This window comes from Rhizobium chutanense, assembly GCF_002531935.1.
Taxonomy (GTDB): Bacteria; Pseudomonadota; Alphaproteobacteria; order Rhizobiales; family Rhizobiaceae; genus Rhizobium; species Rhizobium chutanense.
Genome location: NZ_NWSV01000004.1, coordinates 396,471 through 452,308 on the forward strand (window position 1 = coordinate 396,471; position 55,838 = coordinate 452,308).

53 protein-coding genes and 5 pseudogenes (2 of these 58 cut by a window edge) are annotated in these 55,838 nt (G+C 61.3%); 33 read left to right on the top strand and 25 right to left on the bottom strand.

Features of this window, described 5'->3' with window-relative positions:
* Positions 1 to 434 carry the 5' portion of an A24 family peptidase gene (locus CO666_RS09210; RefSeq protein WP_097611743.1) on the bottom strand. Its footprint begins 130 nt before the window's first position, so 434 of the gene's 564 nt are visible here — the first part of the coding sequence; its start codon is at positions 432 to 434; the stop codon falls past the left edge of the window.
* Between the two features lie 14 nt (positions 435 to 448).
* On the bottom strand, positions 449 to 652 hold the full coding sequence (locus CO666_RS09215; protein WP_018246152.1) for a hypothetical protein: 204 nt from the start codon (positions 650 to 652) through the stop codon (positions 449 to 451).
* 510 nt (positions 653 to 1,162) lie between these two features.
* On the opposite strand from CO666_RS09215, the gene CO666_RS34865 reads away from it, so the two are divergent.
* Together CO666_RS34865 and CO666_RS09225 are read left to right on the top strand one after the other, a co-directional pair.
* On the top strand, positions 1,163 to 1,294 hold the full coding sequence (locus CO666_RS34865) for a hypothetical protein (protein ID WP_280951787.1): 132 nt from the start codon (positions 1,163 to 1,165) through the stop codon (positions 1,292 to 1,294).
* Positions 1,294 to 2,442: a TadA family conjugal transfer-associated ATPase gene (locus tag CO666_RS09225; protein WP_245436756.1), complete on the top strand. Its 1,149-nt coding sequence runs from the start codon at positions 1,294 to 1,296 to the stop codon at positions 2,440 to 2,442. The genes CO666_RS34865 and CO666_RS09225 overlap by 1 nt, the downstream gene beginning before the upstream one ends.
* An 85-nt stretch (positions 2,443 to 2,527) precedes the next feature.
* On the opposite strand, the gene CO666_RS09230 is transcribed toward CO666_RS09225, so the two are convergent.
* Complete coding sequence (locus CO666_RS09230) at positions 2,528 to 3,934, bottom strand: RtcB family protein (RefSeq protein WP_097611834.1); 1,407 nt, start codon at positions 3,932 to 3,934, stop codon at positions 2,528 to 2,530.
* A 793-nt stretch (positions 3,935 to 4,727) separates the two neighbouring features.
* The gene (locus CO666_RS09235; protein ID WP_097611745.1) at positions 4,728 to 6,284 is read right to left on the bottom strand and encodes an RNA-binding protein; all 1,557 of its coding nucleotides are present in this window, start codon (positions 6,282 to 6,284) and stop codon (positions 4,728 to 4,730) included.
* 210 nt (positions 6,285 to 6,494) lie between these two features.
* On the opposite strand from CO666_RS09235, the gene rtcR reads away from it, so the two are divergent.
* Positions 6,495 to 8,102: an RNA repair transcriptional activator RtcR gene (gene rtcR / locus CO666_RS09240; protein WP_097611746.1), complete on the top strand. Its 1,608-nt coding sequence runs from the start codon at positions 6,495 to 6,497 to the stop codon at positions 8,100 to 8,102.
* 149 nt (positions 8,103 to 8,251) lie between these two features.
* On the opposite strand, the gene CO666_RS09245 is transcribed toward rtcR, so the two are convergent.
* Both CO666_RS09245 and CO666_RS09250 read right to left on the bottom strand, forming a co-directional pair.
* Complete coding sequence (locus CO666_RS09245; RefSeq protein ID WP_143540275.1) at positions 8,252 to 8,842, bottom strand: hypothetical protein; 591 nt, start codon at positions 8,840 to 8,842, stop codon at positions 8,252 to 8,254.
* 272 nt (positions 8,843 to 9,114) lie between these two features.
* Positions 9,115 to 9,735: a hypothetical protein gene (locus CO666_RS09250; protein WP_097611748.1), complete on the bottom strand. Its 621-nt coding sequence runs from the start codon at positions 9,733 to 9,735 to the stop codon at positions 9,115 to 9,117.
* Positions 9,736 to 9,941: 206 nt separating this feature from the next.
* Here CO666_RS09250 and CO666_RS09255 point away from each other — a divergent pair.
* Positions 9,942 to 10,131, top strand: a pseudogene (locus CO666_RS09255) (IS66 family transposase zinc-finger binding domain-containing protein); the annotation flags it as partial.
* Here CO666_RS09255 and CO666_RS09260 read toward each other — a convergent pair.
* Positions 10,108 to 10,347 (bottom strand): annotated as a pseudogene (locus tag CO666_RS09260) (IS66 family transposase); the annotation flags it as partial. The pseudogenes CO666_RS09255 and CO666_RS09260 overlap by 24 nt on opposite strands.
* A gap of 42 nt (positions 10,348 to 10,389) precedes the next feature.
* Here CO666_RS09260 and CO666_RS34870 point away from each other — a divergent pair.
* From CO666_RS34870 to CO666_RS09270, 3 genes and pseudogenes are all read left to right on the top strand, one after another.
* A pseudogene (locus tag CO666_RS34870) lies at positions 10,390 to 10,758 on the top strand (IS66 family transposase); the annotation flags it as partial.
* Positions 10,694 to 11,236, top strand: coding sequence for an IS66 family transposase (locus CO666_RS34875; protein ID WP_280951791.1), 543 nt, complete (start codon positions 10,694 to 10,696; stop codon positions 11,234 to 11,236). The pseudogene CO666_RS34870 and the gene CO666_RS34875, both read left to right, overlap by 65 nt.
* A 101-nt stretch (positions 11,237 to 11,337) precedes the next feature.
* Positions 11,338 to 11,718 carry a hypothetical protein gene (locus CO666_RS09270; RefSeq protein WP_097611749.1) on the top strand — a complete coding sequence of 127 codons (381 nt, stop codon included), beginning with the start codon at positions 11,338 to 11,340 and terminating at the stop codon, positions 11,716 to 11,718.
* 140 nt (positions 11,719 to 11,858) lie between these two features.
* On the opposite strand, the gene CO666_RS09275 is transcribed toward CO666_RS09270, so the two are convergent.
* A complete protein-coding gene (locus CO666_RS09275; RefSeq protein ID WP_097611750.1) occupies positions 11,859 to 12,404 on the bottom strand; it encodes a hypothetical protein in 546 nt (181 codons plus the stop codon).
* 76 nt (positions 12,405 to 12,480) lie between these two features.
* Positions 12,481 to 12,774: a hypothetical protein gene (locus tag CO666_RS09280; RefSeq protein ID WP_143540277.1), complete on the bottom strand. Its 294-nt coding sequence runs from the start codon at positions 12,772 to 12,774 to the stop codon at positions 12,481 to 12,483.
* A gap of 269 nt (positions 12,775 to 13,043) precedes the next feature.
* On the opposite strand from CO666_RS09280, the gene CO666_RS09285 reads away from it, so the two are divergent.
* A complete protein-coding gene (locus CO666_RS09285; RefSeq protein WP_245436758.1) occupies positions 13,044 to 13,397 on the top strand; it encodes a hypothetical protein in 354 nt (117 codons plus the stop codon).
* Positions 13,398 to 13,530: 133 nt separating this feature from the next.
* On the opposite strand, the gene CO666_RS09290 is transcribed toward CO666_RS09285, so the two are convergent.
* The 7 genes and pseudogenes from CO666_RS09290 to CO666_RS09320 all read right to left on the bottom strand — a co-directional run bounded on the left by CO666_RS09290 (position 13,531) and on the right by CO666_RS09320 (position 21,430).
* Positions 13,531 to 14,076 (bottom strand): sarcosine oxidase subunit gamma family protein, encoded by a 546-nt coding sequence (locus CO666_RS09290; protein ID WP_097611753.1) that lies wholly within the window; start codon positions 14,074 to 14,076, stop codon positions 13,531 to 13,533.
* Positions 14,069 to 14,728 (bottom strand): annotated as a pseudogene (locus tag CO666_RS09295) (glycine cleavage T C-terminal barrel domain-containing protein); the annotation flags it as partial. The pseudogene CO666_RS09295 and the gene CO666_RS09290, both read right to left, overlap by 8 nt.
* Positions 14,729 to 16,045: 1,317 nt before the next feature.
* Complete coding sequence (locus tag CO666_RS09300; protein WP_097611754.1) at positions 16,046 to 16,297, bottom strand: hypothetical protein; 252 nt, start codon at positions 16,295 to 16,297, stop codon at positions 16,046 to 16,048.
* Positions 16,298 to 16,393: 96 nt separating this feature from the next.
* Entirely contained in the window at positions 16,394 to 16,939 is a 546-nt protein-coding gene (locus tag CO666_RS09305) for a sarcosine oxidase subunit gamma (protein ID WP_097611755.1), read from the bottom strand.
* The gene (locus CO666_RS09310; RefSeq protein ID WP_097611756.1) at positions 16,932 to 19,889 is read right to left on the bottom strand and encodes a sarcosine oxidase subunit alpha family protein; all 2,958 of its coding nucleotides are present in this window, start codon (positions 19,887 to 19,889) and stop codon (positions 16,932 to 16,934) included. The genes CO666_RS09305 and CO666_RS09310 overlap by 8 nt, the downstream gene beginning before the upstream one ends.
* Positions 19,886 to 20,167 carry a sarcosine oxidase subunit delta gene (locus tag CO666_RS09315; protein ID WP_097611757.1) on the bottom strand — a complete coding sequence of 94 codons (282 nt, stop codon included), beginning with the start codon at positions 20,165 to 20,167 and terminating at the stop codon, positions 19,886 to 19,888. Before CO666_RS09315 ends, CO666_RS09310 begins: the two co-directional genes overlap by 4 nt.
* Before the next feature lie 12 nt (positions 20,168 to 20,179).
* Positions 20,180 to 21,430: a sarcosine oxidase subunit beta family protein gene (locus CO666_RS09320; RefSeq protein ID WP_097611758.1), complete on the bottom strand. Its 1,251-nt coding sequence runs from the start codon at positions 21,428 to 21,430 to the stop codon at positions 20,180 to 20,182.
* An 86-nt stretch (positions 21,431 to 21,516) separates the two neighbouring features.
* Between CO666_RS09320 and CO666_RS09325 the strand changes: the two genes are divergently transcribed.
* From CO666_RS09325 to minE, 10 genes are all read left to right on the top strand, one after another.
* Positions 21,517 to 22,476: a GlxA family transcriptional regulator gene (locus tag CO666_RS09325; protein WP_097611759.1), complete on the top strand. Its 960-nt coding sequence runs from the start codon at positions 21,517 to 21,519 to the stop codon at positions 22,474 to 22,476.
* A gap of 75 nt (positions 22,477 to 22,551) precedes the next feature.
* Positions 22,552 to 23,229: a helix-turn-helix domain-containing protein gene (locus tag CO666_RS09330; protein ID WP_097611760.1), complete on the top strand. Its 678-nt coding sequence runs from the start codon at positions 22,552 to 22,554 to the stop codon at positions 23,227 to 23,229.
* 89 nt (positions 23,230 to 23,318) lie between these two features.
* The gene (locus tag CO666_RS09335; protein WP_097611761.1) at positions 23,319 to 24,224 is read left to right on the top strand and encodes a class II glutamine amidotransferase; all 906 of its coding nucleotides are present in this window, start codon (positions 23,319 to 23,321) and stop codon (positions 24,222 to 24,224) included.
* Between the two features lie 69 nt (positions 24,225 to 24,293).
* Positions 24,294 to 24,980, top strand: a complete 687-nt coding sequence (locus CO666_RS09340; RefSeq protein ID WP_097611762.1) for a GltB/FmdC/FwdC-like GXGXG domain-containing protein — start codon at positions 24,294 to 24,296, stop codon at positions 24,978 to 24,980.
* 14 nt (positions 24,981 to 24,994) lie between these two features.
* Entirely contained in the window at positions 24,995 to 26,323 is a 1,329-nt protein-coding gene (locus tag CO666_RS09345) for an FMN-binding glutamate synthase family protein (RefSeq protein WP_097611763.1), read from the top strand.
* Positions 26,324 to 26,403: 80 nt separating this feature from the next.
* Positions 26,404 to 27,711 (top strand): type III glutamate--ammonia ligase, encoded by a 1,308-nt coding sequence (glnT, locus tag CO666_RS09350; protein ID WP_097611764.1) that lies wholly within the window; start codon positions 26,404 to 26,406, stop codon positions 27,709 to 27,711.
* Between the two features lie 95 nt (positions 27,712 to 27,806).
* Complete coding sequence (purU, locus tag CO666_RS09355; RefSeq protein ID WP_097611765.1) at positions 27,807 to 28,691, top strand: formyltetrahydrofolate deformylase; 885 nt, start codon at positions 27,807 to 27,809, stop codon at positions 28,689 to 28,691.
* Positions 28,692 to 28,933: 242 nt separating this feature from the next.
* Complete coding sequence (minC, locus tag CO666_RS09360; protein ID WP_097611835.1) at positions 28,934 to 29,653, top strand: septum site-determining protein MinC; 720 nt, start codon at positions 28,934 to 28,936, stop codon at positions 29,651 to 29,653.
* An 83-nt stretch (positions 29,654 to 29,736) separates the two neighbouring features.
* Positions 29,737 to 30,552, top strand: a complete 816-nt coding sequence (minD, locus tag CO666_RS09365; protein WP_097611766.1) for a septum site-determining protein MinD — start codon at positions 29,737 to 29,739, stop codon at positions 30,550 to 30,552.
* Complete coding sequence (minE, locus tag CO666_RS09370; protein ID WP_097611767.1) at positions 30,549 to 30,809, top strand: cell division topological specificity factor MinE; 261 nt, start codon at positions 30,549 to 30,551, stop codon at positions 30,807 to 30,809. The genes minD and minE overlap by 4 nt, the downstream gene beginning before the upstream one ends.
* A gap of 165 nt (positions 30,810 to 30,974) precedes the next feature.
* Here minE and CO666_RS09375 read toward each other — a convergent pair whose 3' ends face one another.
* From CO666_RS09375 to CO666_RS09390, 4 genes and pseudogenes are all read right to left on the bottom strand, one after another.
* Complete coding sequence (locus CO666_RS09375; RefSeq protein WP_097611768.1) at positions 30,975 to 31,355, bottom strand: DUF6481 family protein; 381 nt, start codon at positions 31,353 to 31,355, stop codon at positions 30,975 to 30,977.
* Between the two features lie 142 nt (positions 31,356 to 31,497).
* Positions 31,498 to 31,722 (bottom strand): hypothetical protein, encoded by a 225-nt coding sequence (locus CO666_RS09380; protein WP_097611769.1) that lies wholly within the window; start codon positions 31,720 to 31,722, stop codon positions 31,498 to 31,500.
* 232 nt (positions 31,723 to 31,954) lie between these two features.
* Positions 31,955 to 32,985 (bottom strand): annotated as a pseudogene (locus CO666_RS09385) (aldo/keto reductase).
* Positions 32,986 to 33,207: 222 nt separating this feature from the next.
* The gene (locus CO666_RS09390) at positions 33,208 to 34,473 is read right to left on the bottom strand and encodes a flavin monoamine oxidase family protein (RefSeq protein ID WP_097611770.1); all 1,266 of its coding nucleotides are present in this window, start codon (positions 34,471 to 34,473) and stop codon (positions 33,208 to 33,210) included.
* Between the two features lie 113 nt (positions 34,474 to 34,586).
* On the opposite strand from CO666_RS09390, the gene CO666_RS09395 reads away from it, so the two are divergent.
* The 7 genes from CO666_RS09395 to CO666_RS09425 all read left to right on the top strand — a co-directional run bounded on the left by CO666_RS09395 (position 34,587) and on the right by CO666_RS09425 (position 39,838).
* Positions 34,587 to 35,567 carry a 3'-5' exonuclease gene (locus tag CO666_RS09395; protein WP_097611771.1) on the top strand — a complete coding sequence of 327 codons (981 nt, stop codon included), beginning with the start codon at positions 34,587 to 34,589 and terminating at the stop codon, positions 35,565 to 35,567.
* Positions 35,568 to 35,734: 167 nt separating this feature from the next.
* The gene (locus CO666_RS09400; protein WP_003594835.1) at positions 35,735 to 35,881 is read left to right on the top strand and encodes a DUF1127 domain-containing protein; all 147 of its coding nucleotides are present in this window, start codon (positions 35,735 to 35,737) and stop codon (positions 35,879 to 35,881) included.
* 162 nt (positions 35,882 to 36,043) lie between these two features.
* On the top strand, positions 36,044 to 36,454 hold the full coding sequence (locus tag CO666_RS34115) for a hypothetical protein (protein WP_097611772.1): 411 nt from the start codon (positions 36,044 to 36,046) through the stop codon (positions 36,452 to 36,454).
* Between the two features lie 27 nt (positions 36,455 to 36,481).
* Positions 36,482 to 37,318, top strand: a complete 837-nt coding sequence (kduI, locus tag CO666_RS09410) for a 5-dehydro-4-deoxy-D-glucuronate isomerase (RefSeq protein WP_097611773.1) — start codon at positions 36,482 to 36,484, stop codon at positions 37,316 to 37,318.
* The gene (gene kduD / locus CO666_RS09415; RefSeq protein WP_280951788.1) at positions 37,315 to 38,079 is read left to right on the top strand and encodes a 2-dehydro-3-deoxy-D-gluconate 5-dehydrogenase KduD; all 765 of its coding nucleotides are present in this window, start codon (positions 37,315 to 37,317) and stop codon (positions 38,077 to 38,079) included. The genes kduI and kduD overlap by 4 nt, the downstream gene beginning before the upstream one ends.
* Before the next feature lie 275 nt (positions 38,080 to 38,354).
* Entirely contained in the window at positions 38,355 to 38,906 is a 552-nt protein-coding gene (locus CO666_RS09420; protein ID WP_097611774.1) for a GNAT family N-acetyltransferase, read from the top strand.
* A 185-nt stretch (positions 38,907 to 39,091) separates the two neighbouring features.
* Positions 39,092 to 39,838, top strand: a complete 747-nt coding sequence (locus tag CO666_RS09425; RefSeq protein WP_097611775.1) for a FadR/GntR family transcriptional regulator — start codon at positions 39,092 to 39,094, stop codon at positions 39,836 to 39,838.
* 3 nt (positions 39,839 to 39,841) lie between these two features.
* On the opposite strand, the gene CO666_RS09430 is transcribed toward CO666_RS09425, so the two are convergent.
* Entirely contained in the window at positions 39,842 to 43,129 is a 3,288-nt protein-coding gene (locus CO666_RS09430; protein WP_097611776.1) for a GH36-type glycosyl hydrolase domain-containing protein, read from the bottom strand.
* Between the two features lie 256 nt (positions 43,130 to 43,385).
* Here CO666_RS09430 and CO666_RS09435 point away from each other — a divergent pair, with 256 nt between their 5' ends.
* The gene (locus CO666_RS09435; protein WP_097611777.1) at positions 43,386 to 43,796 is read left to right on the top strand and encodes a hypothetical protein; all 411 of its coding nucleotides are present in this window, start codon (positions 43,386 to 43,388) and stop codon (positions 43,794 to 43,796) included.
* Positions 43,797 to 43,831: 35 nt separating this feature from the next.
* On the opposite strand, the gene CO666_RS09440 is transcribed toward CO666_RS09435, so the two are convergent.
* From CO666_RS09440 to CO666_RS09450, 3 genes are all read right to left on the bottom strand, one after another.
* Positions 43,832 to 44,440 carry a L,D-transpeptidase gene (locus tag CO666_RS09440; RefSeq protein WP_097611778.1) on the bottom strand — a complete coding sequence of 203 codons (609 nt, stop codon included), beginning with the start codon at positions 44,438 to 44,440 and terminating at the stop codon, positions 43,832 to 43,834.
* Positions 44,441 to 44,516: 76 nt separating this feature from the next.
* On the bottom strand, positions 44,517 to 46,058 hold the full coding sequence (locus CO666_RS09445) for a DHA2 family efflux MFS transporter permease subunit (protein ID WP_097611779.1): 1,542 nt from the start codon (positions 46,056 to 46,058) through the stop codon (positions 44,517 to 44,519).
* Between the two features lie 264 nt (positions 46,059 to 46,322).
* The gene (locus CO666_RS09450; protein ID WP_085740007.1) at positions 46,323 to 47,231 is read right to left on the bottom strand and encodes a flagellin N-terminal helical domain-containing protein; all 909 of its coding nucleotides are present in this window, start codon (positions 47,229 to 47,231) and stop codon (positions 46,323 to 46,325) included.
* Positions 47,232 to 47,260: 29 nt separating this feature from the next.
* Between CO666_RS09450 and CO666_RS09455 the strand changes: the two genes are divergently transcribed.
* From CO666_RS09455 to CO666_RS09485, 7 genes are all read left to right on the top strand, one after another.
* Complete coding sequence (locus CO666_RS09455) at positions 47,261 to 47,491, top strand: hypothetical protein (RefSeq protein WP_097611780.1); 231 nt, start codon at positions 47,261 to 47,263, stop codon at positions 47,489 to 47,491.
* A 78-nt stretch (positions 47,492 to 47,569) separates the two neighbouring features.
* Positions 47,570 to 49,261, top strand: a complete 1,692-nt coding sequence (locus CO666_RS09460) for an ABC transporter substrate-binding protein (protein ID WP_097611781.1) — start codon at positions 47,570 to 47,572, stop codon at positions 49,259 to 49,261.
* A gap of 19 nt (positions 49,262 to 49,280) precedes the next feature.
* The gene (locus CO666_RS09465; protein WP_097611782.1) at positions 49,281 to 50,261 is read left to right on the top strand and encodes an ABC transporter permease; all 981 of its coding nucleotides are present in this window, start codon (positions 49,281 to 49,283) and stop codon (positions 50,259 to 50,261) included.
* Positions 50,261 to 51,163 carry an ABC transporter permease gene (locus CO666_RS09470; protein WP_097611783.1) on the top strand — a complete coding sequence of 301 codons (903 nt, stop codon included), beginning with the start codon at positions 50,261 to 50,263 and terminating at the stop codon, positions 51,161 to 51,163. Before CO666_RS09465 ends, CO666_RS09470 begins: the two co-directional genes overlap by 1 nt.
* Complete coding sequence (locus CO666_RS09475; RefSeq protein WP_097611784.1) at positions 51,160 to 51,975, top strand: ABC transporter ATP-binding protein; 816 nt, start codon at positions 51,160 to 51,162, stop codon at positions 51,973 to 51,975. Before CO666_RS09470 ends, CO666_RS09475 begins: the two co-directional genes overlap by 4 nt.
* Positions 51,972 to 52,916, top strand: coding sequence for an ABC transporter ATP-binding protein (locus tag CO666_RS09480; protein WP_097611785.1), 945 nt, complete (start codon positions 51,972 to 51,974; stop codon positions 52,914 to 52,916). Before CO666_RS09475 ends, CO666_RS09480 begins: the two co-directional genes overlap by 4 nt.
* A 37-nt stretch (positions 52,917 to 52,953) precedes the next feature.
* Entirely contained in the window at positions 52,954 to 54,975 is a 2,022-nt protein-coding gene (locus CO666_RS09485; protein ID WP_097611786.1) for a beta-N-acetylhexosaminidase, read from the top strand.
* A 61-nt stretch (positions 54,976 to 55,036) separates the two neighbouring features.
* Here the strand turns inward: CO666_RS09485 and CO666_RS09490 are convergent, their stop codons facing one another.
* Positions 55,037 to 55,838: the 3' portion of a helix-turn-helix domain-containing protein gene (locus CO666_RS09490; protein ID WP_483431110.1), read on the bottom strand. 68 nt of this gene lie beyond the right edge of the window; the window shows 802 of its 870 coding nt (coding positions 69-870); its start codon lies beyond the right edge, outside the window; its stop codon occupies positions 55,037 to 55,039.

Below are 55,838 nucleotides of genomic sequence, written 5' to 3' on the forward strand. Positions count from 1 at the left end.
AAACCGGCAGGCAGGAGCAGGGCGAACAGTCCGACTGTTCGGGCGAGCACGCTCCACTGAACCCGCCGCGCCATCGAGAAAACGGCGATCACGCCGCCGACCATCAGCGCTGCGAGGGTCACGTCGATGGCGGGCCAGAGGCCGAGAATGGCGCCGAGCGCCGCCATCAGTTTGACATCGCCGCCGCCGCAGCTTCCGGCTGCGAAGGCGATGACGAAGATCATGCCGGCCGCAATGAGGCCGGCAAAGGCTAGGCCGATCCCTGCCAGACCGCCGCCGGCCGCCGCCAGCACGAAGCCGGCAAGCAAGCAGGGATAGGTCACGGCGTTCGGGATGTGACCATGGCGGTGATCGAGCACCGCCGCGGTCATGGCGCAGGCGACGGCAAGAGCCGCCGCCGCAGGCATCTGGGTCAGATCGTAGGTCATGTCCATGACACGGGACCCGCTTATTGACCCGGCTCGGGAATTCTCTCGGCATCCGAGAGCGCCGTGTTCTTTTCGTTGAACCATTCGCCGATCTGTTTGCCGAATGCGAGCAGGAGCAGCATCAGCGGAATGACGATCAGCGCGACGGCCAGGACGATTTGGGCCATGTCGCCGCGTTCGTCCTTGTGAAGTGCAATTGCGAGAGTCTTGAGTTTTCCAAACATCTGCGTATTCCTCGTTCCTAGGTTTGTTTCGGATCGAAGACCTTGGTGAAGATAAAGCAAGAATACGATATCGTATCGAACCGGCACGTTGCTCGTTTCAATGATATTTTCTGCTTCGGTTTATCTTCCCCGGCGGCCAACGCTTGTTGAGCAACACCATTAAGACCCAAGAGTGCGCCCAAGGCCAGCCCTCCGTCAAGCAAACGAAACGAAGGGTTCCAATTGCCTTGGAGGTGTCTCTTGATGAAACGGAGTTGACGGCGGCATTTTCCAACTAACCGCCTGAAGAAACTACAGTTTTACCTTGAATAGGAAACTGCGTGGCGGCTTTGCGAACTGCCGCCACCTGCCCCATAATTGGTCAATTCTTTCAATACGATAGAATAGATGGAACGGTACAGCGATATCGACCCCCCACGCGCGGCCGCGCCCATGGCGTTGCTTGGCGATCTGGATTAAGCTTATCCGGCATGGTGGGCTTGGCCCTTCAGTCGTTCCGGAGAAAGAACCATGGAAACGATGAGCAGCGTCTTGATACTTGCATTGGTCCTCATTCCACTGATGATGTTCTTTCCGACAGCCGTTCAGATGATGGCGACACTGTTCGGCATGAGCACAGTTCTTGTCGGGATGCCGCTCTGATGAAGGCCGTTTCCGACGACGCCGCCGAACAGGCGACCTTCCAGGTTCTGACCCGGGCGCTGGACAAGCTGCTCGGGCCGATCCGTTTTCTCCTCGAGGATCCGAGCGTTTCCGAAATCCTGATCAACGGAACATCCGACATCTTCGTCGAAAGACGCGGCAAGCTCGAACGCGCCGATACGCGTTTCGCCAGCCGAGAGGATCTGGAATCGGCCGCGCGCAGCATCGCGCAATTCTCCGGCAAGCGGCTGACGCCGGAGGAGCCGAGCGTCGAGGCCCGCTTGCCGGACGGTTCGCGCGTACAGATGATCCAGCCGCCCGCCGCCCGCACCGGGCTCTGCATCTCCATCCGCCGTTTCCTGAAAGAACATCGCAGCATCCGCGATCTCGTCACCCAGGGCAGCCTGACCGAGGAGTCGCTGTCGCTGCTGCAGGCGGCCGTCGGGCTGCAGAAAAACGTCATCATCTCCGGCGGCACCGGCACCGGCAAGACGACGATGCTGAACGCGCTGTCGGAAGCCTTTGCCGACCACGAGCGCATCATCGTCATCGAGGACACCTCGGAACTGCAGATCCGCAAGGAACACGTCGTCTATCTCGAAGTGACGAAGCCCGACCGTTTCGGCCGCGGCGGCGCCAGCATCCGCGACCTGTTCCGCTCATCGCTGCGCATGCGGCCCGACCGGATCATCGTCGGCGAATGCCGCGGCGGCGAGGCGCTCGACATGATCCAGGCGATGACCTCAGGCCACAGCGGCAGCCTGTCGACGGTACATGCGAACACACCCTACGACGCCCTGCACCGGCTGGAGACCTTAGCGCTGATGTCCGACATCGACATGCCGCTGCGGCCGCTGCGCGCGCAGATCGCCTCGGCGGTCGACGTCGTCGTGCAGATCGCCCGCTTCAAGCGTACCGGCAGACGCCGGGTGATCGAGATTTCCGAGATCAAGGGCCTGAACAATGACGGCCAGTATATCGTCGAGAGCATCTACAAGCTCGAAGGCGACGGCCATTCCAATTCGGATGGCGCATTGCTGTGGACCGGCGTCGTGCCGAGCTTCGCCGCCGATGCGATGGAAGAGATAGCAGACGGCGAACACCCCGAATGGGTGAAGGCTGATCCCGCCATACGGGCAACGGCTTGAAGCCCGTTGGTGGACGCGACCTCGGAACTGCCGGTCCGGCATCGTGCATTCGAGGGAAGGCAAACCTGGTTGCCTTCCCCGGTGTTTACCGGCGCTTGTTGCGCCAGGGCGCGTTCTTCTGCCAGTCGCCAGCCATGATGCTCCCGTAGGGGATCACCTCGTCGACCACTTCGGCGAGACCGTAGTGCTCGATCTGCGCCCGCACGTTCGCAGCGCTCTTGTAGGCACTCGGCAGTTCCGACACATCGGCGAAACCGGAGAAGAACCGCGCGTCGAGACCGCTTGTTTCCTTCTCCAGAATAGCCGCGATGTTGTTCGGGCTGAGCCCTCGCGAATCCGCTCCATATTCCGCAGACAGCTGCCTCATATGCGCGCTGCGCGAAAAGTTGCGGCCGGCGCCATGCGGGGAGAAGCCGAGGCCATGGGCAGCGTTCGAGCCGCGAACGATCAGGATCGGTTCCGCCATATTGAGCGGAATGATGGTCAGATCGGTCGCGTCATCAGCCCAGTTGTCGAAGGCAGGAGTCGCACCCTTTCCGTGGTAGAACAGCCCGTCCGACTTCCGGAAGACGAAATTATGCTCGTTCCAGAAGCGGTCCGCGACCTTGGCCGAGAGTTTTTCCGCCGCCATGTCGTGAAGGACATAGTGGTTTTCTCTGGTCCACTGGCGGATCGTCTGCAGGGCCGACCAGTAAAGGTCACCTTCCTCGGTATCCGCCGGAATCCAGGCATTTTCCCGATGCGTCTCGGGCGAAATGCGCTCCCGAAACTGGTTGGCGACCGTCATGCCCTTGTCGTAGAGCCGCGCTCCCGGTGCCCGCGATCCATGATGGGTCACAAGCGCGGTTTCGCCGGTCGACTTCATCGTCCCGACATAGGCGAAGTGATTGCCGTCGCCCTGCGTCGCGAAATGCTCGATGCCGGCGCTCAGCACACCGTCGCGCAGGTAGGGATTCTGCTGGAAGGCCGAAAGCGTCGCCTCGGAAGGCTTCAGCTGCGCGCCGCGCGGCCGGCCGCCGGGACCGAAATGCGTGACGGCATGCACGGCATCCAGAAGCGACTTCGGGTCTGTGCCAGGAAAAATCGAGATCGCCATGGAGCAGCAGATATCGGCCGAATGCATGCCGGGATGGATCGCTTCGGAGGCGACGACGCCGCCGACCGGGATCGTTCCCACGGGACCTGCCGGGCAAGCGTCCGGCATGATCGCTGCGGCCCGGACGACCGGCGTGCGCACCAGCGCGCGCATCGTCGCATTGACCTTCTCGACATTGTCCTGCTCGAATGCGTTCTCGGCACGGATATTGGAATAGATCTCGATATCGTTATCGGCCCTCAAGGCAAGCGTCGGCCCCGGCTGGAAGGTTTTTGCCGCTTCCAGGGCATCCGCCACGGAGCCACCCTTGCTCAAAATCGCATTGGCCGCGTCGAGAGCCGGGCGAAACCACTTCCCCTGGCTCATGCCGGCATCGATCAAATCCTGTCCGCTCATGACCGCTATCATCGTCTTTTCTGCGTCTGCAGTCCTTCTTGTTCAGTTGCTTCTCTTCACACCACCCGGGCGACGAGCATTGCCGGAGATCTCTCTCACCGCACGCATTCCATGATCATGGCGCGATGCGGCCCCTGTAGTCACCGGCGCATTCGCCCAGGGCTTACCATTGTCCCGGCGACGAGATTTGGCAGGACGGTTGACTGAGCTACACGCTCCTTTCGGAAGCGCGGGGTGATTTGAACACCCGACCTGCCCGCCGGAAATCCGATGGGCCGCTCTTTCCTTGTAGTCCTGCCGGCATTCGCCGGGTTATTCCGTCCCTGTGGAACAGGGATAATGCCATGCAGCGGCGACGAGGATGGACGAAACCGGATGGCCCCGCTCGTGCCAGAGAGCGTATGCCCAGGAGGAGTCGAACCTGCCAGACCATCCAACTTTGGAGGCTGTAGTTCCGTCCGGCATTCGCCGCTGCATTCGGCTATGGCGACCAGTGTCCGGGAAACAGCTTGCTCTACCAACTGAGCTACAGGACCAGGTCCTGGCGAGACTCGAACTCGCGACACAGATGTAGTTTCCCATGCATTCGCCATGTCATTCCATTCGTCCGTGACGACGAGGTGTGGTGAAACAGCCTGCTCTATCCGCTGAGCTACGGGTCCATGAATTGGGGGACCCGGCGGGATTCGAACCCGCGACCTGGAGATTTAACGATCTGTAGTTTCATCCGGCATTCGTCACGGTCCCTCGCGCCGTTCACGGCGGCGCGAGGGCATTGCTTCCTGCGAGCCCGTCAGAGCTCGATTGCCTCGATGGCTTTCACCCAGCCATCCGCGCCCTTGCTGTTGGCCGCGAAAGCCGTGATCACCCCATAGACGGCATCCGAGAAGCCGCCGATGTTGAGCACGTCTTCCCGCGTCGGCGCCTGGGTGGTGGCGTGGGGCTGGATGTCGAGGCAGACCAGCTTTGCGGCCGGGTTGACCCGCTTGATCCTCGCCCATTCCGTCATCACAGCCGTCGGCTGGCCGCTTTTGCGCGCATCCACCCAGGACTCGTTGTCCGAGATGAACACAACGAGATCGACCTTGGCCTTCTCGTTTGCCAGCCTCTTCAGCGGTGCGGAGCAATTGGTTCCGCCGCCGCCGATTTGCGCCAGCTTGCCGGCATTAGTCATCACCGAATCCCGCTTGTTGAGGCTGACATGCACCACGTCATTCTCGAACGGCAGCACCCGCGCCTTCGGGTTACGCTGCAGGAACGCCGCGGTCATCAGACCGGCGACATCGATGCAGCGGACCGAGGACGTCGCGCCCTTCCGGTAACCGGTCACGGGCGAGCCCATGGAACCCGACACGTCGGGGCAAAGCACCACATTGCCCGTCAGGGACGGCACATTGGCGATGGCAATATCCATCGCCTCCTGAAGCGCATCCCGCACGACATCGGGAACCTGGCCGTCGACCATCTTCCACGCCATCATCAGCTGATAGGGGAAGACCTTTGCCTTGCGGATTTCCTCCGGATCGGCAAGCCGCGCCGCCAGCGCCTCGGCAAAACCCTCGACCTCGAACACGCCGTTGCGTGCAAAGGTGTTGAGGTTCTGCCGCACCATCTGCCAGCCGCCCTTGCGGGCGATTTCGACCCAATGCTCCCGCGTCAGCGGCAGCGAGGTCAGCATCTGGAACGGAACATCCGGCACCGGCGCCGTCTGGTCGCGTCGGAACGCTTCCAATGCCTTGACGACATCAGGCAGTGCCGCGTAGTCGTGCGGCTTGCCGATCGCCCAGGCATAAAGCGCCTTGCGCTCCTCCGTTGCCGGCTTCGGATGCACCATGCGGATGACGTCGGCGAGCGACGGATCGTTTCCGACCATCGCACGCAGGATCTGCTCAGTGCTCGCCCGTTCGAGCCACGCCTGCACCGCCTTCTTCGGGCGTGTGCCGAGCGACTTCCGACCCGTGGCGCCGGAGCGCATGACCTGCACGAAGCCGCGCAGCATCTTGCCGCTCTTCACCACCCGCGGGAATGCACGGGCGAAGGCATCGCTCTGAAGGCTGGAGAGCATGGCGAGCAGCGTCACCGGCATGTCCTTCATGTGACCCTTTTCAGCCGCGTACACAGCCACCTTGGCAAGAAATTCCGGCTCGACCTGAAGGGCAAGCATCTTGACCGCTTCGAGCTGCTCGGCCCCATCCGCATAGAAAGTGCCGTTGAACGTGCCGGTCACGGCATATTGCGCCAGTGCCTCGCGCGGCGTCAGCTGATAGGCCGGGGCCGCTTCATGATTTTTCGTATCCGTTCCCGGAAGCAGTTTCCCCAGGTAGGTTTTGAAGATCGCCTTGTTGACCATGACGGCACCTCGTGTTGGGTTCATGCCAGATACATTTCAAGACGCGTGCCAGTTTGGAGAAAAGAGCGATGAATACGCAAAAATTTCTTTCATCTTATTGTTTTTGAATGATAAATTTTTACGCCCCGTCGGAAGCAATCATGATTGGCGAAAATCCGTATCCCGATTATACTATCGATAATTATATCATTTTATAATTTTGGATAATCCATGAAGCGCCGCGTCGCCATCAGCATATTGGGAACCACGCTCGATGCAGGGAAATGGGAAAACCGCTGGAGTCGCTGGCGGCCCAGTGTCGCGCTCTGCCAGCAGCCGGGCCTGTTCATCGACCGGCTGGAACTGATCCACGACAACCACTCGCAAGCTCTCTGTCACCGCATCGTTGCCGACATCGAAACCGTGGCGCCGGCGACGGAGGTGCGCAGCAACGTCATCAACTTCCGGGACCCCTGGGACTTTTCGGAGGTCTATACGAGCCTCAGGGATTTTGCCCGCAACTACAACTTCGACCCCGACACGGAAGACTATCTCGTCAACATCACCACCGGCACCCATGTCGCCCAGATCTGCTGGTTCCTGCTCACCGAAGCCCGCATCATTCCCGGCCAGTTGTTGCAGCTCTCGCCGCCGCGCGAGCGGGAACCGGAGCAGGATTTCGCCGGCACACACCGGATCATCGACCTCGACCTTTCCCGCTATGACGAGATCGCCAAGCGCTTCGCCTCCGAGCGGGAAGACGCCGCCTCTTTCCTGAAATCGGGGATTTCGACCCGCAACGCCGCCTTCAACAGAATGATCGACGAGATCGAAAGGGTGGTGATCCGCTCGACGGCGCCCGTTCTCCTGACCGGGCCGACCGGTGCCGGCAAGTCGCAACTGGCCCGCCGGATCTACGAGCTGAAGAAAAGCCAGCGCAAGGTCAGCGGTCCGTTCATCGAGGTCAACTGCGCGACGCTGCGCGGCGACCAGGCCATGTCCACCCTGTTCGGCCATGTGAAAGGCGCCTTTACCGGCGCTGCCGGCGAGCGTGCCGGCTTGCTCAAATCCGCCGACAAAGGCGTGCTGTTCCTCGACGAGATCGGCGAGCTCGGCCTTGACGAACAGGCCATGTGCCTGCGCGCGATCGAGGAAAAGAAGTTCCTGCCCGTGGGCGCCGATCGCGAGGTGTCGGCGGAGTTTCAGCTGCTGGCCGGCACCAATCGCGATCTTGGCGAGGATGTCCGAAAGGGAAGGTTCCGCGAAGATCTCTATGCCCGCCTGAACCTCTGGACCTTCCAGTTGCCGGCGCTACGCGAGCGCAAGGAGGACATCGAGCCCAATCTCGACTTCGAGCTCAGGCGTTATCTGGAACGCGAAGGCGAAAATGTCACCTTCAACAAGGAAGCACGCCAACGCTATCTCACCTTCGCAACCGGCCCGCAGGCCGTCTGGAGCGCCAATTTTCGCGACCTGTCGGCTTCGGTAACCCGCATGGCGACCCTCGCGCCGCATGGGCGCATCACGACCGACGTCGTTGATGACGAAGTCCGACGGCTGAATGCGTTTTGGCGCAGCTCAAGTGACGACGACGGGGTGGATCTGATCCTTGAAGACGTACTGGGTGCAGAGACTGCCGCGCGCCTCGATCGCTTCGACGCAGCACAGCTTGCCGCTGTTCTGCACACCTGCCGTCAACATGCCACGGCAAGCGCGGCGGGCAGAGCCCTGTTTGCGATCTCGCGATTGGAGAAAAAGAGCAGCAACGACGCCGATCGCCTGAGCAAATATCTCGCGCGCTTCAGTCTCAGATTCGAGGATATCAAGAGACCTGAATAAGGGTTTGGTTGGAATGAACGCCAATCATCTCTTTCGCTCATAGGACAACCGTTGGCCGTTGCCGGGCTAGCGAAGGGTATCGCCTTTTCAACACTCGCTCCCTTCGCCAGGCGTGAGCGATCTTTCAGCCATTGCTTATTCCTCTAAGATTATCTTTGTTGAGACTCGAGGGGCTTCATCTGAGGCATCCTTGTCGATCTCTCGGGCAAATGAATGCAGAATGCCTCGCGGGGAGCGAGATCCATCATTGAAACGTAAGCGTCAAAAGAGGGGATCACTTTCAATTTGATTGCAAGCTGAACACATTCCCCGTTGCTTTTGTTACTCTTTAAGCAAGCGTCCACGCGCTTGTAATCGTTTGCTACGCCCTCATTTGCAAAGGTTCTGGCGAGCCTGTCACGGAGCCCGATACCATGGCCTTTCAAACCGTCACCTACTTCGGAATTTTTCCAGGCGTATAGGCTGAGTGCAATCATCTGATCTTCCAAATGCTGCACTAGGTTTTCCGTCATTGGAAAATAGGATGGCGGCACAAGACCTGCGAAAGGGATCGCCTTATTCACAAGCGATGCCAAGGCTTCGGAATCTCCTCGGCGGGCTTGACGCCAGATCACCCTCCAGGCTTCTGCGCAATCGCCTTTGCGGATCAGGGCAAAAGCCTGCCTCTCCAATATTGACTGTTCATCGTCGACCTGCGCTGACGCTTGGCCCGGCGCAAGAACAGCAACGAGCACGGCCATTGCCATCGAAACTAGAAAGAGAATATGTCGCAAAAATCCCCCAAAAGCACTCAGACTGTCAAATCTACCGTTTATACGAAATATGGATTTATTTTCTGGCCAAAATTACTAGCACACAGACCTATCTCATCGTGCCTCGGCGAAATCCCAGTATTCCGGTAGCCAACGGAGCGTAGATGCCGCTTTTTGTGGCAATCTCGCCAGTGGTTAAAAGTCTTCCCGACATAGCTATATCCTTTGGACTATTTTATTTCAGAAAATTGAACTTAAAATCACGGGTTGGGAGAAATGTGGACTCTCTTCGGGCCGGGCAACGGTAGGCAAAAGGCCTCGCGCGGCGCGTGATCCATCATGGCGACATACGAATCAAAATCGGGAATTAACTTGAGTTCAATGGCAGCATTGACGCAGGCACTTTTATCCTTATGCGTCCTCAAGCATACATCTACCTTGCGATATTCATTTTGAACCTGAGCATTCGCAAAAACTTCCGGTGGATTGGAATCAAGGCTCAATCCGTACTTGTCGAATTTTGCGCTTATCTCTGGATCTTTCCAATTATAAAGCTTCAACGCGATCATATGATTGACCATGTGGCTCTGGAGAGAATTTTCAGTCAACGGAAAGTAACTTGGCGGCACGAGTGCCCTGTAGGGAATAATCGCGAAAACGATATCTCTGAGCGTCTTCTGGTCCCTTTGCCGGGCAAGAGACCACAGTTCTTTCCACGCTTGCGCGCAATCTCCGGCGTCGAGCAACCGAATTAGCTTTTTTTCAAACGCTGTGGGATCGGCGCTCTTGGCACTCACTTGGGATGCGAAGAGTGCAACGAAAATTAGCATTATCAGGATGACCCAATGGCGTAATTCTTGGAAACGTCTTTCAATAGCCATACAAGCGGGAGCCTTATAAAACCTAAGGCATATTGAAGTTGCTTTTGTTTATTTTTCGTAAACCAGTATTTTCTGTACCTTGCTCCGTTAGTATGGCTTGGATAATTCAGAAACCACTCACAAAGCGGCGAGTAACTCATTTAGTATCAGTGGCAATGTGGGCTGCCGGGCTGGAAGAGAAGGAACAGGGCTCAACTGCTCTTCGCCAGGTCGCCAAACGGCGCACCAACCGGGGTTCGCTGCCAGCGCATCTGCCGCGCGTCGAGATCGTGGTCGATATTGATGACCATGCCTGCCCCTGCTGCGGCAGCGACCTGCATCGGATCGGCGAGGACGTCAGTGAGAAGCTCGACATTGTGCCCGCCCAGTTCCGGGTGCTCGTTGTGCGGCGGCGCGACCGACCCAATCGGCGAGCGTTGAGCGGTCGAGGTCGATGCCTTGACGCTTGTAGATTTGCGCCTGGCGATACAGCGGCAGGTGGTCGGCATATTTGGAGACCAGCACTTGGGCCACGGTGGCCTCTGTCGGGATGCCGCCTTCAATAAGCCTTGCCGGGGCCGGAGCCTGGACAACGACTTCTTCACAGGCCCGGCAGGCATACTTCGGGCGGCGGCCTGGCATCTGCGTCCTGTCCATCAACGGCTACTCGATCATTTGAAGTCGTCGTCCAAGCTCTTTGCCGACGAGACGACGGCCCCAGTGCTCGACCCGGGGCGTGGCAAGACCAAAACCGGACAGCTCTGGGCCTATGCGCGGGACGACAGGCCATGGCAGGGCGACGACCCTCCCGGTGTGGCTTACGTCTATGCCCCGGACCGTAAAGGTGAGCGACCGATGGCCCATCTCGACGGCTTCGTCAGCATTCTGCAGGTCGACGGCTACAGTGGATATCGCCCGCTTCCAGCAAAGAACACCGTGTCACTGGCATTCTGCTGGTCTCACGTTCGCCGCCGCTTCTATGAACTCGCCGCCGCCGGTCCAGCACCCATTGCGAGCGAGGCGCTCAAACGCATCGCCGAACTTTACAAGGTTGAAGACGAGATACGTGGCCTCACATACGAGGAGCGTAGCGCCACGCGCCAAGAGAAGAGCCGACCGATCACAGATAGCCTCGCTCCCTGGCTGCGCGAACAACTCGGCCTCATCAGTCAAAAGACGAAGCTTCGCCGAAGCAATCCGCTATGCCCTATCACGCTGGGATGGCTTGACCCGCTTTATCGACGACGGCCGCATCGAGATCGACTCCAACGTCGTCGAACGATCCATCAGGCCAATTGCCCTCAATCGCAAGAATGCGCTGCGTGCGGGTTCCGACGCCGGGGCCGAGCACTGGGCGACCATCGCATCGCTCATCGAAACTGCCAAACTCAACGACGTCGAGCCGCTTGGCTATCTCACCGACGTCCTCACGAGGATCGTCAACGGGTATCCAAATAGCCAGATCGACGACCTGTTGCCGTGGGCCTACGTCACAAAGCGCGAACTCAAAGCCGTGGCCTGAGAACACCACTTACCAAGAAGCTTGACCCGGTGTGGTTAGGCCGATGGAACGCAGCGCAAGTTGAGCGCTACCGCAAAAAATCTGGCTCGCCGAAACCCCGGTTGACTGAGGAAGAGCGCAGGGCACGGCAGCAAGCCTACAGGGAAAGCTATGTAAGGCCCGAGCCCACAGCAGCGCAGCGGGCAAAGTGGTCGGAGAGAGCCGGGGCTCGGTGGGCAGAGTACTACGCCAACGAGACCCAAGAGCAACGAGAGGCCCGTCTAGCGGCCAAGGCAGTCTATAGGGAGACCGAGGTCCAACCGAAGGTCCGCGAAATAGTCGAGCACATTACGTACGATTTCGCGAAGGCCACATCGGAGACGGCTCGGCAGGATGTAGCGGACGAGTGGGCGGACACCGGCTTAAGTTGCTGGCTCACAACCAAGGCGCTCTGGTACTACGAGGTTTCCAAGCTAATGGCTAGGTACGGCTACGGAGATTAGACGCCACTATGTTTTCGGCAATAATCTTTTTCAGGGCATGATTAGATAGGCAAATGCGCCGCTTCCCCCCAAGGTACCTCCTTCTTTACAAGGGTGGCCGGGGCCGGCGAGCTGCCGCCAACTTCGCGAGCGAGGTCCGATCAGTTCAGGCTCAAGTCATGCGCGTACACCCCGAGACGCGTTCCCCAGCCGCGTACGAAGACGCCGGTGCCTGGTGACAGGCGTGATCTAATGTCATCAGGGACGTTGCACACTTGGCCGACAAGAAAAGGCGTGTCCTCCAACGTCACTGCAGAGTAGCAGTTCTTTCCCAAGCGATCGGCTAGTCCATGTACCGTGAAGGGAAGCGCAACTACATCGCCCGCGATCAGTGGGAGCAGCAACGGCCAAATGAACAGGATACTGCCTCCCATAAAATAACCCAAAAACGGGCCGACTATGACACCGAGGACGCGCTTCAGTTTGCTCATTCCAGCGCCACCTTTCCAAATAACCCAGACAAAAAGCGCGGCGGATAGGGAGCCCACAATGACACGTAGAGGATTGGTCCATGCCAACCACTCGGCAGATGGAATGAAATTGGAACCGATCACTACAGCCGACGAAACATAACCAAGCAAAAACCAGGAGCAAATAAAAATCGCGAAGGACACCCGCAATTTTTTCGGCTTAGTCGAACCTTTCATGAACGCCTCGTGAAATAATCTCAGTGAGATATTTATAATCTTCGCGCTCGCATTGAGAGTAAGCGGTGTTCCCGGGTCACGGTTTGACGCTGGCTTGGGTCTGACCGATACGAGCCGATTCATCGGCCCGTAACGCTTTCTTGATCTCGATAGCAGCATCAACGAAACTGTCGAACTCTTCTGCATCGAAAGGGTAATATTGATAGTTGCCCGATGCTTTAGAGGCTAACACCACATAGACGCCGCCGCTTCCGCTATCGCGTTTAATACGAAAGGATATAATGCAACTGCCGTTCATAATTTGAACGTCTGATTGTCGGATTATCTTTCCAGTCAGCACTCTCTTCAATGATTTAAACAGTCCCGCCATCTAACCCTTAGAACTCCAACAGCAACATAGTCAGACCTAGCTCGTTTCTCATTGGTATCATCGTGTACAGCGGAGCGAAAGCTTAGCGGTTTATCGCTGCGCTTTCATTTTACGATCAACGATCAACCGGCAGTCCGAAAGGTAGGGGTAAAACAGCGCTTACGCACCAGTACCACTTTCCCGATATTGGCGACCAAGAGATTGCCAGTTTGGACGTACCTTTTGCTTTTGTCTCAGTTTTCGACCACTGGTTGACGGAGGCGGAGTACTTGGCGACGAATTTGTTCACCTATAGAAATGCCTTTAAGGCCAATCAACTTCAGGATTATTTAGCGGGGGAAAGAAAATTTCTCGCGCTCTATAATCATCTCGGAAGCGCCGGCACCATCGTGAACTGTCCAGGAGTGCTTCGGTCCATAAATTCCGCTAGCTCCGAATTTCAACGAATATTGCGGCGTAGTCTGCGCGAGGCTCTGTTCATGGATATATATCTTGAGGGATATGGGGTGCGCATCCTCGGAAATTTTGACCGCACTGATGTAATTATCGCGGATACACGCAAGCAACTAGATGTGTTGGAAGCGGAAATCGCTAAATTCGGTCTTCATATGCTGCGTAAGTAACATAGGCTTGCAACCGCTTTTGGCGCATAGTTGCCGTCCTCGTCATGGCTCCGGCCCTCGACACTGTAAAAACCATCTTGGTCAAGGTGCGAGCGGAACAACGCTTACGATCTTTATGCCGGCACAGCTGCCCTCATGCGCCGTCCTTCTCAGCGCTCGCGGCCATATGCCTGAGTTCGTGCCAGAGGCTTTCGGCGAAGCTGCGCAGAACGGTGAGTTCGAAGCTGTCATCGCCGGTGCGGACGATCTGTACGGAGAGATGACCGATCATCGCCATAACCGAATGGCCTTCGGGGAAGACGGCGGGATCGAGGTCGACGGCGGTGCCTTTTGAGAGAAGCAGCCGTGAGGATCGGCCGGAGATGCCGATGCGCACGCGCCCGTGGCTCTGGTCCATGACGTAGGCCTTTCCCGCAAGCGCTGCTGCGAGAGCATCGAGGGTGGCGGGGACAGGCGGCTCGTCGCCGGCGACGAACCATTGGCGGAAGCCGGCCTTGCGGATCGAGCTGTTCGCAAATCCTGCCTTTGCCAATTCCGCAGCGAGCGCGGATGGTTCGATCGCGCCGAGCACATGCAGGAGATGGCCTTCCGGCAAGGCTTGCAGCCGGATGCCTGCCTCCGAGGTGCCGTTGTAAACCATCCCGGCCAGAACCGGCTTGTGCTGCGGAAGATCAGGCATGGAGCTTCTCGTTTTCGGGATCGATGAAGACGGGATGGCAGAGCACCGCATCGGTGAATTCATTGCGCAGGCCGTTCCAGACCGTCACCTTTTCGCCGACGCGCTCCGGCCCGCGCTTCACGAGCGCCAGGCCGATCGTATGGCCGAGCGTCGGCGAGAAGGCGCTCGATGTCACGTAGCCCTGGTCGTTTTCGAGCGTCGCCGCGGCGCCCTCGGCAAGGATATGCGAGCCGGTGCGGAAGCCGGTCGCCGGATTGAGCGGCTTGACGCCGACAAGGCGCGGGCGCTCGGGGTCCAGCAGGCCGTCGCGGGCGAGCATCGCCTTGCCGATGAAATCCGGCTTGGTTGATGAAACCATGCGGCCGAAACCGAGATCGCCTGGGGTGACCGTGCCGTTGATCTCGGCATGGGTGACATGGCCCTTCTCGATGCGCATGACGCCGAGCGCTTCCACGCCATAGGCACAAATGCCATGCTTCTCACCTGCCGCCATGATCGCGTCGGCAACGCCTTCGCCGTAACCGGCCGGCACCGCCAGCTCGTAGGCGAGTTCGCCGGAGAAGGAGATCCGGAAGAGCCGGCCTTCGAGCCGACCGCCGAAGAGCGAGACCTTGCGGGCGCTCATGAAGGGGAAGGCGGCATCCGACAGATCCCATCTCTTTCAGACCCCCACCATTTGCCGAATTTTGCGTTTAAGAGAACCAGGTTCTTTTCCAAACATGGTTCGCCCCGTTAAATAGCCGAAAACCTCATCAGATAACAAAGCAAATGAAACGTAAAACAATATAACAACAGGCGAAAATACAAGGAAAACACACGAATTCGCAAGCTCTGGCTCAATCGAAAACCCAGATGACAAGATTGTCCCAAATATAATAAGAGGGATCCAGGCAAATACGGAAATCAAAAGACCGGATATAATAGCATAAAATCCATATTTCTTTTCGTTTATCATAAGGATTTTTATCAAACTAAATAGATATTTTCGCATCCTTCGCCCTTTGCCTCGCCTTAGAAAAGGACTTATTTTTCACAATATTAAGTTTGCGGTTGAAGCCATGATCATTAGCGAGAAATGGCAACCTTAACTTAGATATAACTGACGACACTCAACCTTAATAAAATTAAAAAATTAAAACGGGCGAGAATAATTCAGAGAAACTGCACTCCTAAACTGGCGCTCAACGTCCAAAGAAATGGTATCCGCAATTTGTTAGCGTAAAGATTGCAGTTTTCTTCGATGGCTGAACTCCTGTCTCGATGTCAATGGGGTCTCCGCACGAAACGCATAAATATTAAAGTAAAAACGGTAAATCCGCATCTATTCCCGAAGACAGCCAGCGAGGTTGGTTATTGCAAATGCACCTCTGGTCGACTTGAGCGTCCCCTCATCGACACGAAGCATTCGACCGAAAACGTCAGCATGGCGAAAGCGACTGAGACGAGACAATGTCAGGCTTCTTGACACAAAACGGCGCTCGGACGAAGATGTTCTAATGCGGTCAAGGCCGACGGATCGGTGGAAAAGACGACCTTGCCTATAATGCGGATGGCAGCCTGGCCTTTCGCAACGTCGTCACCACCAGCGCCGATGGAAAAAGCGTTCAGACGCAGTTCGGCGACGACGGCAACGGCACCCTCGACCGCTCGCAGACCAATGTGCTCGCTGTCGATGCATCAGGCGCAAAGACGAAGACCGTCTCCAACTTCAATGCCGACAGATCGCTGAAGGATCGCACCACGACGGTCACCAGCGCCGATCACCTCACCCTAACGACGACGCGAGAAAATCTTGGCCTGTTATCTCTGATCCTCGACCCGACCAGTCTTCATATGTACAGAAGAGTCGACATAAACCTCGCGACCGCCATGATAGTAGTGATCCGCGGCGACGCGGGTGGGAGGGAGCGCAAGGGAAAGCGGCCGCGGGGCTCCCCTGGCCTTGGCGTAGTCGGGTCGACCCCAGCCGTCACAAGTCCCCGACGCCACAACACCAAAGCAAAAGCCCGGATGGCAAGTCGGGACCTGCATGGTCATATCGATCAACTGGCAATGCCGAGGCTTCGGGCAAGGCTCCCTGCCCGTAGGTGCGCAGCGAAACCGGAAGCCAGCCTTTGCCGGCCAGTTGCTTTTCGGCTTCGGCCACCGCCGCGAGCTTCGGGACCTTCTCAATGACCCACATCAACTGCGCCGCGCATGCTGCGAAAAATGCCTCTGCCATGGCACTTCTCCTTCCAAGGAGAAGTGAATCACAACTCAGCCGACACGCTTTAGCTAATTTCGGTCAGCGTCGATCTTTGTGCAGGCAGGGCTGCCCTCATACGCCGTCCTTCTCAGCGCTCGCCGCCATATGTGCGAGTTCGTGCCAGAGGCTTGCGGCAAAACTGCGCAGCACGGTGAGTTCGAAGCTGTCATCGCCGGTGCGGACGATCTGTACGGAGAGATGACCGATCATGGTCATAACAGAATGGCCCTCGGGGAAGACGGCGGGGTCGAGATCGACGGCGGTGCCTTTTGAGAGAAGCAGCCGCGAGGATCGGCCGGAGATGCCGATGCGCACGCGCCCGTGGCTCTGGTCGATGACGTAGGCCTTTCCCGCAAGCGCTGCTGCGAGAGCATCGAGGGTGGCGGGGACAGGCAGCTCGTCGCCGGCGACGAACCATTGGCGGAAGCCGGCCTTGCGGATCGAAGTTTTTGCAAAGCCGGCTTTCGCCAATTCCGCGGCGAGCGCGGATGGCTCGATCGCACCGAGCACATGCAGGAGATGGCCCTCCGGCAGGGCTTGCAGCCGGATGCCTGCCTCCGAGATGCCGGTATATTTAGTCCCGGCCAGAACCGGTTTCTGTTGCGGAAGGTCAGGCATGGAGCTTCTCGTTTTCGGGATCGATGAAGACGGGATGGCAGAGCACCGCATCGGTGAATTCGTTGCGCAGGCCGTTCCAGACCGTCACCTTTTCGCCGATGCGCTCCGGCCCGCGCTTGACGAGCGCCAGGCCGATCGTATGGCCGAGCGTCGGCGAGAAGGCGCTCGATGTGACGTAGCCCTGGTCGTTTTCGAGCGTCGCCGCAGCGCCCTCGGCAAGGATATGCGAGCCGGTGCGGAAGCTGGTCGCCGGATTGAGCGGCTTGACGCCGACGAGGCGCGGGCGCTCGGGGTCCTGCAGGCCGTCGCGGGCGAGCATCGCCTTGCCGATGAAATCCGGCTTGGTTGATGAAACCATGCGGCCGAAGCCGAGATCGCCTGGGGTGACCGTGCCGTTGATCTCGGCATGGGTGACGTGGCCCTTCTCGACGCGCATGACGCCGAGCGCTTCGACGCCATAGGCACAAATGCCATGTTTCGCGCCCGCCGCCATGATGGCGTCGGCGACGCCTTCGCCGTAACCGGCCGGCACCGCCAGCTCGTAGGCGAGTTCGCCGGAGAAGGAGATGCGGAAGAGCCGGCCTTCGAGCCGGCCGCCGAAGAGCGAGACCTTGCGGGCGCTCATGAAGGGGAAGGCGGCATCCGACAGGTCCTCGTCGACGATCTCGGAGAGAATGGCGCGCGACTTCGGCCCGGCAACGGCCATCTGAGCCCATTGATCGGTCGAGGAGGCGAAGCAGATGTCGAGCTCCGGCCAAAGCGTCTGGGCGCAGAATTCGAGATGGGTCAGCACGCCGGCGGCGAGTGCTGTTGTCGTCGTCATGAAGAAATGATCGTCGCTGAAGCGGCTGGTGGTGCCGTCGTCATAGATGAAGCCGTCCTCGCGCAGCATGATGCCGTAACGCGCTTTGCCCACTGCAAGTTTGGCGAAGCCGTTGCAATAGATGCGATCGAGGAAGGTCGCGGCATCCTTCCCGAAGATTTCGATCTTGCCGAGCGTCGAGACATCGCAGAGGCCGGCATTTTTGCGGATGTTCAACACTTCGCGGTCGACGCTTTCGCGCCACGTCGCCTCGCCGGCACGCGGGAACCAGGCGGAGCGATACCAGAGGCCAGTTTCGACGAAGACCGCGCCATTCTTCTCGGCCCAGCCGTGCAGCGGCGATTTGCGCGCCGGCTGGAAATCCTTGCCGCGCGATGCCCCGGTCAAAGCGCCGAAGGAGACCGGCGTATAGAAGGGCCGGAAGGTCGTCGTTCCCACCTCTGCGGGTGAGACGCCGCGTGCCTCGGCGAGGATGCCGATGGCGTTGATATTGGAAAGCTTGCCCTGGTCGGTCGCCATGCCTGATGTGGTGTAGCGCTTGGCGAGTTCGACATGGCCGTAGCCTTCGCGGACGGCGAGCCCAAGGTCTTTGAGATGAACGTCGTTCTGATAATCGACGAAAGCCTTGCCCTTCGAGCCCTTGACCGACCAGAGCGGCTTTGCGTGTGCAGCCGTCTCGGACGCCGCGGCAAAGGCCGGCTCCGCCGCTGCGAAGCCAATCGCCTTCAACGCGGCAGCTGCCTTTGCGGCGCCATCACCGAGGCAGGTCGCGGTTTGCCCGATGCCGGCAGCCGAACCGGCAACGGTCAGACCTTCCTGCTGGACAGGCGCCAGAAACGCCGAGGCCTCGTCCGACCATTGCGGTTTCGCACCGCGATGGCAGGCAAGGTGGATGATCGGGCTCCAGCCGCCCGACATGGCAAGCGCATCGGCTTCGATGCGGCGGGTGCCGCCGCTGGTTTCGACGCTGACGCCGCGCAGGCGCTTGCCGCCGAAGGCATCGATGACCCGGGCGCCCTTCAGCACCTCGGCGCGGCCCTGCCAGCCCTCGGCCGCGCCCGCACGGCTGTCGACGATCGCCGCGACGGCGAGGCCGGCGGCTTCAAGGTCGGCGGCGGTGCGGTATCCGGCATCATTGGTGGTGAAGATGACCGTGCTTCTGCCGGGCGCCACCGCCTGCCGGTTGAGATAGCTGCGCATGGCGCCTGCCATCATCACGCCGGGAATATCGTTGCCGCCGAAGACCAGCGGCCGCTCTTCGGCGCCGGTCGCAAGGATCGCCTGGCGGGCGACGATGCGCCACAGCCGTTCGACCGGACGATCCGGATCGGGCATCGCCACATGTTTCTGCACCCGTTCGACCGCGCCGAAGACATTGTCGTCATACCAGCCGAACACCGTCATGCGCGGCAGGCGGCGCACATTCTCCAGGCCCTCCAGCTCGGCCAGCAGCTCGCCGAGAAGGGCGTCCGCCGGCTTGCCGTCGACGGTGCCGGTTTCGGACAGCAGGCTGCCGCCGAGTTCGGCGCCCTCGTCGGCGAGGATGACGCGCGCGCCGGCGCGGCCGGCGGTCAGCGCTGCGGCAAGACCGGCAGGGCCGGCGCCGATAACCAGCAGATCGCAATGCGCCCAGCATTTTTCATAGGAATCGGGATCGGCTTCGTAGGAGGCTCGGCCGAGGCCCGCCGCCTTGCGGATCACCGGCTCGTAAAGCTTTTCCCAGAGGGCCGCCGGCCACATGAAGGTCTTGTAGTAGAAACCGGCGCTGAGGAAGGGCGACAGCAGCCCGTTGACCGCGCCGACATCGAAGCCGAGCGAGGGCCAGCGGTTCTGGCTCCTGGCCGTCAGCCCCTGATAAAGCTCGATCATCGTGGCGCGCGTATTCGCTTCGGTGCGCCCGCCGCTGCCCGTCGTCACCAGCGCGTTCGGTTCGGCGGCTCCCGCCGTCAGGATGCCGCGCGGGCGGTGATATTTGAAGCTGCGGCCGACGAGCTGGATACCGTTGGCCAGCAGCGCCGAGGCGAGCGTATCGCCCGGATGGCCTTCGAGCGGCCTGCCGTCGAAAGTGAAGCCGAGCGATGTGGTGCGGTCGATGCGGCCGCCGGAGGAAAGACGGAAGCTCGTCATGCCGGTTCTCCGCCGAGCTTGGCAAGGGCGGCATCCCGGACGTCGTAAACCGCATGGGTGACGGTGTCGCGCTCGACGATCAGCCAGCGGCGGCATCCGGAGGCGTGGTGCCAGTATTCACTGTGGCGGCCGCGCGGATTGTCACGGAGATAGACATAGTCGAACCAGGCATCCGCGCCGGCATCCGGCGCCGGCCGAACAAGCTTCGCATCGCCGCGGATCGAGAATTCTTCCTTCGGCCGGGCGCCGCAATGGGGACAGGAAATCAGGCTCGCCATGGTCGAATGTCCTCAGTGCAGATTGGGCTGGGCGCCAACGCCCTTTTCGTCGATCGGGTAGCCGCGCGCGAAACGGTCGAGCCGGAAGGCGCGGGCGGTCTGATGCGGCGTGTTGCGGGCGATCAGATGGGCGTAGCAGAAGCCGGAGGCGGGGGTCGCCTTGAAGCCGCCGTAACACCAGCCGCTATTGAGGTAGAGATTGTCGATATGGGTGCGGTCGATGATCGGCGAGCCGTCCATGCTCATATCCATCACCCCGCCCCAGGAGCGGAGATAACGCACGCGCGACAGCGACGGGATCATCGCCACACCGGCTTCGGCGACATGCTCGACGCAAGCGAGATTGCCGCGCTGGGCATAGGAATTATAGCCGTCGATATCGCCGCCGAAGACGAGGCCGCCCTTGTCCGACTGGGACACGTAGAAATGCCCGGCGCCGAAGGTGACGACATTGTCGATGAAGGGTTTCAGCCCTTCGGAGACGAAGGCCTGCAGCACATGGCTTTCGATCGGCAGCCGCAGGCCGGCCATATCGGCGACGACGGTGGAATTGCCGGCCGCCGCCAGCGCCAGCTTGCCGCAGCCCATGAAGCCCCTGCTGGTCTCGACGCCGGTCACCTTCCCGTTTTCGCGGCGAATGCCGGTCACCTCGCACTGGGTGATGATGTCGACGCCGCGGCTGTCTGCGCCGCGGGCATAACCCCAGGCGACGGCATCATGGCGCACCGTGCCGCCGCGCGGCTGGAACAGGCCGCCCATAATGGGGAAACGGGCATTGTCGAAATCGAGGAAGGGAAGCTTCTTGCGCACCGCCTGCCGGTCGAGCAGCTCGGCATCGACCCCGTGCAGCCGCATGGCGTTGCCGCGGCGCGTATAGGCGTCGCGCTGGGCATCGGAATGGAAGAGGTTGAGCACGCCGCGCTGCGAGACCATGGCGTTGAAATTGAAGTCCTGCTCCAGCCCTTCCCAGAGCTTCATCGACAGCTCGTAGAAGGGATTATTGCCCGGCAGCAGGTAGTTCGAACGGATGATCGTCGTGTTCCTGCCGATATTGCCGGAGCCGAGATAGCCCTTTTCGAGGACGGCGACATTGGTGACGCCGAACTCCTTGGCGAGATAATAGGCGGTGGCCAGACCATGACCGCCGCCGCCGACGATGACGACGTCGTAATGCGGCTTCGGCGCCGGATCGCGCCAGGCAGGCGCCCAGGCCTTGTTGCCGCGAAGGCCGTTCAGGAAAATCGAAAGAGCGGAATAGCGCATGAGTCACCCGGAAAGAACAGGGGCATGATGCCAGAAAGAAGCGGACTGACTTGCACATTAAGGACATGACTCGCTAAGAAAGAGACATGTCCTCACTTGATAGCAGAAATGTCCTGACGATCGGCTTCATCCTCATCCCGGGATTTGCGCTGATGTCCTATGCCTCGGCGACGGAGCCGCTCAGGGCGGCGAATCTGCTGGCCGGGCGCGAGATCTATCGGCTGCGGATCTTCTCGCCGGATGGCGCGCCGGCGCTTTCCTCTTCGGGCGTCAGCGTCCCCGCCGAACCTCTGCCCGTCAGGGGCTCGGGGCTTGGAACGGCTTTCGTCTGCGCCGGCGGCTTGCCGCGCGACTGGCGATATCCAGGCGTGCTTGCCTGCTTGCGGCAGCTGTCGCGCGAAGGCGTGCGGATCGGCGGCATTTCGGGCGGTCCCTATCTGATGGCTGCCGCCGGGCTGCTTGATAGTCGCGACTTCACCATTCACTGGGAGCATGCGGCCGCCCTTCTCGAAGCCTTCCCGGAGCTCACGCCGCGCCAGGCGCGCTTCATGATCGACGGCAACCGGATCACCTGCGGCGGCGGCATCGCGCCGCTCGACATGATGCATGTGCTGATCGCCGAGCGCATGGGGCCGGATTTCGCCCGCCGGGTCAGCGACTGGTATCTTCATACGGAGGTCAACGAGCCTGCGGCGCCCCAGCGCGCCTCGCTCGCCGAACGTTACGGCGTCCATCATCCCGGCCTGCTCAGCGTGCTCGAACGGATGGAGGAGACGATCGAGATGCCGCTCGAGCGTGCCGCCATGGCGCGCATCGCCGGCGTCACCGCCCGCCATCTCGACCGGCTCTTTGCCGCCCATCTCGGCACCACCTTCCTCGATCAGTACCGCAGGATCAGGCTGCAGCATGCCCATCGCCTGCTGAAACAGAGCCCGCTTTCCGTCTCGGAGATCGCGGTCGCCACCGGTTTTTCCAGCCTGAGCCACTTTTCCCGCATGTTCCGAGCCGTCTACGGCATCGCGCCGCGCGCGGCGCGGCGGGAATGACTTTCTTCACGGTTGAGGAAATTTCACTATCACGATAGGATTGCCGCTCGGTAGGATAAGGCGGCAGGGGAATCCATGAAATCAAAGCTTCAAGAGCAAGCCGAACAGGCGCATGGCGGACGCACGCCCTTTTCCCAGGACCCGCACGCCGTTCGGGAACCGAAGGAAAACAACCTCGAAATGGCGATCGGCCACGAGGTGCGCGCCTACCGCAAGAAACTCGGCATCACCGTCACCGATCTCGCGGCCGCGACCGGCATTTCGCTCGGCATGCTGTCGAAGATCGAGAACGGCAATATCTCGCCGTCGCTGACGACGCTGCAATCGCTGTCGCGGGCGCTCGGCGTGCCGCTGACGTCCTTCTTCCGCCGCTTCGAGGAACCGCGCAATGCCGTCTTCGTCAAGGCGGGCCAGGGCGTCCAGCTCGAACGGCGCGGCACGCGCGCCGGCCACCAATATAATCTGCTCGGCCATATCGACAACAATACCAGCGGCGTCATCGTCGAGCCCTATCTGATCACGCTGACGGCCGATTCCGACATCTTCCCGACCTTCCAGCACGAGGGCATGGAGTTTCTCTATATGCTCGAGGGCGAGGTCATTTACCGCCACGGCGACCAGCTTTTCCATATGCAGCCGGGCGACAGCCTGTTCTTCGACGCCGATGCGCCGCATGGGCCGGAACAGCTGGTGAAACTGCCGAGCAAATACCTCTCGATCATTAGTTATCCCCAGCAGACCTCACGCGGCTGACTTGCCTTAGAAGAAAACTTTATTCTTCCCAGTTGATGTTCTGAATTAGACCTGCTAGTCCTTTCTCAACATGAAAGGAGGCACAGGCTATGTGCGGCATTGTTGGACTGTTCCTCAAGGACAAGAGCCTTGAACCTCAGCTGGGAAATCTGCTCTCGGATATGCTGATCACCATGACCGATCGCGGACCGGATTCGGCCGGCATTGCGATCTATGGCGGCACGGCCGAGGGCCGGGCGAAGATCACCATCCAGTCCGCCAACCCCAGCGCCGACTTCGACGGGCTTGCCAGCGACCTCGAGAAGGCCGGCATTAAAGCCCACGTGTGGGTCAAGAGCACGCATGCGGTCATCGAACTCGATGCTTCCAAGCTTGCAGAGGTGCGCGAGACACTCGAACGGATCCGCCCAGCCGTCCGCCTGATGGGCTCGGGCGAAAGCGTCGAGATCTACAAGGAAATCGGTCTTCCCAAGGACGTCGTGGCGCGCTTCGGCGTCCGCGCGATGAGCGGAACCCACGGCATCGGCCATACCCGCATGGCCACGGAATCCGCCGTTACCACGCTCGGCGCCCATCCGTTCTCGACCGGCGCCGACCAGTGCCTCGTGCACAACGGCTCGCTGTCCAACCACAACAACCTGCGCCGCGAACTGGTGCGCGAAGGCATGACCTTCGAGACGCAGAACGATTCCGAAGTCGCCGCCGCTTATCTCACCGCCGAAATGGCCAAGGGCAAGGATCTCGGCCAAGCGCTGACCGGCGCGCTCGACGATCTCGACGGCTTCTTCACCTTCGTCGTCGGCACCAAGTCCGGCTTCGGCGTGGTGCGCGACCCGATCGCCTGCAAGCCCGCCGTCATGGCCGAGACCGAGCAATATGTCGCCTTCGGTTCGGAATACCGCGCGCTGGTCAACCTTCCCGGCATCGAGAATGCCCGTGTCTGGGAGCCGGAACCGGCCACCGTCTACTTCTGGGATCACGACAAGGCCGCCTGAGGGGCGCCTGAAGGCCGAGAGCCGGCGCGGGCCGTCTCCCAGATCAACGAGGATTCCAACGAGGAATAAATGCCCATATTCGATCTTTCCAACACCCCTCTTCGCGAACTGAACAGCGCGCTGCACACCCTTTCCCAAGGGGCCAACGACACGGAATTCGAAGTCATCAACCCGCGCGGCAGCCATGCCGTTGCCGTCGGCATCGACAGCCCCGTCACGGTCGCCGTCAGGGGATCGGTCGGCTATTACTGCGCCGGCATGAATGACGGCGGCAGGGTGACGGTTCATGGTTCGGCCGGTCCCGGCGTTGCCGAAAACATGATGTCCGGCACCGTCGTCATCGAGGGCGATGCCAGCCAATATGCCGGCGCCACCGGCCGCGGCGGCCTGCTCGTCATCAAGGGCAATGCGGCCTCGCGCTGCGGCATTTCGATGAAGGGCATCGACATCGTCGTTCATGGCAGCATCGGCCACATGTCGGCCTTCATGGGCCAGTCCGGCCATCTCGTCGTGCTCGGCGACGCCGGCGATGCGCTGGGGGATTCGCTCTACGAAGCCAAGCTGTTCGTCCGCGGCGAGGTCAAGAGCCTCGGTTCCGACTGCATCGAGAAAGAGATGCGGCCGGAGCATCTGGACAAGCTTGCCGAACTGCTCGAGCGCGCCGGGGTGACGGGCGTCAGGCCCGAAGAGTTCAAGCGCTACGGCTCGGCCCGCAAGCTCTACAATTTCAACATCGACAACGCCGACGCGTATTGAGGCGAGGGACATCCATGAGCTATCACAACCCCTACACCCCGCCGCGCAAATCCGCGACGTTCGATGACTATACGCTCGCCGAAATCCGCCGTGCGGCTGCGACCGGTATCTATGACATTCGCGGCGCCGGCACCAAGCGCAAGGTTCCGCATTTCGACGACCTGCTGTTTCTCGGCGCCTCGATCTCGCGTTATCCGCTCGAAGGCTACCGTGAGAAATGCGACACATCAGTGGTGCTCGGCTCCCGTTTCGCCAAGAAACCGATCACGCTGAAGACGCCGATCACCATTGCCGGCATGAGCTTCGGCGCGCTGTCCGGCAATGCCAAGGAAGCGCTCGGCCGCGGGGCAACAATCGCCGGCACCTCGACCACCACAGGCGACGGCGGCATGACGGATGAGGAACGCGGCCATTCGCAGACGCTGGTCTACCAATATCTGCCGTCGCGCTACGGCATGAATCCGAAGGACCTGCGCCGCGCCGATGCAATCGAAGTCGTGGTCGGCCAGGGCGCCAAGCCCGGCGGCGGCGGCATGCTGCTCGGCCAGAAGATCTCCGACCGCGTCGCCAATATGCGCAATCTGCCGAAGGGCATCGACCAGCGCTCGGCCTGCCGCCATCCGGACTGGACCGGTCCCGACGATCTGGAAATCAAGATCATGGAGCTGCGCGAGATCACCGACTGGGAAAAGCCGATCTACGTCAAGGTCGGCGGTGCGCGTCCCTATTACGACACCGCTCTTGCGGTGAAGGCCGGCGCCGACGTCGTCGTGCTCGACGGCATGCAGGGCGGCACGGCGGCGACGCAGGACGTCTTCATCGAGAATGTCGGCATGCCGACACTTGCCTGCATTCGTCCGGCCGTCCAGGCGCTGCAGGATCTCGGCATGCACCGCAAGGTACAGCTGATCGTTTCCGGCGGCATCCGCTCGGGCGCCGACGTTGCCAAGGCGCTGGCGCTCGGCGCCGACGCGGTGGCGATCGGCACGGCGGCGCTCGTCGCCATCGGCGACAACGATCCGCACTGGGAAGAGGAATATCAGAAGCTCGGCACCACGGCCGGCGCTTATGACGACTGGCATGAAGGCAAGGATCCGGCCGGCATCACCACCCAGGATCCGGAGCTGGCAAAACGCCTCGACCCGGTTGCGGCCGGCCGCCGCCTCGCCAACTACCTCAAGGTGATGACGCTCGAGGCGCAGACGATCGCGCGTGCCTGCGGCAAGAACCACCTGCACAACCTCGAGCCGGAAGACCTCGTTGCACTGACGATCGAGGCATCGGCCATGGCGCAGGTGCCGCTCGCCGGCACCAACTGGATTCCCGGCAAGGGAGGCTTCTGATTTCTACCGGCCGGGCAAACGTCCCGGCCGTCTCACATCCATAACCTAAGTGTCTCCAAGAAATCCAAAGGGGAACGAGAATGACACTGGATCTTGCTGCTTTTGCCAGAGACAAAGGCATCAAATATTTCATGATCAGCTACACGGACCTGTTCGGCGGTCAACGCGCCAAACTGGTCCCGGCTGAAGCCATTGCCGACATGCAGAAGGATGGCGCCGGTTTCGCGGGCTTCGCGACCTGGCTCGATCTGACGCCGGCCCATCCCGACCTGTTTGCAGTTCCCGATGCTTCCTCCGTCATCCAGCTCCCATGGAAGAAGGACGTCGCATGGGTTGCGGCCGACTGCGTCATGGACGATCAGCCCGTCGAACAGGCGCCGCGCGTGCTGCTGAAAAGACTGGTCGCCGAAGCTGCAAAAGAAGGGCTCCGGGTAAAAACCGGCGTCGAGCCCGAGTTCTTTCTCATCTCTTCCGACGGCTCGGTGATTTCAGATGAGTTCGATACCGCCGAGAAGCCTTGCTACGATCAGCAGGCGGTGATGCGCCGCTACGATGTCATCGCCGAGATTTGCGATTATATGCTCGAGCTCGGCTGGAAGCCCTATCAAAACGACCATGAGGATGCGAACGGCCAGTTCGAGATGAACTGGGAATATGACGACGCGCTGCAGACGGCGGACAAGCACTCCTTCTTCAAGTTCATGGTCAAGTCGGTCGCCGAAAAGCACGGCCTTCGCGCCACCTTCATGCCGAAGCCGTTCAAGGGCCTGACCGGAAACGGCTGCCATGCCCACATCTCGGTCTGGGATATCGACGGCAAGGTCAACGCCTTTGCCGACAAGGAAATGGCCTTCGGGCTCTCCGCCCAGGGTAAAACCTTCCTCGGCGGCATCATGAAACACGCCTCGGCGCTGGCCGCGATCACCAATCCGACGGTCAATTCCTACAAGCGCATCAACGCGCCGCGCACGACATCGGGCGCCACCTGGTCGCCGAACACCGTGACCTGGACCGGCAACAACCGCACCCACATGGTGCGCGTGCCGGGGCCGGGACGTTTCGAGCTGCGCCTGCCGGACGGAGCGGTCAACCCCTACCTCTTACAGGCGATCATCATTGCCGCCGGCCTCGACGGTATCCGCAGCCAGGCAGACCCCGGCCCGCACTACGATATCGACATGTATGCCGAGGGGCATCTGGTGAAGGATGCGCCGCGCCTGCCGCTCAACCTGCTCGATGCGCTGCGCGCCTATGATGCCGACGAGGGCCTGAAGCAGGCGATCGGGGCCGAGTTTTCGGCCGCCTATCTCAAGCTCAAGCATCGGGAATGGAATGCCTACTGCTCGCATTTCACCCAGTGGGAACGCGACAGCACGCTCGACATCTGAGAAGCGGGCAGACCTCTGCAGCGACAGGCCGGTCACGCCGACAGTTTCGGCGTGACCAGGCCCTCTGCGCTTGAAACGGCGAAGGAAGAGACAGCATGAAGAACGTCGTACTCACCGTATCCTGCAAATCGACGCGCGGCATCGTGGCGGCGATTTCGAGCTATCTGGCCGAGAAGGGCTGCAACATCATCGACTCCAGCCAGTTCGACGATCTCGATACCGGCAAGTTCTTCATGCGCGTCAGCTTCATTTCCGAAGAAGGCCTGTCCGGCACCGAGATCGGCGCCGATTTCGTCCCCGTCGCCGCGCCCTTCGCAATGGAGTACGAATTCCACGACAGCGAGAAGCGCATGAAGGTGCTGCTGATGGTGTCGCGCTTCGGCCATTGTCTCAACGACCTGCTCTACCGCTGGAAGATCGGCGCGCTGCCGATCGACATCGTCGGCGTCGTCTCCAACCATTTCGATTACCAGAAGGTCGTGGTCAATCACGACATCCCCTTCCACCACATCAAGGTGACGAAGGAGAACAAGCCCCAGGCGGAAGGCCAGCTCGTCGAGCTCGTCAACCAGACCGGCACCGAGCTGATCGTGCTCGCCCGCTACATGCAGGTCCTCTCCGACCAGCTCTGCAAGCAGATGTCGGGCAAGATCATCAACATCCATCACTCCTTCCTGCCGAGCTTCAAGGGCGCCAACCCTTACAAGCAGGCCTACCAGCGCGGCGTCAAGCTGATCGGGGCGACGGCGCATTACGTCACCGCCGATCTCGACGAAGGCCCGATCATCGAGCAGGACACGGCGCGCATCACCCATGCGCAGTCGCCGGACGACTATGTCTCGATCGGCCGCGATGTCGAAAGCCAGGTGCTGGCGCGCGCCATCCACGCCCACATCCATCACCGCACCTTCATCAACGGCAACCGCACCGTCGTCTTCCCGGCCAGCCCCGGAAGCTACGCCTCCGAACGCATGGGTTGAGTCGGGTCTCTGAGATCACCGCAGAACTTCGATTGTTTCGCCGATCGGTCATCCACGACCGCGGCCTTTACTCCGGTCATATATGAGGAAGATTCACTCTTTCCGGAAAGGTGAATATTTTCCGTTGCTTGCTTGCGTTTCCCCGCGGTGTCGAGCCACATTACGTTAGGGAATATCTGGGCCGCGTTAACTTTTTGTTAACCATGTCGGCGCTACACATGGTCAACGATTTCTTCACACAGATGACCAAAGTGCTAACAGACGCTCGCTCTATCCGCATCAAGGGCCGCTCTTTCCTGGCCGTCATGTTGTCCCCGGACCTTCCTTTCGACGATTGGTTGGCGAGGCTGGACGATCTGGCCGCACGTTCGGCCGGCTTCTTCCTCGGACGGCCTGTCGTGCTCGACCTGACGGACCTGCAAATCGACCGGCCGCAGCTGAAGGAGCTGATCGCCGAACTTGCCAAGCGCAATGTCAGCATCATGGGCATCGAAGGCGCGCGGCCGTCGATCCTCGGCTCGGGCATGCCACCGGCCCTCAAAGGCGGCCGGTCGGTTTCCGATATCGAGGTTCCCGCCAAGGAGACGGCCGATCCGCCGGCCAGACCGGCGATGGCCGAGCCCCGTCCTGCGACGCAATCGATCGTCATCCGGGAACCTGTACGTTCGGGACAGTCGGTGATCTTTCCGGAAGGTGACGTCACCATCATCGGATCGGTCGCTTCCGGCGCCGAGGTGATCGCGGGCGGATCGGTCCATATTTACGGCGCGCTGCGCGGCCGGGCCATGGCCGGTTCCATCGGCAACGCCTCGGCGCAGATCTTTTGCCGCAAGCTCGAGGCCGAGCTGGTGGCGATCGACGGCATCTACAAAATGGCGGAAGACATGGCCCCCAATCTTCGCGGACAGGCTGTTCAGCTCTGGCTCGAAGACGACGCGATCATGGCGGAAAAATTGATCTGACCGCAGCGCCGCGCCTCTCTTCGAGGGGCGCAAGGGATGCTGCAACACTTTGAATTACTAGGGCCGCGACAAAGGAGAGAGACATGGGGAAAGTGATCGTCGTCACGTCAGGCAAGGGCGGGGTCGGAAAGACGACCTCGACCGCCGCATTGGGAGCGGCGCTGGCGCAACGCAATGAAAAAGTCGTCGTCGTCGATTTCGATGTCGGCCTGCGCAACCTTGACCTCGTGATGGGCGCCGAGCGCCGGGTCGTCTACGACCTGATCAACGTCATCCAGGGCGACGCCAAGCTTCCCCAGGCGCTGATCCGCGACAAGCGCTTGGAAACGCTATTCCTGCTGCCGGCTTCGCAGACGCGCGACAAGGACAATCTGACGGCCGAAGGCGTCGAGCGCGTCATCAACGACCTGAAGCGCTATTTCGACTGGATCATCTGCGACAGCCCGGCCGGGATCGAACGCGGCGCGACGCTTGCCATGCGCCATGCTGATGTTGCCGTCGTCGTCACCAATCCGGAAGTCTCGTCGGTACGCGATTCCGACCGCATCATCGGCCTGCTCGATGCCAAGACGGCCAAGGCCGAACGCGGCGAGCGGATGGAAAAGCACCTGCTGCTGACCCGCTACGACGCCAACCGCGCCGAACGCGGCGACATGCTGAAGGTCGACGACGTGCTGGAAATCCTGTCCATCCCGCTGCTCGGCATCGTGCCCGAAAGTATGGATGTGCTGCGCGCCTCCAATATCGGTGCCCCGGTCACGCTGGCAGAAAGCAAAAGCCCGGCCGCCATGGCCTATTTCGATGCCGCCCGCCGGCTCGCCGGCGAGGTTCTGCCGATCGCGATCCCGGAGGAAAAGCGGAACATTTTCGGTAAGATCTTCGGACGGAGGGCAGCATGAATATTTTCCGTCTGTTCCACAAGCAGAGGACCGCACCGGCGGCCCGCGAACGCCTGCAGGTGCTGCTGGCCCACGAGCGCTCCTCGGCCGGCTCCGACCTGGTGTCGGTGCTGCGCGAGGAAATCCTTGCCGTCATCGCCAAGCACGTCGAACTCGACCACGACAAGGTGCAGGTGACGATCGACCGCAACGAATTCGTCTCGACCCTGGAGATCGATGTCGAAATTCCGCTGAATGCGGCCGTCCAGGCCGCTTGAAAGACGGCGCTGCCTGTTTCCGACAGGCAGCGCCTAAAGCGCGTCGCGGTCTTTCAGATGCACTTCTCGTGCTTTAGGTCTTTGTTTTTACGCATGTCTCGGCAAAAGCGTTTCACGCTTTGCCTGGCAAAACCGCTGCACAGTTTTGCGCGACATGCTCCAGTATCACGATTTTCTGGCTTTCCGATTGGCGTAACGCAGGTCGCGTGCGGCCTTTCGGGCGGCTTCATCGGCAATCACGCGCGCGATTCGGTCTTTCTCGGCCGCTTCGCGGGCCTCGATCTCGGCCCGTGCCGCCGCTTCGGCGGCAGCCTGACGTTCTGCTTCCGCAGCGCGCGCCCGCTCCCGCTCCTCAAGCTTTACCCGCTCCCGCTCGGCGCGGCGTTCTTCCCTGGCCGCAGCGACAGCCACACGTTCGGCCTGCTTTGCGAGCCGGGTCGGTTCGGCCGTTTCCTTGGCGGTGCGATAGGCGTTGAGGAGAGCCGCCTTAGCGTCGGCAGCGGCGCTGCGACGATCGGAAAGCTCGTTGTTTCTGCCGTGTTTCAAATCTATTACCTGACTGTTTGACTTCGACACTAGAGCACGATGCCGAAAACTGCGCGGTTTCCGGAAGACCCTATGCTCTACCTGTTCGATTTGGATCCAGATGATATTATGCCAATCCGGCGTAAAATCATCCAGACGTAAATCACATTTTCTTTTTTCGCTTCATGGCCGGGGCGGTGACCGCCGTCAAGCGATCCTGCAATTCCTTGGCCTCACGGGCTTCACGCAATCTCGAGGTTTTTTCCTCACGGGCGCGCACGGTCGGATCAATCTCTTCCACCGCACGGCTGCGCGCCAAATATTGCGATTGCAGCTTTCCGAAGGCGATCTCCGCCCGCTGACGTGATTTGCTGTGTGAGTCCGTCATATCAGTCCTGGGTTTCATTACAGCGCGCCGCTTCAAATAGACGCCGTAATACGTTGAATTTATAAATCATTTTTTAAGTATAAATCATGCGGCAGCGGCCCGCTCACCAAACGCAATAAAAAGGCCAGGCAACTTGCCTGACCTCACCTGTATCATGCTTTCGACAGCGCCAGTAGATCCGAGGGCACAGGAAAGCGGATATCGATTTTAGGCAGCTTGCAGAGGCCTCCGCTCAGCGGCCGCCCTCGATCTTGCGGTGGCGCTGGTTGGTGCCGCCCTTGCCGTAAGGATAGTCCAAGGGTTGCGGAGCGCTGACCTCGTTGAGCCTTCCCATCTCCTCTTCGGAGAGCGCGACCTTCATGGCGCCGAGATTGTCGGCGAGCTGTTCGGGCGTGCGGGCGCCGAGGATGACCGAGGTGATCGCCGGCCGGGCGGCCGTCCAGGCGAGCGCCACCTGCGCCATGCTGACACCATGCGCCCTGGCGATCTCCTCGACGACGCCGATGATGGCCCAGGTGCGCTCCTGCGCGTTGCGCGGCGCGTAGGATTCGCCGCCGCGATTGGGGTTCTCGCCGAGGCGGGTGGCACCCGTCGGCATCTCGTCGCGCTTGTATTTGCCAGTCAGCCAGCCGCCGCCGAGCGGCGACCACGGCAACAGGCCCATGCCGGCATCCTGGCAGGCCGCGACGATTTCGAGCTCGATGTCGCGCATCAGCAGATTATATTGCGGCTGCAATGTCACCGGACGCGTATAACCCCGCGCCTTGGCAATCTCCGAGGCCTTGGCGATGTGCCAGCCGACATAGTTGGAGAAGCCGTAATAGCCGATCTTGCCCGAGGAAACCGCGTCGTCGAGGAAACGCAGCGTCTCTTCGATCGGCGTCAGCGCGTCCCAGGCATGCATCTGGTAGAGGTCGATCTGCTCGAGGCCGAGGCGGCGGAGCGAATCGTCGAGCGCCTGGCCGAGATGCCGGCGCGACAGGCCGATATCATTGGGCCCGTTGCCCATCGGAAACCGCCCCTTGGTGGCGACGATCGCCTGGCGGGCCTCGGTCGGGCGTGCCTTCAGCCAGCGTCCGATGATTTCTTCCGACTTGCCGGCGCTATAGACATCGGCGGTATCGATGAAATTGCCGCCCAGGCGAAATAATCGTCGAGCAGCTTGTGCGAGGCGGCCTCGTCGGCCTCCGCGCCGAAGGTCATGGTGCCCAGGCAATAGGCGGTGACGACGGTCCCGCTGGGACCGAGCTTGCGATAATCCATTTCTTCCTCCTCATGCGGAGGCCCGCAGCCGACGCGCAAAATCGCCGGGGTAGAAGCCGGGGCTTCCGCAATCAATGACAATATCGAGCTTGAGGCGGCCTCTGCCGCCGGGATGACGTATGGCGCCCTGGCTCTCTGCGCAGGGGCGAGGGCAGCATAACCAATCCCGCCCCTGTCACAAGTGGGAAAAAATATTCCCACCCGCGGTAGCAACCGGCGACGTCATGGAGTTTGCGGCAACGAACCGGCGATCCGGTCGGCGGCGGCAAGACCGGTCTCGAAGGCACCGTGCGCCGTCGAATAGCGCGAGCGCGAACAGGCTTCGCCGGCAAAGAAAATCCGTTCTTCATGCGGCGCGGCAAGCACCCCGCGCAGATCGGAAGCGCCCGGCTCGGCATAGGAATAGGAGCCGCCGATATGGGGTGTCGCGGCCCAGGCCGAGATCGCCGCCACCGACAATTGCTTGCGGATATCGGCACCGAACTGCGCCGCCAGCTCATCGGCGGCGAAGGAAAAGGCAGCCTCTCCACCCTCCCGCTCCAGATCATGCGCGAGGTCGCCGGCAAAATAGGCCTCGACGACGGGAGCGCCGAGCGGCCGGAGCTGATAGGTGCCGGTCGCGCCGCGGCTGCGGGAGCCGAGCATATGGGTATCGGCCGGGAGCGCCTGCGGATTTGCGAGCCTCAGGAAGAGCTTGTCGGCGAGCCCTAGGGGCAAGCGGCTTGCCGCCTCGATCTTGTCGGGCAAAGGCGGGTCGAAGGTGATCCTGCCCGCGGCAAGCACATTCGTCGAAACGGTCAGCAGCACCGCGCGGGCCTTGAGCCCACCTTGATTGGTCTCTATGCCGATCCGGCCGGCAAGGCGGTGGTCGATGCGGGTGACCTCGGTGCCCAGCCTTGCCGGCACCGGCTGGCCGTAAAGCGAGACCAGCCTGCCGTAGCCCTGGCGCACCCGCCAGTCGGGGCCGGGACCCGGATCATATTTGTTATAGTCGACGACCGACGAGCGTTCCAGTTCGGCGCCGGTGATATAGGTGCCGATCGCCCGGATCTGGCCGTTCCAGGCATTGCCGGGCTCGAGCATCGCGGCCAGATCGGTATCATTGCCTTCATGGCCGTCGAGGCGTTCGAAATAGGCGCCGATCGCATCCTGCGCAGCATCGACGTCAGCGTCATCCCTCTCGAGCTGTCGGCCGCCGTTCCAGGGGGCGGGCGTGCGGTCGACCGTCAGCCCGACCTCGCCGGCAATCGCCGTCCAGGCATTGGTCCGCGCCCCATGCAGCCAGCCGCAGCCGAGATCGAGCCCGATATCGGATACGGGCAGCCCGACCGTCCAGGCCCGGCCGCCGAGACGGTCGCCGGCCTCAAGCAGCAGGATGGAAAGATCCGGGCGGCTTGCCTGCAGGCGGCGCGCGGCGGCAATGCCGGCGGCACCGGCGCCGATGATGACGACATCCTCCTCGGCACTCTTGCCGTTGTCACCAGGCATGCAGTCTCCTTCGATCGTTCACCCCCCAGCTAAGCTTCCATATCCACGAAACGCAAGGGGATAGCGCCCCGCCTGCGATGGATTAAACCGCCTCTCCGTGACATACAGGTCCGATGAGCGTGCACAGAGATTCGCAACTCGACATGTTTGCCAAGGCATCGCCTGTGATCGCCAAGGTGCGCGCTCCATCGCGCGGGCGGTCGTCGCAGCCGAGCATGCATTGCGAAGAAGACATGGCGCGGACGCTCGAGGAAAGCGGCAATTATCGCATCCTCAGAAAATTGACTGCCCGGCCGATCGCACCGGTCAAGCGGCCGGAGTTTTCGCGGCTCGGCGTCATTCTCGATACGGAGACGACAGGTCTCAGCCACCGCAGCGACGAGATCATCGAAATCGGCGCCGTCGCCTTCACCTTCGACGATAGCGGCGCGATCGGCGATGTCGTCGGCATCTACGGCGGTCTGCAGCAGCCGTCGCGGCCGATCCCGCCCGAGATTACCCGGCTGACCGGCATCACCGATGCGATGGTCGAAGGACAGGTCATCGACCTCAGGTCGTTGAGCGTCCTGATCGAGCCGGCCGATCTGATCATCGCCCACAATGCCGGTTTCGACCGGCCGTTCTGCGAGGCCTTTTCGACGATGTTCGCCGGCAAGGCCTGGGCTTGTTCGGTGTCGGAGATCGACTGGAGCGCCCGCGGTTTCGAAGGCACCAAGCTCGGTTATCTCGTCGGCCAGGCCGGTTATTTCCATGAGGGCCATCGCGCGGTGGACGATTGCCACGCGCTGCTGGAAATCCTCGATCGGGAGCAGCGCCAGGGTGAAAGCCCGTTCGCCGAACTCTACCGCGCCAGCCAGCGCTCGCGCATCCGCATCTTTGCCGAACACAGCCCGTTCGAGATGAAGGACCATCTGAAGGCGAGGGGCTATCGCTGGTCGGATGGAAGCGACGGCCGCCTGAAATCCTGGTGGATCGAAGTCGGCGAAGACGAGCTCGGCGACGAGCTTTCCTATCTGCGCTCGGAAATTTACCGCTGGAAAGAAGCGGAGCCGCCGACCGTGCGGCTGACGGCCTTCGACCGCTTCAAATCCTGAGCGCGAAAAATCCTCGAATATGATCACCCATGCAAGCGCCGCATAGGTGCAGTGCCGCATTGGCGCTGCAACAATCGCGGGGCTCGTATTATATACAACGCATCGAAGCGAACGAAGCGCCAAGGACTGGCAGCTAGGCTTCGAAAGCCCACGGAAAGGGGATCATCATGAACGTAGCACGCTCTTTCAACAACTGGCGCAAGTATCGTCAGACGGTCGCTGAACTGGGCCGTATGTCCGCACGCGAACTGGACGACCTCGGCATCGGCCGCGGCGACATCCGCAACGTCGCGCGCGCAGCCATCGCCCGCTAACGGCCTCGCAGACCACATTTTTCGAGACTTGCCCAGCGCCTGCTTCCTCCCGAGCGGGCGCTTTGCTTTTGCGCTTGCCGGCTGGAGAACGAGCCGCCCGCTTTTCGCATAGCGCATAGCTGCCCTGCAAAGAAATGCCTACCAACTGAGCAGGAAATAAGTATGATTATTTCTATCGAAGCGATGCACCTCCTCCCGCATCCCTTCGATATGCAGGCGCCCCATCCTCCTCCCAGGGTCGTCTGCGGGAACGGCAGCACTCCTCCTCCCAGCTGTCGTTCGGTTTTTTTCGAAAGCCTGCCGCACCTCCTCCCGCGGCAGGCTTTTTCGTTTTGGCCGACAGAAATTTCCATCGATCCGAGAAAAACCGCTGCGATCCATCACACGGAAGCGACTATTTTCCTTCTTGTTATTGATTTTATTGCCGATTTTTCGGTACGCCTGTTAACGCGAACGCGCCGGCAGAAACATATTGACTTCGAACTTGTCGTACAACTATGTAACCATATGGTTCATTGCCTGGTGCAATGGACGGCCGAACCGAGCCGGCTTCGCGACGGCAACAACGCTTGACGACAACGAAAACTGAGGAAATTCGACATGCAGATCGACGTCAGACACGCCTCCCATCCCGAGGCTGTGCGCAATTTCGACACCGAAACGCTGCGGCGTCACTTTCTGGTCGAGACCATTTTCGAAGGCGGCGAGATCCGGCTCACCTATTCCCATTACGACCGCATGGTCATCGGCGGCGCCACACCGCTCGGCGCCGGCCTGACGCTGACGGCGCCGACGGCGATCGGGCAGGAAACCTTTCTGGCCGAGCGTGAACTCGGCGCGCTGAATATCGGCGGCGCCGGCCGCATCATCGTCGACGGCACCAGCTACGATCTCGCCAAATATGATTGCCTCTATGCCGGCAAGGGCGCCAAGGACATCCGGTTCGAGAGCGCCGATGCCGCCAATCCGGCAAAATTCTATCTGGTCTCGACGCCGGCGCATCAAACGCACCCGACCGTGCTTCTGACCCGCGAAAAGGCCCGCCACCTGACGCCGGGCGAAGCCGCGACGGCCAACAAGCGGTCGATCTATCAGTTCATCCACCCCGAAGTCTGCCAGTCCTGCCAGCTCACGCTCGGCTTCACGATGATCGAGCCGGGCAGCGTCTGGAACACCATGCCGGCCCATACACATGACCGCCGCATGGAAGCCTATCTCTATTTCGATCTCGAAGCCGAGCAGCGTGTCTTCCACTTCATGGGCGAGCCGCAGCAGACCCGGCATATGCTTGTCGCCAACGAGCAGGCAGTCATCTCGCCGCCCTGGTCGATCCATTCGGGCGCCGGCACGAAGAATTACAGCTTCATCTGGGCGATGGCCGGCGACAATAAGAGCTTCACCGACATGGATCACATCGCCATTGCGGATCTGAGGTGAGCGCCGTGGCCAATCTCTTCGACCTTTCCGGCCGGACTGCCGTCGTCACCGGCGCCAATACCGGCATCGGCCAGGCGATCGCGGCGGCGCTCGCCGAGGCCGGTGCGGCGATCGTCGCCGTCGGGCGCTCCTCGATGGACGAAACCGAGGCGTTGGTGAAAGCTGCGGGAAGCCGCTTCCACGTCGTCAAGGCCGATCTCGGCACCATCGAGCCGGTCAAGGGGATCGTCGACGAGACGATCAAGACCTTCGGCGGCCTCGACATCCTCGTCAACAATGCCGGCATCATCCGCCGCGCCGATGCGCTCGATTTCACCGAGGAAGACTGGGACGCGGTGATCGACGTCAACCTGAAGACGGCCTTCTTCCTGTCGCAGGCGGCCGGCCGCCACATGGTCGAGAAGGGCAGGGGCAAGATCATCAACATCGCCTCGCTGCTCTCCTTCCAGGGCGGCATCCGCATCCCGTCCTATACCGCCTCGAAAAGCGGTCTGGCCGGACTGACCAAGCTCTTGGCCTGCGAATGGGCCGGCAAGGGCGTCAACGTCAACGCCATTGCGCCGGGTTATTTCGTCACCAACAATACCACGGCGCTGCGCGAGGATGCCGACCGCAACGCCGCCATCCTTGCCCGTATTCCGGCCGGACGCTGGGGAACGCCAGCCGAACTCGGCGGGGCTGCCGTATTCCTGGCATCGTCGGCCTCCGATTACGTGCACGGAACGGTGCTGCCGGTCGACGGCGGCTGGCTGGCGCGGTGATCCACCCATTGTCGACGACTGCATAATTCGAAGTGCGACAGCGCCGCGCGTCTGAAAAGACACGCGGCCATTCCCGCGAGCGGTCGACCCCGCATGATATCGGCTGAGAAAATCGCAGGGTTGACGGTTCGAATCCGTGCAACCCAAGGAATCCTGCCGTGATCGAGAACGAAGTGATCGATACCGGAACCGATAAACGCCATGTCCGTCGCGACACGGCGCCGATTCTCCATTAACCTTCGTTCGACTTCCGCGGAATATTCAAGAAGGCGAACATGTTTGACAGGCAACCGGTTCTCGAAAATCAGCGCGTCCATATTCGTCCGCTTACCCAAGGGGATTTTGACGCACTTTATGCGGTCGCCTCCGATCCGCTGCTTTGGGAGTTGCATCCGGCATCAAATCGCTGGCAGAAAGACGTTTTCTTTGAGCTTTTTAATGCTGCTCTTGAATCAGGCGGAGCCTTAGCCGTGATAGACAAGGCTGCGAACCGGATCATTGGTTCATCTCGATTTAACATGCCCAATGTGAAATCCTCCAAGGCGGAAATCGGTTGGTCCTATCTCGCGAGGGATTATTGGGGCGGCGCTTGGAACCGCGAAATCAAGCGGATTTTGATGAGCCATGCCTTCCGGTTCGTCGATACTGTCTACTTCCGCATTGCGGAGGCAAACATGCGCTCGCGCCGGGCAACTGAAAAGCTCGGCGCACGCCTGATCGAAGAGACGGAAATCATCAAAATGCCTGACGGAACACCAGTCCTCCACGTCTTTTACGAGATCACGAAAGACGAATTTGCAGCCCAGGCATTGCCTTCGTCCCGCTAGGTCCAGGCCTTTCTCGTGAAGATAAAGACGTGAGAGTGACGGTTCTCGTTTCAGCAGTACCCGCTGATCACAAACTCAAAGCCACAGCCGCCGTGACCGGCGTCGTTTTGCCTTTCCTGCCGGCATACGTTAGCAACAGGGCATGAGGCTGAAGCAGTCGCATCGACAGGCAGGATTCGACAGGGATGACGGACAGGGACAACGCGGTCTTCAACACCATGCGCCAGCCGCCCAACCTGCGCAGCGGCCTTGCCGATACGCTGATGGCGCAGATCGAATCCGGCGACCTGAAGCCCGGCCAGCGCCTGCCGACCGAACAGGCGATCATGCGGGCGACCGGCGTCAGCCGGACGATCGTTCGCGAAGCGCTCGCCACGCTGCGCGCCAAGGGGCTGATCACCACACGGCAAGGTCTTGGGGCTTTCGTCTCGAACGATCCGACGGCGAGATCCTTCTCGATCATTCCGAACGACCTGCAGTCGATCGACGACGTGCTGCGCGTGCTGGAACTGCGCATGGGGGTCGAATACGAAGCCGCCGGTCTCGCCGCGCTGCGGCGCAGGCCGGAAGACCTCGACCGCATGCAGGATCGGCTCGATGCCCTCGACAAGGCGCTCGAAGAGGGCGGATACGGCGCACAGGAGGACTACGCCTTCCACCGGTCCATCCTGGTCGCAACCCAGAACTCCTATTACAGCCGCCTGTTCGATACGTTCGGCGACATCATGGTGCCGCGGCAATGGGCGCGCCTGGACAAGATGACGGTGACCGAGCGCAAGCGCCATGCGGCGCGCATGCGCCGGGAACATCACGCCATATTCACGGCGATCCGCGACGGCGACGAGGCCGCCGCGCGCCGCGCCATCCGCAGCCACTTGTCGAAGAGCGCCGCCCGCTTCGAAGAGCTGCGCGACGCCAGCACGTCTTCGTGACGATCAGGCCTTCGGCTTCGGCCGCATCAGCCGCCGCCAGCCGGCGTGATCCGTCTGCAGATCGATGGAAGCGTGAACCTCCGGCAGCAGCGGTTTGCGTCTGCGCCGGCCGAAGCGCCGTTTGAAGCCCAGGATATTTTCGACGAAGCTTCGGGTGTAGAGCCCGGGGCCGCTCGAATAGATGCGCCATCCGCCGTCGACGGCGATCTTGCCCGCCTTGACGCGCTGCCATTCGGCCGCGGCCTGATAGCGGTCATGGAAAGCCGCATCGCTACTGCTGAAATAGGTATTGCGCTGGCGCAGCGAGGCATGCGGCAGCGCATCGGTGACGGCGATCGGATTGACGACGGCGATTGCCTTCCAGAGCTCGTCCGCCTCGGCATCGAGCGCCAGCGTTTCGCAGTAACGCAAATGCGCATGCGCATACATCAGGCCGATCTCACGGCCGAAGAAGGAGGCGGATTCGGCGCGGCGAAACAGCGTCTCGGGTCCACCGGCATAGGTCGCGGGCTTCTCCATCAGCCGCACGCCGTCGGGAAAGAGCAGATGCTTGTTGATCAGCTTCAAATGATCCTGTCTCTGCGCCGGCGTGAACAGCCGGCCGAGCATTGCCTGCGTCATCGCAATCAGCGAGAAAGAGAGGCCGGTGCGCCGGTCACTCGGATGCAGCAGCAACTCGACGCCGTCATGGGCGGGATCGAAGATGCCGTAGCCGGCAACGACGCCGTCCCGGATGAGATGGCGGTTGAAATCCCGGCGCATCGCCGTTGCGACCTTCCCGAGCGACTTGGCCTTCTCGCCATGGCCAAGGCGGCGCTGGATCGCGGAATAACGGACGATCTGCTCGTAGAGCAGGGCAACGGTCCAGCTGCTGACCATCCAGTCGCGCAGATGCGGATCGGCCGGCTGCAGCGAGTCGTTCCAGTCACCCTCGCCGTAGCGGATCAGATGTGTTCCCGGGATGAAGCGTTCGCGGACGGTATCGAGCAGCTTTTCCACGTGGCTGGCGACGGTGCTCGCCTTCTTAGACTTCTGCATGGTCTTTTCGTCGCGCCAGGAGACCTTCTCGTCGAGGATGGCGAAATCGCCGGTCGCTTCGATATAGTCGCAGAGCGCCTTCAGCGGCCAAACGACGATATCGCCATGGCTGTCGCCGGCCCGGATATTGGCATAGGGCTCCAGCATGAACCATTGCGGCCAGTCGCCGTCTTTCAGATATTGTTCGCTGAAGACGGTTTTCAGCACCTCTTTGGCCTCACGATCATGCTCATAGGCGAGCAGGAATTCGATCGGGCCCTGGCAGGCATCGCGCGTGCCCCAGGCGGCACCGGTATATTGCTCGAGGCCGTGCGGCACGCTCAAATGCACGATGGCGTCATGCGCGAGCCAGGGCAGCAGCGTCGTCTGTGCGGCAAGATCGGGCGAAGGGCCGGCGATCGTCAGGCCGCGCACGCTGTTGCGCCAGAATGTCGAGGCCGGCGCCAGCATCGCTTCGTCGGTGACGCCGGCTTCATAACGCTCTGCCAGCCGCTCGGCTTCTTCAGCATCGGTCATCGAGCCGACCACGGCAAAGGAGAACGTCTGCGTCGGCCGGGAGCGCAAGGCGACGAAGGCGCCGTCGCGAGCAATGCCGTCGGTATAAAGCAGTTCGTCGCCGCCGATCTCTTCGATGGCATCGGGCGTCGAACTCACCAGCCAATAGCCGGCATCGGGATAACGCTCGCCCCAGAGCCAGGCAGGATCGGGCCGGAAATGGATGCGTTTGCCTGCCGTATCGAATTCGATCTGCCCGCCGGCGTCATATTCGCGCTCGCCGAGCACGACATGGCCGAACACCAGGAAGCGGCACGCTTTGCCCTCGACGGAGACGGTCCATTGCATCGCCGCATCCTCGCCGGAAGCGACCGCCGTTACGGTGATCGTGCGGTCCGCGCAGTTGTAGATCCAGCGGCAATCGCTGAGGCCCATTTCGAAAGCCGACGGCACCGCCAGCAGCTGCCAGCCGGCGCCGACATCGACCATGATGCGCAAGCCACTGGCGCGCGTCAGGTTGTAGGGATCGCGGGAGACGGAAAAGAGCTTGTGAAAGGAGGTGTTGCCGATCGTCAGCTGCGCGGCGAAAATGCCCTGCATCCAGCAGGTCGCGGCAAGTGTCCTATCGTCGAGCAGCATGTTCTGACCGCTGCGCACGATCGCGCCGTGGCGGCGCGCCACCAAAAGTTCCTTTTCGCGCAGGACGACGTGGCGGTTCAAAGCGCCGTCCGGAACGAAAAACGAAAGCAGCTTTCCGTCGGCGCGCTCCTCCAGACTCCGCTTCGGATAGAGCTGGCCAATCGCCTTTTTGTCCAGCGGTTCGACCTTCAGCAAGGCAGCATCCTGAAGCAGGCTGCGGACCGGCGCCGTCTCGGCGAGATCGTCGGCGGCGCCCTCCGGGCCCGCAAGGCCATCGAGCCGTAACAGGTCGGCATCGCTCGACGCCTCGGGATGATTGGCGGCGAAGATGGCGAAGAAGGTCGCAGTCACGCCGCTTGTCGGACCGGAGAGCGATCTCGACTGGATGGCGGGACAGGCCGTCTCCTGCTGCCGCCGTTCGCTCGGCAGGCTGGTGCCGAAAGGGCCGACCAGCAGGTCGCCGAGACGGTCTTTCGCCTGCACCAGCTGGATTGCATCCGTGGCATAGGCGACCGCACCATCCAGGCAGCCCTGAACGAGCCAGGGATTGCGGCCGCCGCCCTGTTTGAGATTTTGCCGGTTCATCACCACGGGGCCGAATGTCCGGTGATTGGCGATGTGGTGATCGACATATTGCGAGGCATAGGCTTCGCTGTTCATCAGGAAGCCGCGATCGCCCAGACCGACATCCTGCATCAGCACCAGATCCACCGGTACCGTTACATCCTTGCGATGCTGGATCGAGACACGCCAGAACCAGGCCGTCTCGGAAGGATGCAGCGCCAGGCGGACGTTGTAACCGATATCGCCGGCTTCGCCACTCCAGGAAAAGCTCGTCGCATCATGCCCGAAGCCGCCATCGGCGCCCGGCCCGACAATTTCGACGACATCGGGCCTTTTGCCACCGACGCGCAGATAAAGCCGGCCGATGCCGCCGTACAAGGGCGAGCCCTGGATCTGATTGATCTGCACCGATCCCTTGTCGTCGGCATATTCGATGGCAAACAGCGTCCCGTTCGGCAGCGCCGATATCGACAGGCCGGAACCGTTGGCGATCGTCAACAGGCCAAGTTGTTCGCGCCGGGGCATCTGAAAACTGCGGGTAAGGTCCTGGGCCATTGCTATCTCGTGGATTGGCTTCAAAGAGGAATTGGAGGATGACGCAAATGATTGAGGGAAATCTTAGCGGCGATCCGGAGATCGGCAAGTGTCGTGACGTGACGAACGCACAGCCACCAGCGGTTCCTTCACACGCCGGAACCATCCCTTCGAACGGCGTAATATCGCTGTAGCTATGGCGTTTCCGAAGAGACGCTTTTTGCTTGTCGAATTGACTCAACTCTCGGTAAGACGTCCCTCTTTGAAAGAGGGCAACATGCGAAAATTATTATCGATTCTATTCAGCTCAGTTATTTTGGCGGGGACAGCGCACGCTCAAGCGAGAGTCCAGGCCACCCACAGCAACCGCTTGATCGAGAGCTATCGTGCCTATATCGGCGACGCCGATCTTTACAATTCAAAGGGGGCCAGGCTTACCCAGCCGTGGCAGATCATCCGGCAAGACCGGGCGAATTTCCATCAGTACCACGTGCAAGATTCCGGCGATCAATCAGACTCATTCTTTGCCGATCCGGCAAATCGCCAAGCTCTGGAGCAGATGCTTCGGAACGGAACGATGACACGAGAGGCCGCCAATATGATCCTGCGTGGCAATGTATGGATTGAGGTTGATATCTACGGTGACCATGGAACCGGTCGATGGATCGACGTTTCCGTATCTGATTGATATTTGCCGTAGGGTTGCGGCCGCACCCGATCCGATCACCGCTGAACGATCACCCGGGTCCCTGGCTGAACCATATCGTAAAGCTCCTCGACGTCCTCGCGGTACATCCGGAAACATCCGCTCGATGCGTTGGTGCCGATGGAAGTGGGGTCGTTGGTGCCGTGGATGCGGAGCAGCCCGTCGGCAAGGTAGATCGCGCGGGTCCCCAGCGGATTGGCGGGGCCGGGTTTCACGACCGCCGGAAGCCTTGGGTTCTTCTGGCGCATGCTGGCTGTCGGCCGCCATTCGGGATGCAATCGTTTCGACACAACCCGCGTCGTGCCGTACCATTGTTTGCCTTCCCGGCCGACGGCAATGGGGTAAGCGAACTGCTCACCCCAGGACGTCGTGTAGATAAGCGTATGTTCGCGCGTAGCGATGGTGATGGTTCCTCTCGCGCTTCGTGTCGACGGTTCCCGACGTTCTTGCAAAGGGCGATAGCCATGTTCCGGCTCGTAGTCGGGAGCAGGGGGATAGAGGCCGTAAGGGTCATCATAGCTGTAGCCGTCGTATTCATCGTAGCCATCATCCGGCGCGTAAACTTGGGCTTGGGCATGCACCGCTGTCAGAAACAGGGCCGCAGCAAGGAGAGCCAGCAATCTCATTCCATGCCATCCTCTTGTTATATGAGCATGATTGGGCGGAATTCTGTGGCGGCACTATGGCATTAGGTGACGGACCTCATGCCGGCATCGGCCGCCTGGCGAAGGGGACGGAGAGCAGGGCGCAGCCGGTCAGGGCGGCGACGACCATCCAGGCTTCGTTGATCGCCTGAACGCTGGCCGCGGTCTGGACCAGCGGATCGAGCAGCGCCGTGGTCTCCGCATCGAAACTGCCGCTATGGCCCGATATGGCCTGAAGCGGCGCGCCGACAAATGTCGCGGTGTCGAGATCGCCGGCCTGAAGACGCGCCCAGAGGCTTTGGCCCAGCGGTTCCGAACGGGTGTAGATGATGGTGTCGATCAGCGCGATGCCGATGGCGCCGCCGAGATTGCGCATCAGGTTGAAAAGACCGCTGGCGTCGGGAATGCGATCGGGCGGCAGCGTGCCGAGCGCCAGCCGCGTCGGCGGCAGCAGGCAGAACATGATGGCGACGCCGCGCACGATCTGCGGCCAGAACATCGCGTCGTAATCGGAGCGGGGATCCTGAAAGGCGCTCATGGCGACGCCGACCGCAAACAGGGCGAAACCGGCGGCCGACAGCAGCCGTGCATCCATGCGCTTCTCCAGCGCCACTGCAACCGGCGCGGTGATCAGCTGGGCGATGCCGGTGACCAGCATGGTCATGCCGATCTCGAGCGCGTCGTGACCTCGGATGAAAGCGAGAAACACCGGCATCAGATAGACCGAGCCGAAGAGGCCGATGCCGAGCACGAAGCTTAAGGTCGAGCCGACGAGAAAGTTGCGATCGGCGAAATTGCCGAGATCGACGATCGGCCGGCGCCGGCGCAGCGATCGTCCTATGAAAGCGCCGCCCGACACAAGGCAGACGGCCAGCAGGCCGAGGACATAGGGCGAGGTCCAGCCGCTGGTCGGCGCCTCCTTCAGGCTGAGTTCCAGGCTCGTCAGCGCCGCTGCCATGAGCACAAGCGACAGACCGTCGAGATGCCGGAGTTCGGAGGGGTCGGCCGCCTGCCTCGGCAGGAAGCGCGCCGCCACGATGGCCGAGGCGATGCCCGGAAGGATGTTGATCAGGAACAGCCAGTGCCAGGAATAGGTCGCGGTCAGCCATCCGCCGACGATCGGCCCGACGGTCGGCGCCAGCACCGCCAAGACGCCGGCGATCGTCGTCGCCAGCGCCTGCCGCACATTCGGAAACAGGATGAATACGGCTGAAAACACCGAGGGGATCAGGGTTCCGCCGGAAAAGCCCTGAAGCACTCGCCAGGCGACCAGCTCGCCGAAGCTGGCACTCGCCGCACAGCCGGCCGAAGCCGTCACGAACAGGCCGATGGCGGTGACGAACAGCCATCGCATCGTCAGCAGCCGCGTCAACAGGCCGGTCAGCGGGATCGCCACCACTTCGGCGATCAGATAGGCGGTCTGGATCCAGCTCATCTGATCCGGGCCGATATCCAGCGCCGACTGGATGGTCGGCAGCGACGTCGCCACCACCTGAACATCGAGGATCGCCATGAACATGCCGATGCACATGGCAATGAAGCCGAGCCAGACGATGGCGGGCGCTCCGTCGGGGCGGGCAGGCTCAGGTCGTTTCAGCATGCGAATGATCCAGTAAACGCGGCATTTCCGCCCCAGCTAGAGCGATCATGTTTGCGAGACCATCGGCATGTCAACCTTGCGTTCCGGCAACGATCCTCATCAGAGCGCCGTACGTCCGGACGCAGAAGGACACTTCGGCACTTCAGCACTTCGACGCTGCGCATCGCGCAAAACGCGATCGAGCCCGGCCGGAAGGCCAGGCGCGGTCGGTTGATTTGGGGCCGGGCCTTCCTGCCCGGCCGCCTCTCAGATTGGTCGGCGGTCTTAGCCGCGGAAGAGCGACAGGATGTTCTGCGAAGAGGAGTTGGCGATCGACAGCGACTGGATCGCCAGCTGCTGCTGTGTCTGCAAGGCGGAGAGTTTGCTCGATTCTTCTTCCATGTCGGCATCGACCAGCCGTCCGACGCCGGAGTCGATGGAATCGGACAGCGCACCGACGAAGTCTTCCTGCAGATCGATGCGTGTCGAGATCGAACCCAATTGCGCACCGGCCGAGGTCATCGCCGATAGTGCGGATTCGATGGTCGACAGCGCCGACTGGATCTGGCCGGTGGTAAAGTTGGTAATGTCGAGCGAGTAGACGGAATCGCCGTTTGCATCAGCCGTTCCGAGGATACCGGTGGAGGTTTCGATCGAGCCGCCGCTCATGCCGAACAACACGTTGCCGGCGGAGCTGGTATCGAGAACGTAATCGGTCATCTTGACGGAAACGGCGCCGGAGCCGTCGCGAACGAAGGAGGATACGACATTTTTCGTGCCGTCGGCGCCGGCGACCCAGTTTTCGCCCGAGAACGATGCCGACTGGGCAATGCTCATCAGCTGCTCCTGCAGCTGGCTGATTTCTTCCTGAACCTTCGACTTGTCGACACCGTCTTCGGTCGCTGCCACCAGCTTGGACTTGATCTCGTCGACGACATCGATCGCGCTGTCCATCGCCGTATAGGCAGTATCGACCTTTGCAGCGCCGAGGCCGAGCGCATCGGACACGGCCGACAGCGCCTTGTTGTCGGAGCGCATCGTGGTGGCGATCGACCAGTAGGCGGCGTTGTCGGATGCGGTGTCGACCCGATAGCCGGTGGAAACGCTGTTCTGGGTCGTTTCGAGATTGGAATTGATGCTGCGCAGCGTCTGAAGGGCAGCCATCGCGGAATTGTTGGTATTGATGCTCGTCATGGGAAATTCGCCTGCTTCGGAGGTTGAATATGTTGCAGCCCGGGGAACATCCCGGCCATGGCGAGCAGCTTCATGCCTATCGACCGCTTGTTTCCGATCAATTCGCCATCGTTGGGTTAATTATCGTACTTAAAAGTACCTTAATGGTTAACGCAGCGGGCCCGGCGCTTATTTTTTTGTTCACCATGAAATCGCGCGCGTCGACGGCTGCCGAAATGGGCTCCGGATGCTCCCCGCAAAAATTTGAGATCGGCAATTGACGGGCCGGCGGGAAACTGACTATCAATATTAAATCAATTTGATTGACTCCAAAAATACATAATGAGGGGAGCATTGGAATGAGATCGAGCAAAAGCCTATTCCGCAATATTTCCGCACGTGCCGGCTGGGCGGCGGCGACCGCGCTGGCGGCGCTCGTCGCTTTCGAGGCAGGTGGTGCCGCCGCTGAATCGGTGCTGACGATGCACATCGAGGAGCAGACCAGCTGGGTGCAGAACTTCAATCCGTTCGATCTGGCCGGCCGCCGGCAGAGCACGATGGATTTCATCTACGAGCCGCTGGTCATCTTCAATGCCGAGGATGGCGGCAAGCCGGTCTTCCGCCTGGCGACCGGCTATAAATTCTCCGAGGACATGAAATCGGTCACCTACACGCTCCGGCCCGATCTCAAATGGTCGGACGGGCAGCCGCTGACCTCGGCCGATGTCAAATATACGATCGATCTGATGCTGAAGAATGCCGCGCTCGATACGGTCGGCGTCGGCGAGACCGTTGCCTCCGTGGAGACGCCGTCGGCGACCGAGGTGAAGATCGATCTCAAGGCGGTCAACTCCGATTTCCCGGAAACGCTTGCCGATCTCGCCGTCGTTCCCGAGCATATCTGGAAGGACGTTTCCGATCCTGTCGCCTTCAAGAACGAGAAGCCTGTGGGGTCCGGCCCGATGACGGAGCTGCGCCGCTTCACGCCGCAGGTCTACGAGCAGTGCCGCAACCCGAACTACTGGGATGCCGCCTCGCTGCATATAGATTGTCTCAGGCTGCCGCAGATCTCGGGCAACGACCAGATGCTGGCCATCCTGCCGGAAGGCAATATGGACTGGATCGGCTCTTTCATTCCCCAGATCGACAAGACCTTCGTGGCGCTCGATGCCGGCCATAACGGCTATTGGCAGCCGCCGGCCGAAACCGTCGCCTTCCAGATGAATTTCAAGAGCAGCAATGACGGCAACCTCGAGGCCTATAAGGACCTGAACTTCCGCCATGCCTTCAGCCTGGCCATGGATCGCAAGTCGATGGTCGATATTGCCGGCTTCGGCTATCCGGTCGTCAACGAACATGCGACCGGCCTGCCGCCGCGCTTCGAGACCTGGCGCAACAAACAGGCGGAAGGCGACAAGGACGCCTTCATGGGCTTCGACACCGACAAGGCCAACAAGATCCTCGAGGAGGCCGGATACAAGAAGGGCGCCGACGGCTTCCGCACGACGCCGAGCGGCAAGCCGATCGCCTTCCCGATCATCGTTCCGAACGGTTGGACGGACTGGATCGACGCGGTGCAGATCGCCGTCGAAGGCCTGCGCGCCGCCGGCATCAACGCCTCGGTCGCCACGCCGGAATACGAACAATGGCGCAAGCAGATCATCGACGGCAGCTTCGAGGTCGTCATGAACTCGCGCGCCGACGGGGCAACGCCGTTCCGCGGCTATTACCAGAGCCTGTCGACGGCCTATGGCGGGCGCATCACCGGCGCACCCTCGCGTTATTCCAACCCCAAGCTGGACGCCCTTTTCGATCAATATCTGAAGGCGACGTCTGACGAGGATCACAAGAAGATCTTCAACGACATCCAGCTGCTTGTCGCCGAGGATTTCCCCGTCGTGCCGGTGTTCAATGGACCGACGTGGTATCAGTTCTCCAGCAAGCGTTTCACCGGCTGGGTCACCGACAAGGACCCGATCATGAATCCGGAGGATCATGACAATAACCGCATGCGGCTGATGCATCTGCTGCGCCTCAAGCCGGTCAGCTGAATCTGACGAGGGAGCGGACATGCGCATTTCGAGCCGGCGCCTCGGCGTCTATGCGGTCGCCCTGGCCTTCGCCATCGTCGTCAATTTCATTCTTCCCCGGCTGATGCCGGGGAGCCCGGTCGATGCCATGGTCGCCCAGCTCGGCCCGCGGGCAACTCCGGCCGCCGTCGAGGCGATCAAGGCGCGCTTCGGGGCGGTCGACCAGCCGATGCTCTGGCAATTCGCCGATTACCTCAAGGGGCTCGTCACCCTCGATCTCGGCGTCTCGGTCAAATATTATCCCCAGACCGTCGTCCAGGTGCTTGGCCGCTCGACGCTCTGGACCATCTTCCTGGTGACGACGGCGATCATCTTCTCGCTCTGCGTCGGTGTCGTGCTCGGTGCGGTCTCGGCCTGGCGCCGCGGCGGGCGTTTCGACACGATCGTCTCGCCGCTGTCGGTGATCATGATTTCGGTGCCGCCCGTCATCGTGGCGCTGACGGCGCTGTTCGTCTTCGCGGTGTCGCTGCGCTGGTTTCCGGTGGGATACGCCTATGATCCGAACCTCGATCCCGCCTTCAACTTCACCTTCGCAGGCAGTGTCTTTGCCCATGCGATCCTGCCGGTGCTGACGCTCTCACCGTTCCTGATCGGCGAATTCCAGACGACCATGCGCTCGTCGATGATCTCGGTGCTCGGCGAGGATTATGTCACCATGGGTCGCGCCAAGGGGCTGAGCCACCGCAGCGTGATGTTCGGCTACGGCGCCCGCAATGCCATGCTTCCGGTGCTGACCAATCTGGCGCTGATGCTCGGCGCCGTCTTCGGCGGCTCGATCGTCACCGAGATCGTCTTCAACTATCCCGGCCTGGGACTGACGCTCTATACCGCCAGCATCGCCCGCGATTACCCCGTCATCCAAGGCCAGCTGCTGCTGATGACGCTTGCGACGCTCGGCGCCAACTTCCTCGTCGACATCATTTACGGGCTCGTCGATCCGAGATTGCGGGAGGCTGCGTGATGAGCTTTACGCTATGGCCGATCCTCAAGCAGAAGAAGGCGTTGGCCGGCCTCATCATCATCGCCGTCCTGTGGCTGATGGCGCTGTTTGCGCCGATCGTCGCGCCCGGTGAGCCCGGAGCGCGGGTCGGACGCTCGCATCAGCCGCCGTCGATCGAACATGTCATGGGCACCACGAAAATGGGGCGCGACGTCTACCGCCAGTTCGTCTGGGGCGCCCGCAGCTCACTCTCCGTCGGTTTTGCCACGGGCATTGCCATCACCGTTCTCGGCACGGCGATCGGGCTCGTCGCCGGTTATGCCGGCGGCAGGACGGACGCATGGCTCGACCTTGCCACCAATGCCGTGCTCGTCATCCCGAACATGCCGCTCTTGATCCTGCTCGCCTCCTTCGCCGGCACGGTGGGGCCGATGACGATCATGACGATCATCGCGCTGACCTCCTGGCCGTGGGGCGCCCGCATGACGCGGTCGCAGACGATGGCGCTGCGCAATCGCGATTTCGTCACGGCGTCGAAGATGATCGGCGAGCCGGCCTGGCGCATCATCTTCGTGGAGATCCTGCCGAACCTGACGACGCTGATCGGCATCAACCTCGTCGGCAGCATCATCTACGCCATCGTTGCCCAGACGACGCTCGAATATCTCGGCTTCGGCGACCCGCTGAAAGTCTCCTGGGGCACGATGCTCTACAACGCCCAGAATTCCTCGGCGATCATGGTCGGCGCATGGTGGGATATCGGGGTGCCGGCGGCAGGCATCGCGCTGACCGGCCTCGGCCTTGCGCTATTGAATTTCACCTTCGACGAGATCGCCAATCCGCAGCTGCGCTCCGGCCCGGCGCTGACGCGCTGGTTCCGCCTCACCCGCGCCCGCAACAGGGAATTGGAGCTTGGCCGATGAGCGACAATCTTCTGGAGATCGACAGGCTCAACGTCGACTACCTCGTCGACAAGGGAGAGTTCCGCGCCGTCAAGGAGGTCTCCTTCACCATCGGCCGCGGCGAGATCTTCGGGCTTGCCGGTGAATCCGGCTGCGGCAAGAGCACGATCGCCTATGCCATCACCCGGCTTTCCAAGGCGCCGGCTTGGATCAGCGGCGGCAGCATCCGGCTCGCCGGACAGGATCTCTTGAAGCTGCCGGAACGCGAGCTGCAGAACATCCGCTGGAAGCGGATCGGCATGGTCTTCCAGAGCGCGATGAATTCGCTCAATCCGCTGATGCGGGTCGAGGCGCAGTTCCACGACGTTCTCCACCGGCACAGCGGCTGCTCGCATGAGGAATCCCGGGCTCGGGCCGAGGAGATGTTCCGCCTCGTCGGCATTCCCATCCATCGCGTCGGCGATTACCCGCACCAGTTCTCCGGCGGCATGCGCCAGCGCATCGTCATCGCCATCTGCCTGGCGCTCAGACCCGAACTGATCATCATGGACGAGCCGACGACGGCGCTCGACGTGGTCGTGCAGCGGGAGATCCTCGAACAGGTCGTCGACCTGCAGCGGAGCTACGGCTTCTCCGTGCTCTTCATCACCCATGACCTGCATCTGATGGCGCAGCTCTGCCGGCGCATCGGCGTCATGCTGAAGGGCGAACTCGTCGAGGTGGGTGACGTCAGCCAGGTCGCCCATGCGCCGAAGCACGACTATACGCGCAAGCTCTGGAACGCCATTCCACAGCTTCCCGGCAATCCGCATCTATCGGAGCTCATGGCATGAAAGCGGAGGCAAATCCCGTTATCGCTGAAGCCGTGATCCGGCTCGACGACATCAAGCGCGATTTCGGTACGGTCCGGGCGCTGAAAGGCGTGTCCTTCTCGCTCTTTCCCGGCCGGGCCTTGGCGCTCGTCGGCGAATCCGGCTGCGGCAAGACGACCTGCGCCCGCATCATCGCCCGCCTGGACAAGCCGACCGGCGGCAGGCTGTTTTTCCGCGGGCAGGAACTGACCGCCCGCGGCGAGGCCGGGGATGAGCATCGCTACCGCCGCGAGGTGCAGATGGTCTTCCAGGATCCGTTCTCCTCGCTCAACCCGGCCTTCACCGTCAGCCATCATCTGGCGCGGCCGCTGCTATTGCATCGGCAGAGCGGCGTAAGAGCCGATCTCGCCGCGGAGATTGCCCGGCTGCTGGCAAGTGTCGGGCTGGAACCCGATGTGACCCGCCGGAAATTCCCGCACGAACTTTCGGGCGGCCAGCGGCAGCGCGTCAACATTGCCCGGGCGCTAGCCGTCGCACCCAGCGTGCTGGTCGCCGACGAACCGACCTCGATGCTCGACGTCTCCATCCGCAAGGATATTCTCGATCTGCTCGCCAGGGTGAAACGTGAAAACGACCTTGCCATGCTCTATATCACCCACGACATTGCAACCGCCGCGCATGTGGCCGAGGAGATTGTCGTGATGTTTGCCGGCCAGATGGTCGAATGGGGCGACACCGATAAGGTTCTCTCCGATCCCAGCCATCCCTATACGCGATTGCTGCTTTCCGCCGTCCCGGACGGCAGCAGGCCGTTCGTGACGGGCGGAAGCGCGCGTTTCCTCGAACAGGCGGAAAAGGTGCGCGCGCTGAGCCGCCCTGAATCAACCGCCATCGAACAGGTCGGCCCCAACCACTTCATCCGCGCGCTCGGCGTTTCCAATGCCGGAATGCTCAAGCGCTGATGTTCAAAAGCCCAATTCTCAACAGGAAACCGTGATCATGTCCACACCGCGACCGAAGGCCCTGCGGCTCGAAACTCTCTGGAACCCGCCTGCCGACGGCAAGGAGTTCTCCTATGTCCTGCGCCTCAAGAACCTCGGCAGCGAGCCGCTTTCGCATTTCTCGCTGTGCATCAGCGGTCCGGGCCGCGTCGATCCGGCCGGGCGGGTCGAAGGCGCCACGGTCTCAAAGCGGCTCTCCAATTTCACCGAATTCCAGCCGCCGGCCGATTTCGTTCTCGGCGCGGGCGAGACCTGGACGATTTCGGTTTTCGCGCTGAGCTGGCAGTTCCGCCATTGGACGGACGGCGCAACGAGCGCCTATCTGGCGCTTTCCGACGGCGGCACCATCGTGCTCAGCATCGAGCCGACCCGGTCTTCGGTCAGCAATGCGCCGCTGAAGCGTGGCGCCGAGATCTATCCGGTTCCCGCCCACGCGCCCGTTCAGGTGTCGATCATTCCCTGGCCGAACCATGTGGCGGTCGCCTCCCGCCGTCCCTTGCCGGCCGGTTTTGCGCCGCGGGCGCAGAGTGGCGAAGGGGAGGAGGCGGCTGAAAGTTTCGCGGCACTGGTCGATCATCTCTTTGCCGTCGAAGGCATCGTGCGCACCGAGGCAGAAGGCGCAGTCCCGGTTGCCCTGAAGGATGTCGCCGGCTTCGGTGCCGAAGCCTATCGGCTGAGCTTTGACGAAGAGTTGCTGACGGTCGAGGCGAGCAGCCGGACCGGCTTTCTCTACGGCCTGGTGACCCTCGGCCAGATCTGGCGCGGCGCCAGGCTGCATCCCGGAACCTTCCAGTTTCCGGCATCCGGCGAGATCGTCGACGAGCCGGCGATGGGCTGGCGCGGGCTGCATCTCGATGTCGCCCGCCAGTTCTACGGCGCGGCCGAAGTCAAGAAGCTGATCGCGGTGCTGGCCTGGAACAAACTCAACCGTTTCCACTGGCATCTTTCCGACGACGAGGCCTGGCGCGTCGAGATCGACGCCTATCCGGCCCTGACCGAAATCGGCGCCTGGCGCGGCCACGGCCTTGCCGTGCCGCCGCTGCTGGGGTCAAGCCCGGCCCGCACCGGCGGTTATTATCCCAAGGCTGTCATCCGCGAGATCGTCGCCGAGGCCAAGAGCTTCGGCGTCGAGATCGTGCCGGAGATCGATATGCCCGGCCATTGCTACGCCATGCAGCAGGCGATACCCGAACTGCGCGATCCGGACGAGGTCGGCAGCTATTATTCGGTTCAGGGCTTTCCCGACAATTGCATCAATCCGGCGCTTGAGAAGACCTATGAGATCGTCGAGACCATCCTGACCGAACTCATCGAACTCTTTCCCTTCAAAACAATCCATCTCGGCGCCGACGAGGTGCCGCTCGGGGCGTGGTCCGGCTCGCCGGCAGCGCTCGACCGCCTGCGCGCTGTGGCCGGCGACGCGGTTGCCGATGCGCACGCCAAGCGCCTGAACGTCGTCACCAACACGCATGGCGCCGACGATATTCACGGCTCGGGCGCCGCCATCCTGCAGGCTGAGTTCCTGGAGCGCGTCCAGCGTTTCCTGGCGAGCAAGGGCTGCATCACCGGCGGTTGGGAGGAGGCGGCCCATGGCGACGTCATCGACAAGGCGAAGAGCTATCTCTGCAGCTGGCGCAATGTCGAGGTCTCGGCCGAACTCGCCGAGCGCGGCTACGACATGGTCGTCTGCCCCGGACAGGTCTATTACCTCGACATGGCGCTGAGGCCCGACTGGGACGAGCCCGGCGCCAGCTGGGCGGGAACGTCGGACGCCGAAAAGCTCTATAATTTCGATCCGGTCGGCGGCTGGACAGCGGCGCAGAAACAGAAACTCCTCGGCATCCAGGCCTGCATCTGGTCCGAACCGATGACGGATCGCGCGGTCTTCGACCGCCTGGTTTTTCCGCGTATCTCAGGCCTTGCCGAAACAGGCTGGACGAAGCCATCCGCCAAGTCGTGGGAGCGCTTCAAGGCGCTCGCAGGGCTGATGCCACTGCTTTACGGGCTGCAGCAATCGTAAGTCCCGGCTTGGGACCGGGTGATTTGGGGAGCATCTTTACCATCGCCAGAGGCGGCGATGGTTAGGAAGACTGTCGCTGCCGGTAGGCAGAGGGCGTGACGCCGGTGCCCAGCTTGAATGCCCGGGTCATGTGGCTCTGGCTGCTGAAGCCGCAGGCCGAAGCAATCTGAGCAATCGGCTCCATGCCTGATAACATCGACTTGGCGCGCTCGACACGCCGGTGGGCCACCCAGCCATGCGGGGACACACCATAGCTTGCCCGGAACATCCGCTGGAAGTGAAAGGCGCTGAGCTGCCCGATCGTCGCCAGATCCTGCAAGCGGATCGTCTCGTCGAGATGGGCCTCGATATAGTCCTGAATCCGGCGCCTGATATGAGGCGCGAGCCCGCCGCTGATGGCGCGGGAACGCATCCCTCCGTAATGCGGATCAACGAAGAAATCCTTGATTGTCTGCGTCATCGCCTCTTCAGCCAAGAGATGATCGCCGGCCGACATCGCTTTCGTCAGATGCCGAAGCGTACGCGCCAAGGCGGGTGCATCTGCGAAGGTCACTTCGGGAAGAACCATAAGCCTGGAATCGCGGTCAAACGTCTCGGCAAACATCCGGCGCATCAGATCGTCCGGAACATAGAGATGGACAAATTCGAAGGGGTCGGTGATTTCCCATTCGGACGAGTGCCCCTGCGGCATGACGCACAAGGCTCCGGGCCGGCCGTGCGCGGCGGGGCCGCCGTCCAGACGGCGCGTTCCGGCGCCACCGGTGAGATAGAGGCTGAACGTATGTCCGTCCGGCCGCTCATAGCTCATTCTGTCGCTGCCATTGCTCCAGAGGGCCGCCGATCGCCCGAACCCCAAATCGATC

What these genes read in the sequence shown, in the direction of transcription:
- CO666_RS09300 (WP_097611754.1), bottom strand. Translation starts at nt 16,297, where the DNA reads ATGGCAGAGGCATTTTTCGCAGCATGCGCGGCGCAGTTGATGTGGGTC.
- CO666_RS09215 (WP_018246152.1), bottom strand. Translation starts at nt 652, where the DNA reads ATGTTTGGAAAACTCAAGACTCTCGCAATTGCACTTCACAAGGACGAA.
- CO666_RS09475 (WP_097611784.1), top strand. Translation starts at nt 51,160, where the DNA reads ATGAGCGACAATCTTCTGGAGATCGACAGGCTCAACGTCGACTACCTC.
- CO666_RS09340 (WP_097611762.1), top strand. Translation starts at nt 24,294, where the DNA reads ATGCCCATATTCGATCTTTCCAACACCCCTCTTCGCGAACTGAACAGC.
- CO666_RS09390 (WP_097611770.1), bottom strand. Translation starts at nt 34,473, where the DNA reads ATGCCTGGTGACAACGGCAAGAGTGCCGAGGAGGATGTCGTCATCATC.
- CO666_RS09455 (WP_097611780.1), top strand. Translation starts at nt 47,261, where the DNA reads ATGTTGCAGCCCGGGGAACATCCCGGCCATGGCGAGCAGCTTCATGCC.
- CO666_RS09465 (WP_097611782.1), top strand. Translation starts at nt 49,281, where the DNA reads ATGCGCATTTCGAGCCGGCGCCTCGGCGTCTATGCGGTCGCCCTGGCC.
- CO666_RS09275 (WP_097611750.1), bottom strand. Translation starts at nt 12,404, where the DNA reads ATGAAAGGTTCGACTAAGCCGAAAAAATTGCGGGTGTCCTTCGCGATT.
- rtcR (WP_097611746.1), top strand. Translation starts at nt 6,495, where the DNA reads ATGAAGCGCCGCGTCGCCATCAGCATATTGGGAACCACGCTCGATGCA.
- CO666_RS09430 (WP_097611776.1), bottom strand. Translation starts at nt 43,129, where the DNA reads ATGGCCCAGGACCTTACCCGCAGTTTTCAGATGCCCCGGCGCGAACAA.
- CO666_RS09485 (WP_097611786.1), top strand. Translation starts at nt 52,954, where the DNA reads ATGTCCACACCGCGACCGAAGGCCCTGCGGCTCGAAACTCTCTGGAAC.
- CO666_RS09445 (WP_097611779.1), bottom strand. Translation starts at nt 46,058, where the DNA reads ATGCTGAAACGACCTGAGCCTGCCCGCCCCGACGGAGCGCCCGCCATC.
- CO666_RS34875 (WP_280951791.1), top strand. Translation starts at nt 10,694, where the DNA reads ATGAACTCGCCGCCGCCGGTCCAGCACCCATTGCGAGCGAGGCGCTCA.
- CO666_RS09335 (WP_097611761.1), top strand. Translation starts at nt 23,319, where the DNA reads ATGTGCGGCATTGTTGGACTGTTCCTCAAGGACAAGAGCCTTGAACCT.
- CO666_RS09395 (WP_097611771.1), top strand. Translation starts at nt 34,587, where the DNA reads ATGAGCGTGCACAGAGATTCGCAACTCGACATGTTTGCCAAGGCATCG.
- CO666_RS09400 (WP_003594835.1), top strand. Translation starts at nt 35,735, where the DNA reads ATGAACGTAGCACGCTCTTTCAACAACTGGCGCAAGTATCGTCAGACG.
- CO666_RS09230 (WP_097611834.1), bottom strand. Translation starts at nt 3,934, where the DNA reads ATGAGCGGACAGGATTTGATCGATGCCGGCATGAGCCAGGGGAAGTGG.
- CO666_RS09460 (WP_097611781.1), top strand. Translation starts at nt 47,570, where the DNA reads ATGAGATCGAGCAAAAGCCTATTCCGCAATATTTCCGCACGTGCCGGC.
- CO666_RS09280 (WP_143540277.1), bottom strand. Translation starts at nt 12,774, where the DNA reads ATGGCGGGACTGTTTAAATCATTGAAGAGAGTGCTGACTGGAAAGATA.
- minD (WP_097611766.1), top strand. Translation starts at nt 29,737, where the DNA reads ATGGGGAAAGTGATCGTCGTCACGTCAGGCAAGGGCGGGGTCGGAAAG.
- CO666_RS09315 (WP_097611757.1), bottom strand. Translation starts at nt 20,167, where the DNA reads ATGGCGAGCCTGATTTCCTGTCCCCATTGCGGCGCCCGGCCGAAGGAA.
- CO666_RS09345 (WP_097611763.1), top strand. Translation starts at nt 24,995, where the DNA reads ATGAGCTATCACAACCCCTACACCCCGCCGCGCAAATCCGCGACGTTC.
- purU (WP_097611765.1), top strand. Translation starts at nt 27,807, where the DNA reads ATGAAGAACGTCGTACTCACCGTATCCTGCAAATCGACGCGCGGCATC.
- CO666_RS09305 (WP_097611755.1), bottom strand. Translation starts at nt 16,939, where the DNA reads ATGCCTGACCTTCCGCAACAGAAACCGGTTCTGGCCGGGACTAAATAT.
- CO666_RS09440 (WP_097611778.1), bottom strand. Translation starts at nt 44,440, where the DNA reads ATGAGATTGCTGGCTCTCCTTGCTGCGGCCCTGTTTCTGACAGCGGTG.
- CO666_RS09425 (WP_097611775.1), top strand. Translation starts at nt 39,092, where the DNA reads ATGACGGACAGGGACAACGCGGTCTTCAACACCATGCGCCAGCCGCCC.
- CO666_RS09310 (WP_097611756.1), bottom strand. Translation starts at nt 19,889, where the DNA reads ATGACGAGCTTCCGTCTTTCCTCCGGCGGCCGCATCGACCGCACCACA.
- minE (WP_097611767.1), top strand. Translation starts at nt 30,549, where the DNA reads ATGAATATTTTCCGTCTGTTCCACAAGCAGAGGACCGCACCGGCGGCC.
- CO666_RS09420 (WP_097611774.1), top strand. Translation starts at nt 38,355, where the DNA reads ATGTTTGACAGGCAACCGGTTCTCGAAAATCAGCGCGTCCATATTCGT.
- CO666_RS09330 (WP_097611760.1), top strand. Translation starts at nt 22,552, where the DNA reads ATGAAATCAAAGCTTCAAGAGCAAGCCGAACAGGCGCATGGCGGACGC.
- kduI (WP_097611773.1), top strand. Translation starts at nt 36,482, where the DNA reads ATGCAGATCGACGTCAGACACGCCTCCCATCCCGAGGCTGTGCGCAAT.
- CO666_RS09470 (WP_097611783.1), top strand. Translation starts at nt 50,261, where the DNA reads ATGAGCTTTACGCTATGGCCGATCCTCAAGCAGAAGAAGGCGTTGGCC.
- CO666_RS09480 (WP_097611785.1), top strand. Translation starts at nt 51,972, where the DNA reads ATGAAAGCGGAGGCAAATCCCGTTATCGCTGAAGCCGTGATCCGGCTC.
- minC (WP_097611835.1), top strand. Translation starts at nt 28,934, where the DNA reads ATGACCAAAGTGCTAACAGACGCTCGCTCTATCCGCATCAAGGGCCGC.
- CO666_RS09325 (WP_097611759.1), top strand. Translation starts at nt 21,517, where the DNA reads ATGTCCTCACTTGATAGCAGAAATGTCCTGACGATCGGCTTCATCCTC.
- CO666_RS09290 (WP_097611753.1), bottom strand. Translation starts at nt 14,076, where the DNA reads ATGCCTGATCTTCCGCAGCACAAGCCGGTTCTGGCCGGGATGGTTTAC.
- CO666_RS09250 (WP_097611748.1), bottom strand. Translation starts at nt 9,735, where the DNA reads ATGGCTATTGAAAGACGTTTCCAAGAATTACGCCATTGGGTCATCCTG.
- CO666_RS34115 (WP_097611772.1), top strand. Translation starts at nt 36,044, where the DNA reads ATGATTATTTCTATCGAAGCGATGCACCTCCTCCCGCATCCCTTCGAT.
- CO666_RS09320 (WP_097611758.1), bottom strand. Translation starts at nt 21,430, where the DNA reads ATGCGCTATTCCGCTCTTTCGATTTTCCTGAACGGCCTTCGCGGCAAC.
- CO666_RS09435 (WP_097611777.1), top strand. Translation starts at nt 43,386, where the DNA reads ATGCGAAAATTATTATCGATTCTATTCAGCTCAGTTATTTTGGCGGGG.
- CO666_RS09225 (WP_245436756.1), top strand. Translation starts at nt 1,294, where the DNA reads ATGAAGGCCGTTTCCGACGACGCCGCCGAACAGGCGACCTTCCAGGTT.
- CO666_RS09245 (WP_143540275.1), bottom strand. Translation starts at nt 8,842, where the DNA reads ATGGCCGTGCTCGTTGCTGTTCTTGCGCCGGGCCAAGCGTCAGCGCAG.
- CO666_RS09235 (WP_097611745.1), bottom strand. Translation starts at nt 6,284, where the DNA reads ATGGTCAACAAGGCGATCTTCAAAACCTACCTGGGGAAACTGCTTCCG.
- CO666_RS09380 (WP_097611769.1), bottom strand. Translation starts at nt 31,722, where the DNA reads ATGACGGACTCACACAGCAAATCACGTCAGCGGGCGGAGATCGCCTTC.
- glnT (WP_097611764.1), top strand. Translation starts at nt 26,404, where the DNA reads ATGACACTGGATCTTGCTGCTTTTGCCAGAGACAAAGGCATCAAATAT.
- CO666_RS34865 (WP_280951787.1), top strand. Translation starts at nt 1,163, where the DNA reads ATGGAAACGATGAGCAGCGTCTTGATACTTGCATTGGTCCTCATTCCA.
- CO666_RS09450 (WP_085740007.1), bottom strand. Translation starts at nt 47,231, where the DNA reads ATGACGAGCATCAATACCAACAATTCCGCGATGGCTGCCCTTCAGACG.